The sequence below is a fragment of the Actinocrispum sp. NPDC049592 genome (assembly GCF_040675465.1).
Lineage (GTDB): Bacteria > Actinomycetota > Actinomycetes > Mycobacteriales > Pseudonocardiaceae > Kibdelosporangium.
On sequence record NZ_JBFAPA010000024.1, the window covers coordinates 62,271 to 119,941 of the forward strand.

The window sequence follows — 57,671 nt, forward strand, 5'->3', positions numbered from 1 at the left end:
GCTCACCACCGAAGGTGGGCGCGGCTCACCACCGAAGGTGGGCGCGGCTCACCACCGAAGGTGGGCGCGGCTCACCACCGAAGGTGGGCGCGGCTCACCACCGAAGGTGGGCGCGGCTCAACACCGAAGGTGTGGGCGCGGCTCAGGTCGAAGGCCTCTGAGCCCGGCTCTGCGCCGAAGGTGTGGGCTCGGGTTGGAGCCGAAGGTCCGGGCGCGCGGGCTCGAAGCAGCCCGGATCTGCCCACCAAGCCTCCGGTCATCAGAGAAGTCTGGACCACGGGCTCGGGCTCGGGCTCGGGCTCGGGCTCGGGCTCGGGCTCGGGCTCGGGCTCGGGCTCGGGACAGCTTCGACCGACTCCCAGTTATCGGCAAGTCCGGCTCGACCCGCCGACGGTCCAGACCGGGCGCAACCCGTAGACACGGCTGGCTCCGGGCTCCGGGCCCGACTTGAGTCGAGCCGCAGGCTCAGGGCCGGACCTGGCACAAGGACAAGCCTGGCCCGGGCGCGGCTCAAGCCTGGACCTGGTCCGGGCATGCGCGCGGCTCAGGTCGAAGGCCTGCGAGCCCCGTAGACACCGGCTGGCTCCGGGCCCGGCTCGAGTTGAGCCGCAGGCTCAGGGCTGGGCACGGCCCGGGCGTGCGCGGCTCAGGTCCAAGACCTCTGAGCGCCCGTAGACACCGGCTGGCTCCGAGCGGAGAGCCGACAGCCGACAGCCGACAGCCGACAGCCGACAGCCGAAGATCCCATGGTTGATGGGCGTGGGGAAGACCCGTCGTGACTGGCGTTGGGGTTGTCCAGAGGGGGTGGGGGGCGGGATAGGCGAAGGGGTGGCTGCTCCCGGCTGGGTGGGAGCGGCCACCCCTTCGGGGTGTTCTGGGTGGGTGTTAGCGGCGGGGGCCTTTGCGGCCTTTCTTGGCGTTGGCGCGTTCCTGGGCGCGGCGTTCGCGGCGGGTGCCGCCGGCTCCGCCGCCCGCGGAGCCGCGAGCGCCCTGCTGGTTGTCGCCGTCGCTGTGGGACTCGACGCCGCCGCCTTCGGCGGGCCCGCTGTAGCTCAGGCTCTGCTGGCCGGGGCCGGTGAGACCCTTGCCGCGCAGGGCAGGCGGGACGTTGGACTCGGGGCTGATCGACTCCTCGAAGTCGTCCGGCAGGGCGTGGCGGGGGCCGCGGTTGGCGTTGCCGTTGGTGTTGGTGCGGGCCTGGGCGGCCTCGGCGGCGCGGGCGAACGCGGCGGGCACCTCGACCGGCTCGACCTGCTGCTGCTCCTCGGGCTGCGCGGTCTCGACCTGGAGGTTGAACAGGAACCCGACGGTCTCCTCCTTCAACGCGTCCAGCATCGCGCCGAACATGTCGAAGCCCTCACGCTGGTACTCGATCAGCGGGTCGCGCTGCGCCATCGCGCGCAGGCCGATGCCCTCCTTGAGGTAGTCCATCTCGTAGAGGTGCTCACGCCACTTGCGGTCCAGCACCGACAGCACGACCTTGCGCTCCAGCTCACGCATCGCGCCCTCGCCGACCTGCGCGTCGATCGACTCCTCACGCGCCCGGTAGGCCCGCATGGCGTCCTCGACGATGACCTGCTGCAGGTACTCCGCGGTCAGGTCCTCGTCGCCCTCGGCGAGCTCCTCCCAGGTCAGGCCCACCGGGTAGAGCGTCTTCAACGCGGTCCACAGCTGCTCGTGGTCCCAGTCCTCCGCGTACCCCTCGGAGGTCGCACCGGCCACGTACGCGGCGACCACGTCCGAAATCATGTGCTCGACCTGGTCCCGGATGTCCTCGCCCTCGAGGACCCGGCGGCGCTCGGCGTAGATCACCTTGCGCTGCTCGTTCATGACCTCGTCGTACTTCAGCACGTTCTTGCGGATCTCGAAGTTCTGCTGCTCGACCTGGGTCTGCGCGCTCTTGATCGCGCGGGTGACCATCTTGGCCTCGATCGGCATGTCCTCGGGCACCCGCAGGGTCGTCATCACGCGCTCGACCATCACCGCGTTGAACCGGCGCATCAGCTCGTCACCCAGCGACAGGTAGAACCGGGACTCGCCCGGGTCGCCCTGCCGGCCGGACCGGCCGCGCAGCTGGTTGTCGATCCGGCGCGACTCGTGCCGCTCGGTGCCCAGCACGTACAGGCCACCAGCCGCGCGAACCTCCTCCGCCTCGGCCTTCACCGCCATCTGCGCGGACTCCAGCGCGCTCGGGTAGGCGTGCCGCCACTCCTCCGGCGTCTCCTCCGGGTCGAGCCCCCGGGAACGGAGCTCCTCCTCGGCGAGGTGCTCGGGGTTGCCGCCGAGCTGGATGTCGGTACCACGGCCGGCCATGTTGGTGGCCACCGTGACCGCGCCCTTGTGCCCGGCGAGCGCGACGATCGCGGACTCCCGGTCGTGGTGCTTGGCGTTGAGCACCTCGTGCGGGATGCCCATCTTGACCAGCAGCTTCGACAGGTACTCCGAGCGCTCCACGCTGGTGGTGCCGATCAGGACCGGCTGGCCCTTCTCGTGCCGCTCGGCGATGTCCTCGGCGACCGCCTCGAACTTGGCCTGCTCGGTCTTGTAGATCAGGTCGGTCTGGTCCTTGCGGATCATCGGCCGGTTCGTCGGGATCGGCACGACACCCAGCTTGTAGGTCTGGTGCAGCTCGGCCGCCTCGGTCTGGGCGGTACCGGTCATCCCGGCGAGCTTCTCGTAGAGCCGGAAGTAGTTCTGCAGGGTGATCGTGGCCAGCGTCTGGTTCTCGGCCTTGATCTCCACCTTCTCCTTGGCCTCGATGGCCTGGTGCATGCCCTCGTTGTAGCGGCGGCCGTGCAGCACGCGGCCGGTGAACTCGTCGACGATCAGGACCTCGCCGTTGCGGACGATGTAGTCCTTGTCCTTCGAGTACAGCTCCTTGGCCTTCAGCGCGTTGTTCAGGTAGCCGACCAGCGGCGTGTTCGCCGACTCGTAGAGGTTGTCGATGCCGAGCTGGTCCTCGATGAACGCGACACCCTTCTCGGTGACACCGATGGTGCGCTTGCGGATGTCGACCTCGTAGTGCTCCTCGGCCTTCATCAGCGGCGCCATCCGGGCGAACTCCTGGTACCAGCGGGACGACTGGTCCGCCGGGCCGGAGATGATCAGCGGCGTGCGCGCCTCGTCGATGAGGATCGAGTCGACCTCGTCGACGATCGCGAAGTAGTGCGGGCGCTGCACGCAGTCGTCCAGGCTCCACGCCATGTTGTCGCGCAGGTAGTCGAAGCCGAACTCGTTGTTCGTGCCGTAGGTGATGTCCGCGTGGTACGCCTCGCGCCGCTGGTCGGGGGTCATCTCGGAGATGATCACGCCGACGGACAGGCCGAGGAACCGGTGGATCCGGCCCATCCACTCGGCGTCACGGGAGGCCAGGTAGTCGTTGACGGTGACGACGTGCACGCCCCGGCCGGCGATGGCGTTGAGGTACGCGGGCAGCACACAGGTCAGGGTCTTGCCCTCACCGGTCTTCATCTCGGCGACCATGCCCAGGTGCAGAGCGGCACCACCCATCAGCTGCACGTCGAAGTGCCGCTGGTTGAGCACCCGCTTGCCGCCCTCCCTGGCGACCGCGAAGGCCTCCGGGAGCAGGTCGTCGAGGGTCTCGCCGTCCTGGTAGCGCTTCTTGAACTCCTCGGTTTTAGCCCGCAACTCGTCGTCGCTGAGGTCTACGACGTCCTCTTCGAGGGAGTTGATGTGCGCGGCGATGTTCTTCAAGCGCTTGAGTGTCTTGCCCTCGCCCGCGCGGAGCACCCGAGCCAGCACCATGTTGCCCTGACCTCATTACGTGATCGACTTGTGCGCCCGCCGATAAGGGCACCTCACCCCCATCGTAGGGAACCGCTGTTGCCGGACGCACGGTGTGTGTTCCCCATGTAAAAACGCCCCGGGAGCCACATGGTTCCCGGGGCGTGCCTCCTGGTTGCCGGTTACGCCATTCTGATCACGCCGTAGTCGAAGCCCTTGCGGCGGTACACCACGCTCGGCATGCCCGCTTCGGCGTCGAAGAAGAGGTAGAAGTCGTGTCCGACCAGCTCCATCTGGTAGAGGGCCTGGTCAACGCTCATGGGTGTGGCGGGGTGCTGTTTCTCCCGCACGACGCGACCGGGCATGGGTTCTTCCAGCCCGCTGTCCCATCGTTGCTCCGGAACGACACCGTCGAACTCCGGGGCTTCCAGCACAGCCGTCTGGGCGGCTCGCTTGCCGTTGCGCGCGCGCAACTCCGGCGCTGCGTCAACGGAGCCGAGTTGAGGAGAGGACGTCGCCTCCGCCACCGATGCCGGGCTACGGCGCCCGTGGTGCACTCTCCTGCGGTCGTGCAGGCGGCGCAGACGGTTTTCGAGTTTGTTCACAGCTGAGTCGAGCGCTGCGTAGAAATCGCCTGCGCAGGCCTCGGACCGGACGACCGGCCCCCTGACCTTCGCGGTGATCTCCACCCGCTGGCAGCTCTTGGCCTGCCTGCGGTTCGGCTCGTGGAACAGTTCAACATCGAAGCGGATGACCTTCTTGTCATACCGCTCCAGCCGGGCGAGCTTGTCCGTCACGTGCACCCGGTAATGATCGGGTACTTCGACGTTGCGCCCCTTAACGACGATGTCCATACACGACCTCCTCGCTGCTTCATGCGAGCCATTGATCGGCGAATACATGGCGACCGGGGTCCTGCCGAACTGACCGTGCCTCCGGGGTCAGCTCCCCACCGGCGCCAGGGTCATGGGCTGATCGCCTCCTCCCTCATGCCGGGGCTGATAGCGGAGCACGTTAGCCCGGGTTGCGGTTCGGCAACAGCCCCCGCGATGGGCGAAATCGGGGAACGACGGAGAGTGACACAAGGCACGGGAAAGGCCTGGACGCGATACCCGAGTGGAGGCAGCGCGTCCACACGACGGCCCCGGTTTTCACCCTTGTGGAGGAGCGCCAGAGCTGCACGGACAAGTTCTGGCGCGGTTCGCTGTCCCTCCAACGGACCGCCCGGGCGGCCTTTCCGACGCCTCATACCGTGACAACGGCCCGGTCACGATCTTGGTTCCCACCCATGTTTCACCCGAGTGGGGGTATGCAAAAGATCTAGGTCGCCGTCGGTGCCAATACCGGAGCTCCACTTCCGCATGCACAACACCGCATGTAATCGTGACCGGGGTGACCTGGGTACTCCCGCCAAACGGGTGGCCGCGCCAATACGGTCAAGATCGTTGAGCGGGAGTGGTGGCGGCGAGATGCCGCCGGGAGGTGGCGGATGGGGGTATGTGCTCAGGGCATAGATCGAGGCGTTGCTATTGCCGTCCAGGCATGCCTATGTGCGGAGTTGGCGGGCAACCGCGGACGGCCGATCACACGGGCTGTCGCGGTTGAGGCAGCTGCCCCAGGCGACGGGCCGTCTGTTGTTTTCCGTACCTGACCTGCAGATGGGACTTGCGGACCCGCCCAGGTCGCGGGCCTTGCCTACCGGGAGCACACCGGTGCCCGAAGGGCTCGTCCGCCGCGATCAGGTGGGACCACAGGCGCTGCCTTCCCTTGCCGCTGCCGCCTGCCTTGCTGCGCAACACACCGGCACCGGAACGGAAGCCGACGTCGCAGAACTGACCGCAGCAGCGCCGCAGGCGGCCCGCACACCCGGCTCACAGCCACAGCCCTCACCGCCGCCGGATACACCTGCACCCGAGGTGCGGTCCACAGAACCGACCCGAGGTCCACAGAACCGACCCATGCACTGGCACGATGACCGCACCGCAGGCACGCGGCCGCCCCGCGGGCACACCGGGACCGAAGCGGGAGCCGATCTCGGCGAGACCGACCGCCGCAGTCCCACAGGCGGCCGCACACCCGGCTCACAGCCACAGGCCACATCGCCACCGGACGCACCGGCACCGGAATGCGCTGACACCGAGCCGCACGATCCCGAAGAACTGATCCGGGAAAGCGCAGATGGTAAGGCGGGATGCTGACAGACAGGCGCATCACCTCACCTCCACCGCCGCCAACGCCGCAAAACCACTGCTACGGATTTCCGGCTGGGCGCCGCAGAGCGCCCAGCCCATCGTCACCCCGACGCCAGCGCAGCACGCGCCGAAGCAGCAGCCGTGCCGTGCCAATGGCCTCGGCATCGCCCCGGACCGTGGTGCCTTCAGGACCAGGGCATGGCGGCTCTTGCGGCGGTGAGGGCGAGGGTGGCGGTGACTGTGGTGCCGGTGTTGGTGAGGGTTGTGGTGCAGGCGGTGGTGGTGGCGCCGGTGGTGATGATGTCGTCGAGGAGGATCACCTTTCGGTTCGGGGGGATGGGGTGGGTGGGGATCAGGCGGCCGGCGAGGTTGGCGGCTCGTTGGGTGGGGTCGAGGCCGACGGAGTCTTTGGCCTTCCGGTCGAGGTGGAGGGCTGGGAGGACGGGGTGGCCGGTGTGGTTCGCGATCAGGAGCATGTGCTGGCCGCCTCGGCGGCGCGCCGCCGAGGGCCGGGAGGGGACGGGAACGAGGTAGTCCGCGGGTGGCAGGCGGGGCAGGGCGGCGGCCAGCAGCTCGCCGAAGACGGGGGCGAGCTCACGGCGGCCCCGCTCCTTGTAGGCGAGCACAGCGCGGCGGGCGGCCCCGTCGTACGGCGCGAGGGCGTACCAGGGCGGTCCCTTGGCGCGCACGAGGAACGGATCCGTCAGGTCCCGGCGGCAGCGCGGACACAGCACCGAGCCGGGTGTCTCGCACCCCGCACAGCACATCGGCACCAGCAGTTCGATCAGTGAGCGAAGCATGCCGTCATGGAAGCACAGGGGTACGACAAAAACTGTGTTTCCGCAGGTCAGCCCGGGTAAAAGGGGCGTGCCGACGGTCCCGGGTTCGGCGAGTACGGGGTCCAGATCTGGCCCGCTTCGGAGGCCTGCCACAGCCCCACAGCGTCCGTCACGATGACCACCCGGCTCGGCGCCGCGGTGATCGACGTGAGCGGCAGCGTGAGGTTCGTGGGGCTGAACCGCTCCGCCTCCACCCCGTCCACCGGAACACGCCACACCGGCGCCGTGGGCGAGTTCGTGGCCACCATGACGGTGCTCTGGTTCAGCCAGTCCACGCTCACGACGTCGTTGACCTCAGGCACCGGTTTGGGCCCGGAGATCGTCACGCCGCCGTTGTCCGACCGGGCGACCGCGCCGATGTACAGCTTCCCGCCGGCCACGACGGCCACGCGCACGCCGTCGCGCGAGAGCCGCAGCTCGGTGATCTTCCCGAACGGCGCCAGCTCGGTGTAGTTCACCGGCAGCGCCTGCCAGTTGCTCTCCTTGGTGCGCGACATCCGGATCACCGCCCCGTCGGCGACCGTCCACACCTCGTTGCCGATCTGGTTGGACTGCAGGCCGAACTGCCAGGTCGGCCGGGTCATCTCCTTGGCGACCCCGCCCACGTCCCGCAGGCCCTCGTCCCGGCCACCGACCCGCAGCTGCAGACCGTTGGGCACCCGGTCGACCACGGCGAGCTGCGAGCCGTCCACCGATCGGGCGGCACTTTCCACGTGATAGGTGCCGTCCCCGGCCGGGCCCTGCACCGGCTGGTTGTCCTTCAGTGACCGCAACCGGTTGCCGAACACGAGGTCGCCGGGCAGGTTCGCCCCGGGGGTGGTCTTCTCCGTCAGGCCCTGCAGGTCGGCCGTACGCCAGTCGGACTTGTCCGGCATCAACGGCAGGCCCTCGACCTGGATGCGGACCGTGCTGGCCACGTCCTGCAGCGAGAGGACCAGCTGCTGGGCGACCAGCTCCTTGTCCTCGGCGGTCATGCTGCCCATCTCGCTGAGGTTGACCACCAGCGCCCCGTTGGCCTGCACCGCGTTGGTGCGCTGGAACGTCGTCGGCGGCAGCTCCGAACGCATGGCCTGCCGCAGCCCCTGGGCCGGGCCCGCGAGCAGCGCCGACACGATGTCGGACGGGGCCGCCAGCGGCGCGCCGGGCAGGTACCGCAGGTCCGGCACGAGCACGGTCTTGGTACCGTCGTAGAAGTACAACCGGACCGGCCGGTAGCTGGCGTTGAAGTCGGTCAGCGGCACGACCAGGCCGTTGCCCGGCACCTCGGAGATCCGCCACTGCCCGTCCTGCTTGGCCAGCTTCACCGTCTCGGTGAACTGCTGCGGCTGCGACACGAACGACTTGTCCGAGTTCAGCATGCCGATCTTGGTGCCCTTGACCTCGACGTTCGCCAGGTTCGGGTCGTTCTCCTTGCCGGTGGCCTGCGGCACGGTGGAGAAGTCGTCGCCGATGATCGTGGGCTGGTTGTCCGGCCGCCAGACCCGCTTGGCGTCCTCGGTCAGGTACGCCTGGGCCACGGCCGTCTTGCCGCTCTTCTTGATGAAGTCACGCACGACGGAGATCGCGTCGGCGTCCTTCACCGGACCCTGGAGCGACTGCTTGAGCGGGGTCTCCGACTGCGGCACGACCTGCGGCGCGGTCTGCTCCGGGATGTTGGCGCAGGAGGTGAGCAGCAACGCCGCCAGCAACGCCAGCACGAGGCGGGTCACCGGACCTCCTCCAACGGCTCCGCGACGACGTCGGTGTCGTCGGCCGGCCGCAGCGGCAGCGGGCTCTCGCCCAGCTCGACGCCCTGCTGACGGGGCAGCAGCAGCCGGAAGTTGGCGCCCCGGCCCGGTTCGCCCCACGCCTCGAGGCGGCCGCCGTGCAGGCGCGCGTCCTCGACGCTGATCGCCAGGCCGAGACCGGTGCCGCCGGTGTGCCGGTTGCGCGACGGGTCGGCCCGCCAGAACCGGTTGAACACCAGCTCCGCCTCACCGGTGCGCAGGCCGACGCCGTAGTCCCGCACGGTCACGGCCAAGGTCGTGTCGTCGAACGCCATCCGCAGCCGGACCGGCCGTCCTTCACCGTGGTCCACCGCGTTGGCCAGCAGGTTGCGCAGGATCCGTTCGACCCGCCGGGCGTCCACCTCGACGGTCGCGGCCGCCCCGGGCAGCTCCAGTTCGATCACGCTGCCCGCCGTCTCGGCGATCACCCGGACGGAGTCCACCGCGCGCTTGGCGATCACGCGCACGTCGGTCAGCTCGGCGATCAGCTCCTCGACACCGGCGTCCAGCCGGCTGATCTCCAGCAGGTCGCCCAGCAGCGACTCGAACCGGTCCAGCTCGTCCACCAGCAGCTCGGTCGACCGCGCCAGGCCTGCTGGGAACTGGCTGCGGGACGCGTGCAGCACGTCGGCAGCCATCCGGACGGTGGTCAGCGGGGTCCGCAGCTCGTGGGAAACGTCCGAGGTGAACCGGCGCTGCAGCTGGCCGAACTCCTCCAGCTGCTGGATCTGGTACTTGATGCTCTCGGCCATCTGGTTGTACGACTCGGCGAGCTTGGCCACGTCGTCCTCGCCGATCACGGCCATCCGCTCGTCCAGCTCACCCGCGGCGAACCGCTCCGCGGCCTCGGCGGCCCGGCGCACCGGCCGGACCACCTGGCGGGTCACCAGGTTCGCGATCCCGGCGAGCAGCAGCAACAGCACCAGCCCGCCGACGATCAGCGTGCTCTGCACGACGTTGATCGTGTTCTGCTCGCCGGTCAACGGGAACAGCAGGTACAGCTGTAATGGCCGGTTCGCGCTGTTGACCGGCGCGCCGACGAACAGGAACGTGGTCCGCCCCTCGCCGCGGTCGACCGTCGCGATCTGCCACGCCATCTGGTTGTTCTGCACGAACTGACGCAGCGACGCGGGCACGTCCGAGTACGTCGCGCTGCTGATGCTCTGCGGCACGTCGCGGCCGTCGTAGGCGAGCACGGGCTCGAACGCGCCCGCCACCGAGTCCGTCGCGCCCGGCTCGTCGTTCGACGAGCTGGACAGCTTGTTCATCGCGGCCTTCATGCGCTCGCGGAACCCGTCCGCCAGCACGTCGGCGCCGAGCAGCTCCCGGTCGGCCACGGCCACCGCGACCTGGGTCTCGGCGGTGGCCGCGTCCTGCTTGCTGGTCAGCAGCCGCTCGGTGATCTGGTTCTGCAGCACCATGCCGAGCACGAACACGACCGCCGACGACAGCGCGAGCGTGCTCACCACGACACGGACCTGCAGCGACCGGCGCCACAGCTCGCCGAAGGCGATCGACCGCTCCCGGCCGAACGCCACCGCCCGCCCGAGCTGCCGGACCGCCACCCGGGCCTGCCGCCGGAGGAACGCTCTCACCTGCATGGGATCACGGAGGACCGGCCTTGTAGCCAACACCGCGGACGGTCAGCACGACCTCGGGGTGCTCCGGGTCCTTCTCGACCTTCGAGCGCAGCCGCTGGACGTGCACGTTCACCAGCCGGGTGTCCGCCGCGTGGCGGTAGCCCCAGACCTGCTCGAGCAGCACCTCGCGGGTGAACACCTGGCGCGGCTTGCGGGCCAGGGCCACCAGCAGGTCGAACTCCAGCGGGGTCAGCTGGATCGCCTTGCCCTCACGGGTCACCTCGTGCCCGGGGACGTCGATGGTCAGGTCGCCGATGGCCAGCACCTCGGCGGGCTCCGACTCGGTGCGCCGCATCCTGGCCCGCACCCGGGCCACGAGCTCCTTGGGCTTGAACGGCTTGACCACGTAGTCGTCGGCGCCGGACTCCAGGCCCAGCACGATGTCCACGGTGTCGCTCTTCGCGGTGAGCATGACGATCGGCACGCCGGACTCGGCGCGGATCGCCTTGCACACGTCGATGCCGTTCATGCCCGGCAGCATCAGGTCGAGCAGCACCAGATCGGGCTTGAGCTCGCGCAGCGCCGGCAGGGCGCGGGAGCCGTCGGCCACGACCGCGGTGTCGAACCCCTCGCCGCGGAGCACGATCGTGAGCATCTCGGCGAGGGCGGGGTCGTCGTCGACGACAAGCACGCGTGCCTTCATGCCACCCATCGTCGCACTTTCGCCGGGATGGCCGTGCGCAACCCGCTGATCTTGCCTCTGGGTCACCCGATTACTCCATTGTTTCAGGTTGTCGGTCGTGGTGCAGGTGGTGTGCTATCCGTATCAGCGTCCTCAGGTGTTACGCGTCAGCCAAAAGGGTGCCGGTGAGCTCGTCGAAGTCCACCGGGTTGCTGCCATCGAGGACCTGCCAGGGCGAAAGCCACGCCATTGCGGCCAGCCCGTCGTAAACCGCCGCGCATCTGGCCTGCAGACCGCCGTCGGTTTCATACCGGTCGCGGACCCGGTCCCGGTTTTCCGCGCGGCTGGCCGCGAGCTCCACCGGAACCCGCAACAACAGCTGGCGGTCGGGAATGGGCAGGCCGAGCCGGCCCACTTCGAGGTCACGCACCCAGGAGACGACTTCGCCTGTCGCATCCTGGTGAAGCCGGGCCGCCTGATAGGCCGCGTTCGACGCGATGTACCGGTCGACGAGCACGACGTCGAAGTCCTCGAGGTCACGCAGCAGGGCGTCGCGCGCGCCATAGCGGTCGAGCGCGAACAGCACCGCCATCCCGTGCACGGAGTCCTGGACGTCGCCCAGCCGCCCGTGCAGGGCGTCGCTGACCAGGTCCGCGTGCACGCTCTCGCCGTAGCGGGGGAACGCGTGCTGTGCGACCTTCGCGCCGCGCCGTGCGAACGACTCGGTGAGCGCGGCGCCCAGCGTGCGCTTGCCCGAACCGTCCAGTCCTTCGATCACCACCAGTCGACCCACGGCGGCAACCCTACGGGAGCGTCAACCTGGCCACACCTCACCCGGCACACCTGAGCCGCCGTACGGTCCACACTGGTCAGGTCCGTGCCCGCCAGGCAGTGCGTGGTCCACTGTGGCCCCATCGCCGGGAGCCGTGGCGGGCACGCACTTCCCGACCTCTTCGGACAGTCCGAACGGGACACTCGGTCACCGGCCGCGGTGGCGGGCCTTCGCTTTGGCCCGCGCGAGTTCCCGGCGTCGGTCGCGGTCGGCCTCGGCGCGTTCTTTCCGGGTCGCCTTACCTTGAACGGCACGGGCCGCAGTGGCCGCCTTGAGGGCGCGTTGTGCCGCTGTGCCAACGGGTTCGTGGAGGTTCTTGAGTTCACGCTTCCAGCTCAGCGCGCGTTGCTCCACGGGAACCGGCGGGGATTGCGCGGCCAGCCGGGACAGCCGCAGGAATTCGCCTTTCGAGGCGAACTCGAGCAGTTCCGGATTGGTGGGTTCCGCGCCGAAAATGTGCCGGGCCGCGCGGACACCCTCAGCGGAGTACAACTCGAGGACGCCGACCCAGAACTGGCCGTCGAAATAGACGGTGAACACCTCTCGCATCACGAACCTCCAGGCATGCCGAAACAGCCTGGCCAGTCAGGTTTCCCGTGAGGGACAACGGACCGAGTGCACGGCCGCCCGGACTACCAACCGGGCCGTGAGGTTCGTCCAGCCAAGAACAACGAGGTCATTCTACCCGCAGCCGGCGGATCGCGAGGACCCCGCCGGCACCGATGGCCACGCCCAGTGCCGCCAAGAGCAGCAATGGATCCCGCATATCGGGTGCGGGGTCGGTGACCGCCTCGCGTTCACCCCTGGCGATCACCTTGGCCACCGGCGCCGGTTGGGCGACGGCCGGTGCGGCCGTCCCCAGGGCGAGTCCCACGCCGAGGATCGCGGTCGCGGGCAGTGCCAACGCTCGACCCCGCAAGCGGATCTTCAGCTGCCGCGTGAGCCATGGCGCAGGCATGGGCTTGGGCTCCCTTCTCACCCTCCGGGCGCCGCGTCACGAGCAGAACCGGCCGCAGGGTTGCCGATCATGCACGTGACCCGGCTGATGTGGACACACTGCGATCGAACGGTGCCGGACGGCAACCCCCGTTGCCGGACAAGGGGATCGTTCGCATCTACCTCTCGTCGGGCGGACGAACTACTGTGAACGTTCACTGTTCATTCACAGTGTGTGAATGGCGAGCGAGGGGTGAGCGGTGGACAACGGTCCGTTGCCAGAACGACTCGGTGACGCGCTGCGGTACGGGCCGTTCCACCGTGCGCTGCGCGAGGCGATCGAGTACCGCGGCCTGTCGCTGACCAGGCTGACCGCGCATCTGGACCGGCTCGGCGTGAAGATCGGCCAGTCCACCCTCAGCTACTGGCAACGCGGCCTGCGACACCCCGAGGTGCCCCGCTCAGTCGACACGGTACGCGCGTTGGAAACCGTGCTGCGGCTGCCTTCCGACTCACTCGTGGTGTTGATCGGCCCCCGGCAGCGCGCGGGACGGCATGACGAGGTCGTCCCGAAGTTCACCGAGGTGAGCCGTGTCTGGCAGGACGCCCCGGCGCTGCTGGCCGAGTTCGACGCGGCGCCGGAGACCAAGACCAACGCGGACCTGCGGATCGAGTCGGTGCACGACTTCATCCAGCTGGGCGCGCACCGCGAACAACGGTCCCAGACAACCCGTTTCGTCGTCACGGCCGCGCGACCGGGACCCGACCGGTACTTCGCGACCTGGGGCGGCGACGAGGGCTGCCTGATCGACCGGGTCGAGATCGCCAGCGCGGAAGGCTGCCGCCTCGGCCGCGTCCGCCGCCAGCCCGCTTCCGGCGTGATGGCCATGGAGTTCCTGTTCGACCGACACCTGGCCGAGGGCGAGACGCATGTCTTCTGTTTCACCATCGCCGACGGCTCCGGCGGCCCCTCCCCCGGAATGCAACGCACCTTCCTGCGCGGCGTCGGCAGCTACCTGATCCAGCTCGGCTTCCACCGCCGCGCCATGCCCAGCCGGGTGGTCCGCCAGTTCCGCGCACACGACCAGGCGGAACCCGTTGGGCGGGAAGGACTCGTGTGCGGGCTCGGCCGGGTCAGCAGTGGCTACTTCACCAATCTGCCCGCCGGGCTCGCGGAAGTCGTCATCGACTGGGCCTGACCCCACGCCTTATACTGTGAGTTGATCATCCGCGACGCTCGGTGATCAACGGGAGGGGTGCGGCGCAGGGAGGTCCTGTGCTGAAGCGGTTCCTGGTCTGGATGGAGGACTACGTCGCCGTCGTGGGCGTCGTCGGGCTGATCGGTTCCTTCATCGGCCTGCTCGCGTTCGCCGCGGTGCCGGGCAGTGTCGTCGGGAGCACGGCGATCAAGGCGAGCGTGGTGACGACCGCGATCCTGGCCGTGATCTCGTTATACGCGGCGCTGGTCACCAGCATTCGCGCGGCGCGGGGACGCAGATCGTCGGACGAGCAGGTGCTGCACCACTACTCCCGGATCATGCGGGCCATCCAGCGCGGCACCCTGCACATCTCGGACTGGAACCAGGTCGCGGTCATCGCCGACAACGGCGACACGACCGAGACCCTCACCCTGGACGCGACCGTTGCCTGCGACGAGCTGTACGTGTTCCGCTGGCGGATTGGCGCTGCCTGGCCGCAACCTTGGCGGGAGCGCAGCCGGATGACGTTCGACGTGCATTCCGCGCACATCAGCGACATGGGCGAGGCCCGGATGCACGTCACGTCGGCCTGGCTGCCGGACGGCCGGCTGGAGCTGAACGCGCACTTCAAACCGGCCCTCAAGCGGGGAACCCCGATCCGGATCGCGATGGAGTGGAACTGGCCGGGCAAGTGCGTCCCGTTGATGCGCGACAACCGGCCCGACTCGTTCTGCATCTGTTTCGTCGACACCATCGAGCACGTCCGCTACACGATCGTCCTGCCGGAGGGCAAAGACGTGTACTACGACCCGATCGGCTTCGACGCACAGGACAGGTCGTACTCGCTCACGTCGGCGACGAACCAGCACGGCAACACGGAGATCGTTTTCGCGGGCCGCGACATCCCCGCCGAACACAAAGTCGGCATGCGGCTGAACCTGAAGTAGGGGTCAGGACGCGCGAGTGCCGATGACGACCGTGGCGCCCAGTTCGTCGTCCGCAGCGATATCGGCCGCGAGACCTGCTTCGCGGAGCGCGGCCACTGCCGAAGGCGCCTGTTCGGTGCTGGTCTCGATGAACAGGGAACCGCCTGGGGCAAGCCATTCCGGGGCGGCGGTGACGACGCGGCGGAAGATGTCGAGGCCGTCGGGGCCGCCGTCGAGGGTGTAGTGCGGTTCGTGGTCGCGGGCCTCGGGTGGCATCAGGGAGATGGCCGAGGTGGGCACGTACGGAACGTTCGCCACGAGCGTGTTGACCCGGCCACGCAATGACGCAGGGAGCGGCTCGAACAGGTCGCCGACGAACACCTCGCCGGACACGTTGCGGCGCGCACACGCGACGGCGACGGGATCGATGTCCGTGGCGTAGAGGGAGATGGGGACCGCCGCCGCGATGGCCGCGCCGATGGCGCCCGAGCCGCAGCAGAGGTCCAGCACGACGGATCCGGGTGGCGTCACCGCGATCGCTTGCTGGACAAGGAAAGTCGTGCGTTGGCGGGGAACGAAGACGCCGGGCTCGACAAAGATCCGCAAGCCGGCGAAGGAAACCCAGCCGATGATGTACTCGAGCGGTTCACCGGCGATGCGCCGGGCGACCATGGAATCCAGGTCGCCCGGCGCCGCGGTCAGCAGCGCTGCCTCGTCCTCGGCGAAAACACAACCGGCGGCACGAAGCCGCGCCACAATGTCGATACCTGCAGCGTCCAAGCTCAGTAGCGGTAGTGCTCGGACTTGAACGGGCCCTCGACGTCGACGTCGATGTACTCGGCCTGCTCCTTGGTCAGCTTGGTCAGCTCGCCGCCGAGGGCCTCCAGGTGGATCTTGGCGACCTTCTCGTCGAGGACCTTGGGCAGCCGGTACACCTCCTTGTCGTACTCCTCGTTCTTGGTGAACAGCTCCACCTGGGCGATGACCTGGTTGGAGAAGGAGTTCGACATCACGAAGCTGGGGTGGCCGGTGGCGTTGCCCAGGTTCAGCAGGCGTCCCTCCGACAGGACGATGATCGAGCGCCCGCTCGGGAACACCCACTCGTCGACCTGCGGTTTGATGTTGATCCGGCGGACTCCCGGGTAGCGCTCGAGACCCGCCATGTCGAGCTCGTTGTCGAAGTGGCCGATGTTGCCCAGGATGGCCTGGTGCTTCATCTGCGACATGTGCTCGACGGTCACGACGTCCTTGTTGCCCGTCGTGGTGATCACGATGTCGGCCTCGCCGATGACCGACTCCAGCTTGCGGACCGCGTAGCCGTCCATGGCGGCCTGCAGCGCGCAGATCGGGTCGATCTCGGTGACGATGACGCGCGCGCCCTGGCCGCGCATCGACTCGGCCGCGCCCTTGCCCACGTCGCCGTAACCGCAGACCACGGCCACCTTGCCGCCGATCAGCACGTCGGTGCCGCGGTTGATGCCGTCGATCAGCGAGTGCCGGATGCCGTAGCGGTTGTCGAACTTCGACTTGGTGACCGAGTCGTTCACGTTGATCGCCGGGAACAGCAGCTCACCGGCGGCGGCCAGCTGGTACAGGCGCAGGACACCGGTGGTGGTCTCCTCGGTCACGCCCTTGATCTCGCCGGCGATCTTCGTCCACTTGGTCGGGTCGGCCGACAGGGACGCCCGCAGCGTCTCCAGGATGACCTTCCACTCGTGCGGGTCGTCCTCCTCCGGGGAGGGAACCACACCGGCCGCCTCGTACGCCTTACCCTTGTGAACCAGCAGCGTGGCGTCGCCACCGTCGTCGAGCAGCATGTTCGGTGCCTGGTCGCCCGGCCAGGTCATCATCTGCTCGGTGCACCACCAGTACTCCTCCAGCGTCTCGCCCTTCCAGGCGTACACCGGGACACCCTTGGGCTCCTCTGGGGTGCCGTGCGGGCCGACGACGACCGCGGCGGCCGCGTGGTCCTGGGTGGAGAAGATGTTGCAGGACGCCCAGCGCACCTCGGCACCCAGCGAGACCAGCGTCTCGATGAGCACGGCCGTCTGCACGGTCATGTGCAGCGAACCGGAGACGCGGGCCCCGCGCAGCGGGTACACCTCGGCGTACTCCCGGCGCAGCGCCATCAGACCCGGCATCTCGTGCTCGGCGAGGCGGATCTCCTTCCGGCCGAACTCGGCCAACGAAAGATCGGCAACCGCGAAGTCGATGTCGCCTATCTTGTTGGCGAACCGGGTCCCGGTCACGTTCCGCGTGTCTTCAGCGGTCATCGCCTGATTCCCTCCAAACTCGGTCTGCCGAACACTACCGCCGGCCATTCAAGGAGCTCACTTGCTGTTGCCTAGCTCGGACACTCGCGTGGTCGAGCTGCGCGTACACGGGATCATGGGAACCCGCGCGGAGACGCTGGTCGGCGCCGCGACCGCGGTCGATGTCGCAGGTGACGGTATCGGTCGCATCGTGCGGCCCGCCGACCGGCTGCTGCGTCCCGGCCCGGGGCCGGTGCTACAGGCGGCCGGGCGGACCGTGCCGCGTGCGGTGGAAGGATACGTCTGGGGCGGGATGACCTCGGGCGGCGCCGCGAAGTCCGTGTGGGCGTTGCTGTTCCCGTTCACCCTCGCCAACGTCGCGCACTGGATGCTGCCGCCGGTCCCGCACGACAACCGCCTCGCGGCGTCGTTGGGTCTGGTCAGCCGGGCGTTGCTGCGGCTCGCCGCGCTGCTGCTCACTGTGCTGTTCGTCACCCAGGCGGCCGTGGTCAGCCTCGATCTCGTCGCCGCGCAGTGCCTCGCGCCCGGTTCGCCTTGTTTGTCCGGCCTGGTGCCGGACTGGATGCGCGAGCTGCGTGGGTTCCGCACAGCGGCCGGCCTGATCCCGGCCCTGGTCGTGGTGCTCGCGCTGGACCAGATCTCGGCCGTGACCTGGCGGGTCGGCGCGCCGCCCACGCCCAGCCCGATCCCCGGCAACCGGCCGCAGCGGATGCCCGGCGCCAACCTGGTCGCCGACCCGGACACGCCCACCCTGCGGTCCCTGCACACCATCGCGGCCCTGGCGATCCTGGCGCTGCTGCCCGGCGGCGGGCCGTTCTCCACGCCAGTTGGCACGGTGCAGTGGGTGGCCGGGCTGACGTTGCTCACATTCGCCGGATTGGGTGTTCTGCTGTTGGACGACCCCACCGGAGCGTCACCGCACCGGGCCGGCCGCTGGCTGCGGGCCGCGCTGGGCACGATCCCGCGGCGGGTGTTGCTGCTGGCCAGCATCGTCCTGGTGGTCGGCACGGCGGTGGGCCTGCACCCGCTGCCCCACCGCCTGTCCGGCACCGAGCTCACGATCGAGGCAATCGCGGCCGCACTGATCGTGGTCATCGTGCTGTTCGGGCTGGTGCTCATCCCGTCCGCGCTGCTCGCCCGCAAGGCGCTGTGGGCCGACGACCCGCACGAGCTGCGCCCGTGGGCCGGGGGCTGGATGTCGCCGGTGGTGCTAGCCATCGCGGCCCTGCTCGGCGGCGGGTTCGGCGCGGGCGTCGCGATCACCATCCGCAAACTGCTCGGCAGTACCCAGCTGGACCTGCCGCGTGGGTACGAGCCGGTGACGCTGCTGTGGGGCGTGTCGGCGGTGCTGTTCCTGGCGATCGGGCTGCTGATCGGCCTGATCACCGCCGGGCACCGGTGGCGGGCCAAGCGCGTCGGCAAGCCACTGCCGGAAGTGGATCTGCTGCACGAGAACGCCGACGACCTGGCGCACTCGGACGCGGCCCGTGCCTGGCGGCGAGGCCGCTTCCAGCGCGCGCATTTCCATCACCTGTTCCTGGGCGTCGGCGCGGTGCTGGCGGTGGGCGCGGGCATCTCGATCTGGATGCGGCTGCGCGATGTCGGTCCGCCGCAGTGGATGCAGCCGTTCTCGGCGGTGGGCATCCTCGCCCTCGGCTTCCTGGCGGCGAACCTGGTCCGGCTGGTCTACCAGGCGATCAGAAAGCCCGACACGGCAAGGTCTTTGGGCATCCTCACGGACCTGGCCTGCTTCTGGCCCCGGGAGGCGCACCCCGTGGTGCCGCCCTGCTACGCGCTCAAGGTGATCCCCGAGGTCGCCGCGCGGGCCGCGGAACACCTGGCGGACCGCAACACGCGGGTCGTGATCACCGGGCACAGTCACGGCAGCCTGATCGCGGCGGTGGCGGTGTCGCGGCTGATGGAGACGCTGCCGCCGATCGACCGGGAACGCGTCGGGCTGGTCACGGCCGGATCCCCGCTGCAGTGGGCGTATCCGCGGGCGTTCCCGGGCGTGGTCCCGCACAAGTCGCTGGCGGAGCTGCATGGCCTGCTGGCAGGCCGGTGGCGTGCGTTGTGCCGGGGCACGGACCCGTTGGGCGGCGCGGTGACGACATGGCGGCGGCAGGTCTTCGACTCGAAGGTGATCGGTATCGGGTTCCGGCCCGACGGCACCACGGGCCCGCTGGAGTCGGCGGAACTGACTCCCGCGGGTGCCTTGGTGCTGGGCAGCGACCACTGGCTGCCGGACCCCGCGCCGCACGCCGTGCCGGGCCACCGCTGGTCGCCCGGCGTGCGCCGGCACGGCGACTACCTCGCGGACCCGGAGTGGGACGCCGCCGTGGCCATCGCGGCCGGTCTCGACTAGACCGGCCGCCTTTCGTCGCGTGGCTAGGGTTTGCGGCCCCATGCCGTGACCAGGCCCATGCCCAGCTCGGTGAAGTCGGGCTCGTTCATCACGCCCACGGCCTGCTCGAACAGGTCCTCGTCGACCAGCCCGTCGGCGAGGATCCGCTCCCGCAGGTGGCCGAAGTTGAGCGCCCAGAACCGCCCCGCGGCCGAGTCGGGGCTGACCGGCGGGTGGTAGAGCTCCACGCCGACGTCCTTGAACCCCGCGCCGCGCAACAGGTCCGGGTAGTTCAGCGCCCAGGTGCGGTCGGTGCCGATGGACCGTTCCAGGGTGGCCCAGTGCAGTTCCATCAGCCGCCGGAACGCGTTCTCCGGCGGACTGACCATTGTGGACTGGATGGCGTCGGCCAGCACCAGCCAGCCGCCGGGCTTGAGCCAGGATGCCAGCCTGGCGAACACCTCGCGCCGGTTGCGCAGGTGCATCAGCACCATCCGGGCGTGGATCAGGTCGAAGCTGCCTAGGTCGAGAGAGTTGTCGCTGATGTCAGCGGCGACCACCTGCACGGTCGGGAACACGTCGGGCAGCGCGTTGAGCAGCCTGACGTCCTTGTCCAGCGCGGTGACTTCGCCCGGCGCGACCTGGTCGGCGAGCCAGCCGGAGACACGGCCGAGACCGGCGCCCACGTCGAGGCAGCGCATTCCTGGGCGTGTGATGGCCGAGAGGCGGGCCTGCGTGGCCGGATCGTGCATCCGGCTCATCGCGTCCAGCCGCACCGCCTCCAGATCGTGATCATGGGCGAACAGTGCATCACCGTAAAGTTCGGCTATCTCGGTCACCCGGCGAAAGCTAACCAAGCGGTGACAGGCGGTCAACGCGCCCAACTGTTTCCAGCAGGCGCCTGGCCGCGGCCGGATTCCCGGCGTTGACGAGCAGGCCGGCCGGCGCGAGGACGTAGGCATGATCGACGACGACCTTGGCGTTGCGCAGCACCGGCCGCAACACCGGGTCGCGGCGCAGCTCGGTGATCACCGAGGTCAGGTCGTCGGCGTGCCGGAACACCCCACCGGACAGGATCAGCAGACCGGCGCCCTTGGGCCCGAGCCGACCCTCTAACAGTGTTAGATGCCGCCGGATCGCCACGATGGCCGCCAGCGTGCCGAGCCGGAGGTCGACGGCGAGCTGGTCCTCGTCCTGCGGGGTGAAGTCGATCTCCTCAGCGAGCCTCTCGGCCTCTTTCCTCAGTTCGCCGGGCTTGATCAGCCGGTCGGCCTCGGCGGCGGCGACGATTCCCTTGACGGAGAAGCGCATCCCGATGTCGCCCTCGACCGTGCGCATGTCGCCCGGCATGGCGACAGCGCTGGTTCCAGCGTCCTTTGTGGACACTGACGAGTAGACATCCGTTGTGGCGCCGCCGACATCGACGACGAGGACCGCGTCCTCGCTCGCGAGCTGCGAGACGCCGGTGAGCACGGCGTCGGGCGTCACCATCTTGACGAGTCTCCGGAACGTCGGCCCGCGGGACAGGGCCTTGCCGCCGATGACGTGGTCGAGGAACACTTCCCGGATGGCCGCCCGCGCCGGTTGCGGGTCCAGGTCGCCGACGTCCGGCAGGACATTTGCCGTGGGGACAACGGTTCGGCGCGGCATCTCCGCCAGCGCCCTGGGCTGCGCCTCGACGTTGCCCGCCAGGACGATGGGGACGCGGATGCGGAACCGTTCCATGGCCTTGGCGTTGTGCAGCAGGGCCTTGTCGTCGCCGCCGTTCGTGCCGCCGACCAGCAGCACCACGTCGGGGCGGCTTTCCTTGAGCGCCTTGATACTCGGCGGCTCGAGGTACCCGGCGAAGACGTGCACCACCTTCGCGCCTGCCGAGAGCGCGACCCGGTAGCCTGCCTCGGCGCTGATCAGCCGCTCCTGACCGACCACAGCGAGCCGCAGCCCGCCGCCTGCCGAGGAACAGACCAGCAGGTCCTTGCGCCTGCCGATCTCCTCGAGCACGGTCTCCATGCCGTCCAGCACGTTCCACGGCGTGGTCAGGGTCTGCGCGGTCGCCAGCAGGTCACCCTCGGGCGAGACCAGCGCGCCCTTGGTCCAGGTGGAGCCGACGTCGACACAGGCGATGTCCATCAGCCGACTCCTCTCGGCGGGTGCGGTCATGGTGGCTCCTTCGCAGTCGGATCACCGCCAAGGTAACCACCACGACCGCGCACGAGGCGCTGATCCGGTCGAACTATCGCCCCATCTCGTGAACGCTTGCCCCGTGGGCAAGTCTTCGGTCAGACCTTCTCCTCGTCGCGCATTCGCTTGCCCAGCACGGAGTTCCGGCGGCTGTAGGCGAAGTAGACGATGAACCCGAGCACCATCCACGCGACGAACCGCAGCCAGGTCAGCACGGTCAGGTTCAGCATCAGCCACAGGCAGGCGAGGATGGCCAGGATCGGGATCACCGGCACCCACGGCACCCGGAAGCCGCGCGAGAGGTCCGGCCGCGTCCGCCGCAGTACCCACACGCCCGCCGAGACGAGGATGAACGCGAACAGGGTGCCGACGTTGACCATCTCCTCGAGCTTGTCCGCCGCGAAGAACGTCGCCGCGAGAGCCACCAGGACGGAGATCACGATGGTCGCGCGGGCCGGGGTGCCGTGCTTGCCGGTCTTGGCCAGACCCCTTGGCAGCAAACCGTCCCTGGACATCGCGAAGACCACCCGGACCTGGCCGAGCAGCAGCACCATGACCACTGTGGTCAGACCGGCGAGGGCGCCGACCGAGATCACGTTGGCCGCCCAGTCGACCCCGTTGGCCGAGAACGCGGTCGCCAATGTCTTGCGGCCGGCGGGATCCGCGTTCGTCGAGAGCTTCTGGTAGGGCAGCATCCCGGAGACCACAAGGGACACCGCGACGTAGAGGACGGTCACGATCGCCAGCGAACCCAGGATTCCGCGCGGCACAGCCCGTTGCGGGTTGCGCGTCTCCTCGGCGGTGGTCGCCACGACGTCGAACCCGATGAACGCGAAGAACACCAGCGACGCGGCCGCCAGCAGACCGAAGATCCCGTACGTGCTGCTGCCACCACCGGCCAGCAGCGAGAACAGCGACTGGTCGACCCCCGTGGACGTGGTCGCCGTCGGCGGTGCCGCGGCCGGCACGAACGGGGAGTAGTTGGCGGACTTGATGTACGCGATCCCGAAGAAGATCACGAACAGCACGATGGCGACCTTGATCCCGGTGATCACCAGGCTGACCCGCGAGGAGAGCTTGGTGCCGAACGTGAGGAGCGTGGCGAGGACGACGACCAGCAGCAGCGCGCCCCAGTCGATCTCCAGTCCGCCGACCTTGACCACTGTCTCGACCGTGCCGCCGAACAGGTAGCCGAGCACCACCTGCAGGTACGCCGACCACCCCTTGGCCACCGCCGCGGCGCCGACCGCGAACTCCAGCACCAGGTCCCAGCCGATGATCCACGCGACCAGCTCACCGAACGTCGCGTAGGAGAACGTGTACGCGCTGCCCGCGACCGGCACAGTCGAGGCGAACTCCGCGTAGCACAACGCCGCCAACGCACACGCGATCGCCGCGAGCACGAACGCGAGCGACACCGAAGGCCCCGCGAAGTCCCCCGCCGTCCGCGCGGTGAGGGTGAAGATCCCCGCCCCGATGACGACCGCGACACCGAACACCGTCAGGTCCCACGCGCTCAGGTTCCTTCTGAGCTTGGTGTCCGGCTCGTCAGTATCCGAGATCGACTGCTCGACCGTTTTCGTCCGCCACAACCCTGTGCCCGGCACCGTCGCCTCCCAACACACTCGCACGCCCGATCGCGTGATCAAGAGACTACGTCCTGCGACCACCTTCATGGGATCAACCAAGCAGGCGACCAGGCCCGTTCCCCGCAACCGGGTGACCGGGTGACGGAATCGTGATGTGAGCCGAGCCGATCTTCACATTCACGCATTTGCCGACCATTTGGAGCTGTACCCGCCGACTGGCCCTGCCGTTTCGCTATTCGGCGAATCATTCCCCTCGCGCTTACGTCGAAGGCGAGGTGGCGGACAACAAACAGCCGAACGGGACTGTCGACAAAAGCATTCGGCTTCGCCGCCGGGACTGAGGTGGTTCGTTTTCGAAGGCGGTGAAACGGTACCGCGCAGGGAACCGATGTAGGGGCGCCAGCGTCGGAGGGTGGTCGGCTGAATGCCCCGAGTGACCGGAGACCCAGCGTGAAAAGTGCGGACCGAGCAGCCCGCAATCGCCGAACCGTTGCACTGATGTGGGGACTGATGGGCGAGATCCAGCTGGGCACCATCCTCGTGGTGTGGGCGAATGGGAGCCCACAACCACTAGGGCGGCAGGCCTTCGGGCACACCGGCTCATTCGTGCTCGTCACCGTCATGATGCTTCTGCTCGCCCTGTGCATGCTGACCGTCGTGCTGGCCGGCCGGGTGCCCCGGTTGCTGCGGCTCAGCATCCTGCTGGCACTCGCGATCGGCGCGGGCCTGCTCGTGACGATCGTGCTGACGGACATGTCCGGCGACCCTCAAGGGCCGTGGCTTCAGCTGATCTTCAGCTTGATAGCGATCTTTCTAGTGGTTCAGGAAATCACCCGATCAGCGGCCAAGGAGAAACGACCGTGACCGACGACCTGTCGGCTCAGTTCAGTCAATTGCAGCAGTACACCTCGGCACTGCACGAACTGATGACAGCCGCTCAGTCCCATGCACCCACCCATTCCACCGGGGCGGACCGGACCGGGGCCGTCCGTGTGACGATCGATCATGACGGCTTGCCGGAGTCCTTTCGGGTGGAGAACGACTGGGACCGGCGGATCGAGCCGGACTCGTTCGGTGTCGCGGTCATGGACGCCTTCCACGCCGCTATCGGTGACCGGATGCAGAAGTGGTCCCAGGTCCTCACCGACGATGGCTGGCGCGACTGTGCGGACCGGCTCAGGCAAGGCCAGCCGACCGGACGGATACCGGCCGCCTTCCGCAAGCCTGCGCCAGTAGAGCGACCTCGTCCGGTCGGTGTTGTCGCCGAGGACGTGTTCAAGGCCTTCGACGGCGTGACGGCCGTTGCCAAGACACCGGAGAACACCACAGCGAGCGGCTCCGACCTGAGCGGAAAACTCACCATCACCCTGTCCAAGACTGGAATGACCGCGGTCACCGCGGATCAACGTTGGACGGCTGACCAAACCGCGGCTCGTCTGATGAACGCTCTCGGGCAAGCACTTCAGACGGCCAAACAAGAACTCCGTACGCAGCCGGCAGCGGCGGTCCCATCGGATGGCCTGGACGGTCTGCTCGCCGAAGTGATGACAATTCTTGGCGACCCGCGCCATCTTGCCGACTGAAGGGGGACCGGCATGGCACCGCCCACCGCCGAACAAGTGAAAGTCGCGACTGAGGCACTGCGAAAGGAGGCAGGTGTCTGGGACGAGGAGTCTGCGGAGATGACCAAGATCGCGGACAAGGCGGACGGCCTGCGACTCACCCGGATCGAGGCCGGTGTCTTCCAAGTCATCTTCGACGCCTACGGCCTGGCCATCGACCAGATCATCGCCCGTTCCCACGAAGGATCAGAACGGATGTCTGAAGTCGGAAGGACATTGCGCTCGGTCGCCGACACGTACGAGAGCGAAGAGACCGCGAAGGTCCACAAGCTGAAGAACATCTACTGAGGGGGCGACCGTGGAATTCAGCGAGGCTCAGTTCAACGAAGTGCTCGGAAAGATCAACAAGGGGATGACCGATCTCGCGGCCAAGATCGACGAGGTGCCCCGAGCCGCCCGCGCGGCGATGGATCACTGGTATGTCCCCGACTTCATGGGCGACGCGATCGAGTGGTGCGCGACGAAGATCTGCGAACTGGCCAAGTGGCTGCTCAACAAGATCAAAGAGGCACTCGTCGGAGTCGCCGCACCGATCTGCTTCTTCAACCGCGCCATTGACTGGCAGGACGTCCGCGGTCTCGCGAACGGTGTGACCGGCCAGCTCAAGCCGGAAGCGATGCCCGCGGTCACCAGCTGGACCGGCTCGGGAGCCACGGCGTACAAGGCCAGTATCAAGCCGCAGGGAGACGCCGCCGCGAAGATCGCTGCGATCGCCGACAAGGTCGCCCAGGCGTTGTTCTACTGCTCCGGTGCAGGGCTGTTGTTCTACCTCGCCATCGCGCTCATCTTGGCCAAGTTCATCGCCGCGATGGTGGTCGGGATCGCGGCCTTCAGCTCGGCTGTCTTCTCGTGGGCGGGCGCAGCGTTGGTCGTGGAAGAAGCTGGTGTGAACAGCGCAATGATCTGGAGCGCGATCGTCGCTCTGAGCGGTGTTCTGGTCGTTCAGGCCCAGCAGCTCACCATCGTGCATGGTGAGACGGTCGACAACAGTGCGTTCCCTCGTGGCCATTGGCCGGACCCGCTGTCGAGTACCTACGGCGATGCCACCGTCAAGGACGGCGACGCCGACTGGTCGCTGAACTCCTGACGGCTACGAAGAGGTGGGGGTGCGGTCGAGGTCGGGTTCGAGGTAGATCAGGCGGGCGGAGGGGACCTTGGTGCGCACGCGCAGCTCGGCGTCGTCGATGGCCTGGGCCACTTCCTCGGTGGACAGGCCGGGGCTCAACGCGATCTTGGCGGCCACCAGGAGCTCTTCGGGGCCGAGGTACTGCGTGCGGATGTGGATGACGCGTTCGACGCGGCCGGCGGCGAGTTCGTCGACGATGGTGTCCAGTTCGGTGGGGGTGGCGCCTTCGCCGATGAGGAGGCTCTTCATCTCGACGATGAGGATCACGGCGATGATGCCGAGCAGCACGCCGATCATGATCGTGCCCACGCCGTCCCACACGGGGTCGCCGGTGACGACGGCGAGGCCGACGCCGATCAGGGCGAACATCAGACCCAGCAGGGCACCGGCGTCCTCAAGCAGGACAACGGGAAGCTCCGGGGTGCGGGACTGGCGGATGAACTGCCACCACGTCAGGCCGCCCTTCAGCGAACGGGACTCGCTGATGGCCGTCTTGAAGCTGTAGCTCTCCAGGCCGATCGCGACCACCAGGATCAGCACCGCCACGATCGGCGACTCCAGCGGCTCGGGCGCCTCGACCTTGTGGATGCCCTCGTACAGCGCGAAGACCGACCCGAGGGTGAACAGCATCAGGGCCACGACGAACGAGTAGAAGTACCGGTCCCGCCCGTAGCCGAACGGGTGGTCACGGTCCGCCGCCCGCTGGGAGGTCCGCTGGCCCAGCAGGAGCAGGCCCTGGTTGGAGGTGTCCGCCACCGAGTGCACCGACTCGGCCAGCATCGACGAGGACCCCGTCACGAGGAACCCGACGAACTTGGCTACCGCGATGCCCGCGTTCGCCAGCAGCGCCGCGATGATCGCGCGAGTCCCGCCACCTGCCGACACGTGCCCTCCCTGGAGTCCGGATTGTCCGGACGAACCCTAACCGCCCGCGGTGGCGCGGAAGACCTGGGCCCTCGCGCCGGGGACCGGGGTCACCCGCGCGTCGGGGTCGCACGCCGCCAGCCAGGCGGACTGGCCACGGCCGAGCTCGACCTTCTTGCCCTCAGCCTGGAGCACCACGCCGCCGGCGGTGCAGATCACGATCTGCGGCCCGCAGGAGGCCAGCAGGCCCTCGTGCGACTCGTCCGGCGCCCACTCCAGGCGGGACAGCTCGAACTCCAGCGCGTCCGTGGGGTACCGCCAATGCCCGGTGTCGACCGCGGTCCCGGACAGCACGGGCATGTCCGCGCAGGTGAAGTCCAGCACCCGCAACAACTCCGGCACATCCACGTGCTTCGGCGTCAACCCGCCGCGCAGGATGTTGTCCGAGTTCGCCAGGATCTCCACGGCCGTGCCGTGCAGGTAGGTGTGCAGGTTGCCGGCGGGCAGGAAGATCGCCTCGCCCGGCGCCAGCGCGACCCGGTTGAGCAGCAACGCGGCCAGCACACCCGCGTCGCCCTCGTGCGCCTCGCCCAGCTCGAGGATGGTCCGGCACTCCTGGTCGAACTCGCCATGCTCCTTCACGTGCAGCACGCACGCGTCCAGCATCTCCGGCAGCAACGTGTCCAACGCGGTCTGCGGCAACGTGATCCACGTCGTGAACAGCGCACGCAGGCCGTTCGAGTCAGGCTGCCCGGCCAGCAGGTCCGTGTACGCCTTCATCCCGGGCGTCTCCAGCTGCCGCAGCAGCCGCACGGTCCGGTGCGGGTCACGGAACCCGGCCAGCGCGTGGAACTCGGTCAGCGCGCAGACCAGCTCGGGCTTGGCGGTCGGGTCCGGGTAGTTGCGGTTCTTCGCGTCCCGCGGGATGCCCTGGGCCTCTTCCCGCTCGTAGCCCTCCTTGGCCTGCTCGGCCGAGGGGTGGGCCTGCAGGCTGAGCGCCTCGTCCGCGGCGAGGATCTTGAGCAGGAACGGCAGGCGGTTGCCCCACTGCGCGGCGCAGTCGGGGCCGAGCTGGCCGATCGGGTCGGCGTCGACGATCTCCAGCAGCGAGCGGTCGCCCACGTGCGACGGGTCACCGGGGTGCGCTCCCATCCACAGCTCCGCTTCCGGGTGCGGTGCCGGCACCGGCCGCCCCAGCAACTCGGCGATGGTCGTGCGCGACCCCCATGCATAGGGCCGCACAGCGTTGCGCAGCAACTCCACTCGTTCCCACTCCTCTAGTCGGGCGCCGCCCCGAGGGGCACCCCTGGTGCGCCACCCTGGCGCTCACACCCCGGCCGGGGCGTACCGTCCTGACCCGCCGATCGTCCCGGCCGCCAGGCCGAGGTACAGCGCCGCGAGCTCGAAGCGCAGTGCCAGCACCGCGGCCCGGACGGGCTCGTCCGCGGTGACCTCCTCCGCGGGCACCAGCACGTCGGCGCCCGGCAGCGTGTCCGCGGCCATGTGCCGCGCCGCATCCGCGGCCGGTCCGGCACTGACCGCCAGCAGCTGCACCCTCAGCATGGCCGTGGGGTCACCCGCGAAATCATCAGGATCGTCGAAGATACCCTGACCCGAGGTCGCCCGGACGGCCGCCCGGTGCAGCACGAACCTGGTCTGGGCGTCGGCATATGAGCCCACATCACAGACGAACCCGGCATGCGCGGCCAGGACGTGCCGCGCGTGATGGGCCACGGCTGTGCCCGCCGGGTCCAGTCCCCACAGTAGCGGGACTCGATCACTCAGGCGCAGAGCCAGTGATTTGGCCGGGTTGACAAACGACTCGTGGGCGAGGTGGCTCTTCTCGGCCTCCTTGTCCAGCTCGTCGGCCAGCACGTCCAGGTCGGTGCGCAGGATGCCCAGCGTCTTGACCACGTACAGGCCCGCGGCCAGTGCCCGCGGGAACGCGAACCCGGGCGGCACGGGCACCCGGGGTTCGAGCAGGTGGGCGCGCCCGGCGCCGGCGGCGGCCACCGGGCCGTCGGGCGGGGCTGTGAGCACGGTGGTGGCGCCGCGGCGGGTCGCCAGCCCGATCGACTCGGCCAGCTCGTGGTCCCCGGGGTCCTCCGTGTGGGTGATCACCACATCGAGGGCGCCCACCCAGGCCGGGACCTGTTCGGCGAGCACGATCGGGATCGGGCAGGACGGCCCGACCAGGGCGACCAGCAGGTCGGCGATGGACCGGCCGTGCCCCGGCCGGGTGACCAGGATCAGCGCTCGCGGCCGGAAGTCCCGCAGGGTCTCGGCGACACCGCGTTCCTCGGCCGCCTCGACCACCGAGCGTGCCTGGGCACCGGCCAGCGCGGCGGCCCGCAGCAGGCCGTCGGTGTCCGCCTCGGTCAGCCTGGCCGGGTCGTCCAGCAGGGTGTCGTCGGGCATCGGGACGTCACTCGCCCGCGGTGGTGGGCTCTGTCGCCTCGTCGAGCAGCAGCACGGGGATGCCGTCGGTCACCGGGTACTGGCGGCCGCACGACGTGCACGTGAGAACGTCCGCCGAGGGGTCATCCGGGGTGCCCGGCCGCAACGCCGCGTGGTCGTCCGACGGGCAGGCCAGGATGTCCAGCAACTTCTGGTCGAGTTGAACAGCCACGCTATCCCTCCCTTGTCCTGTCCAGCTTGCCTCAATCCCGCACGAGTGCGAGCACCTCATCGCGCAGAGCGGACACCGCGTCCGCGTCCTGTGCCTCGACGTTCAGGCGCAGCAGCGGCTCGGTGTTCGACGGGCGCAGGTTGAACCAGGCACCACCCGGCAGCTCGACGGTGAGACCGTCCAGCTCGTCGATGGTGACGCCATCGCGGGAACCGAACGCGTCCTTGACCGCGGCCATGCGTCCGCGCTGGTCGTCCACGGTGGAGTTGATCTCCCCGGACGCGGCATAGCGGGCATATTCACGGGTCAGCTCGGACAGGGGGCCGTCCTGCTCGCCCAACGCGGCGAGCACGTGCAGCGCGGCCAGCATGCCGGTGTCGGCGCGCCAGAAGTCGCGGAAGTAGTAGTGCGCGGAGTGCTCGCCGCCGAAGATCGCGCCGGTCCTGGCCATCTCCTGCTTGATGAACGAGTGGCCCACGCGGGTGCGCACCGGGACACCGCCGTGCTCGGCGACGATCTCCGGCACGCCCTTGGAGGTGATCAGGTTGTAGATGATCGTGGCGCCCGGCTCCTTGGCCAGCTCACGGGTGGCGACCAGGGCGGTGATCGCGCTCGGCGAGACCGGCTCGCCGCGCTCGTCGACCACGAAGCAGCGGTCGGCGTCGCCGTCGAACGCGACGCCCGCGTCCGCGCCGACCTCGCGCACCTTGGCCTGCAGGTCGACGATGTTGTCCGGGTTGAGCGGGTTAGCCTCGTGGTTCGGGAAGCTGCCGTCCAGCTCGAAGTACATCGGGACGATCTCGATCGGCAGGCCCTCGAACACCTCGGGGACCGTGTAGCCGCCCATGCCGTTGCCCGCGTCCACGACGATCTTGAGCGGGCGGATGTTCTTCAGGTCGACCAGCCGGTTGAGGTAGGCGGCGTACGCGGAGAGCATGTTGCGCTCGTCGACCGCGCCGTGTGTGGCGCCCGACTCGGGGAAGCCCTGCTCCACATCCCGCTGGATGTCGGCCAGGCCGCTGTCCTGCCCCACCGGGGCGGCGCCCGCACGGCAGAGCTTGATCCCGTTGTAGGCGGCCGGGTTGTGGCTCGCGGTGAACATCGCGCCGGGCAGGTTCAGCTCGCCCGAGGCGAAGTAGAGCATGTCGGTGCTGGCCAGGCCGATGGACACGACGTCGACGCCCTCCCGGGTGACGCCCTCGGCGAACGCGCCGGCCAGGCCGGGGGACGAGTCACGCATGTCGTGGCCCACGACGATCGCCGGGCCGCCGACCAGCCGGGCGAACGCGGCGCCCACTTCACGGACAAGGTCGCTGTCGAGCTGCTCGCCCACCAGGCCGCGGATGTCGTACGCCTTGAAGACAGCGGACAGGTCACGCACAGGACTCTCCCGGGGTCGCCATGAACTTCGCGGGTGAGCCTATTCGACGGTCTACTCGACGACGGGATCGGGCAGCACCCTGAGGTGACCCCGGCGGCCGTTCGCGCTGGACGGGTCGGGTGTCTCCACCGGCCGGTCCGGGCGGCCCGCCTCGCGCACGGCCTCGGCCAGCGCTGTCAGGTCGTCGTGGCTGGGCTCGGGGGCCGCGAACTCGCCGTCCGCCCGCACGACCTCCCAGCCCTTCGGCGCGGTGAGCCGCAACGCGTGCTGCTCGCAGAGGTCGTAGCTGTGCGGTTCGGAGTAGGTGGCCAGCGGGCCGACGACCGCGGTCGAGTCGGCGTAGGCGTAGGTCAGCGTCGCGACGGCCGGATTGACGCACCCGGTCCGTGAACAACGCCGAACGTTCCGCACGAACGTGGACGATAGCGCGTTTCCGTTCGCCGGGCAGGCAGGCACACCGGCGACACGCCCCCCAGTACCCTGTTCGTCCTAGTGTCTTTGTTCTGCAGGGAGGTCTGAGTGGTCATGCCACGCCGTGCGCGCCGCCGGGGCGGTCGCGGCCGGGACCGGCATGGCCGCGGGCTGCGCGGCCCCCTGATCCCCATGTCGCTGCCTGCCGCGTCGACCCGGGCCGAACGGTTCGACGCGCTCGTGCTGGAGGCGCTGGAGCCGATTGAGGCCCGTTGGCGCACCGAGCTGACCAAGCTGGACGTGGCGGTCGACGACGTGCCCGAGATCGAGTCCCGCACCCCCGGAGCACCGCCCCCCGACGGCGTGCTCGCCGACGGCGGCGTCCCGCTGGCCCGGCTGGTGCCCGCCGGCATGGACCGCCGCGGCAACCCCACCTCCGCGCGGATCGTGCTCTACCGGCGGCCGCTGGAGGCGCGCGCCAAGGACAGCGTGGATCTCGCCGACCTCGTGCATGACGTTCTGGTGGAACAGATCGCGAACTACCTCGGCGTGGACCCGGACGCCATCGAGGGCAGCGCCTGAGTGGTCTACGTCACCCGGCGCCGACCGGGGATGGCGGTCATCAGCGTGAACAGCAGGATCGCGCCCTGGATCAGAAGCAGGAACGCCCGCAGCGTCGAGGAGTACTCGACGCGGACGTCCGCGGCGCGAGCGGGGACGGCGACGCCGACGAGGTTGCCCCAGGCGCGGACGACGGCCACCTGTTTGTTGTTGATCTGAGCGCGCCAGCCGGGTTCCTCGGCGGCGGCGATCACCAGGAGCCGTCCGTCGCTGCCGTCGGAGACGCGCAGGGCGATGTCGGGCAGCTGAGCGTCGACGGGGACGACACCGCCGGTGCCCAGGACGGTGGGCGGGGCGCCGCCGGTGACGGCGAGTTTGGCCTGTTCGGGAGCGAGCAGGACGGCGATCCCGGCGGCCGGTTGCAGGCGCAGGATGGGGCGACCGTCCGAAGTGGACGCTGCTGGGGAGACGAGGTCCCCTGCGGCGGCCTGCAACGCCGCCGAGGTTTGCCGGTCCGGCATGACGACGAAGACGACGCCTGCCGCGGCGGCCGAGGCGACGGCTTCTTTTGGTGAGGTGGAGCGGAGTTCGGTGTCCCAGAGTTGCAGCCTCGCGGCCGCCGACGCCACCGGAGCAAGATCATCGTCCCCGTACGCGGGCATGCGACCGGCGGCCATTCGCGCGGGTTCGTCGCCACGGGACAGGATCAGCACCGCCCGCCCGGTCGTCGCGATCTCATGCGTCGGCGACGAGGCCAGCTGAACCCCAGTACCCGAGGTCAACGGCCCGGCACGGAAGTAGAACGCGCCAACAGCCAGCACGGCGAGCCCGAAAGCCCCGGCAACGGCCAGCCGCAAGGGAAAACCGGTCCCGCACACCCCAGCCAGCGCCCACAGCAGCCCCCACCCGACGACGATCAGCGGCGTCCCCAGCCACCCATGCTGGTCGGGTCCGCCGGCCACCGGCGAAGCCGTGAGAAAACGCACCACAGCCACCCCGGCGAGCCCCAGGAAGGCCAACCCGAGCCCAGGCAGAGCCCCTCGCCGAGGCCGCCACACCACCCCAACGACCACCCCAGCAACAACGACGAGCCCCAGCCACACCCAAGGCCCCAACGGACTCTCGGGCACCCAAGCCCCGACGCCCTGCAACACCACGCCTGGGTGCTGCAACACGACAGCAGGCCATGGCAGCAGCAACCCCAACGGCAGCAACACGATCAGGAACAGCGCCACCGCCCGCCGACGCCCATCCCCTCGTTGCCCGCCAACGGCCACGAACCCGCCCAGCGCGCACATCAGCACGATGATGTGCGCCAACGGAGAGAACGCCCCTAGCACCGCTAGCCCCAGCGAAGACCCTGCGGCCAAAGACAACCACGACCGCGTGGCCCGAGTCAGCACGGACACCACACCGGCCACCACAGGCGGCAACAGGATGTGCACCACGACGGCGTCGAGCCGGCCTTCAGCCACCGCAACGAAAGCCGGCGGCAGCAACGCGTACGCCCCGGCGATCAACGCCCGCGCACCTCGCCGCACCGGCAGCCGCCGGGTCGCCAGGTACGCGCCGAGTCCCGCGAGAGGCATGTCCAGCAACGTCAGCAGCCCGGCCTTGCCGCCGAGAAGCCCAAGCACCGCAAGGGCGGCAGGCGCGGGCGACGCCGTTCCCCCGTCGACGGGATGCCAGGCGGCGATGTACTCGGCCCAGGGATCGGCCACCGGCAGCAACCGCCCGCCGACCACGTCGAGACCCAGCCGCTGCCAGTTGACCGCGAACGCGACCACCAGCAACGCCAGGACCAGCAACAACGGCGGCGCGAGCAGGATCTGCCGGAGCACCCGTCCGCGATCCACCGCAACCAGCAGGAGATCGGGCGCGGGCGCCGGGCTCCCGTCCCGTGGCACCGGCGAAGGCCGCGGCCGGGGCGAGGGGCGACGACCGGACGGCCTCGGCACCGGCACGGCCACCGCGCTCGGCGGCCGGCGAAGACCTGCCGACCTGCGCGGCCCTGACCGCCGTAGCGCACCGGCGGGCAACGCGTCCGGGCCAACCGGCCGGGGGCCTTCCTCCGGCGGCACCCAGACCGCCTCAGGCCCCTCTGGCAAGCGTCCCAGCGCCGCGTCCGCCTCGACGCGGCGGCGGACCAGCTGGCTCATCCCGGCGCGGATCATGTTCCGCAACCGCGTGGTCCGGCTGGTGAACAGCCCGCGCACGTTCCCGCGCTGCCCTGAGCGGGCCGAACGCGCCCGCAGCAGGCCAAGGCGCCCGCCGAGCATCCGGCCGAGCGCCACGAGCTCGCCGCGGGCCGCGGAAAGCCGGCGCAGCAGCGTGAAACCCAGGGCTCGCAGCAAACACAGCAAAGCCAGCCGGGGAATGCCGACGGCGAAAGAGAAAAACGAACAGTTCACCAGGAAGGTGCGTATCCCATGCGATCTCGCGGCGGCGTCCGCCGAAGATGATCTCGAACCGCGGGACAACGCGCGGGCATGGCGAATTCGGGCCGCCGGGACGCACAATGCGACCGCCCCGGTCCGGTTGGCCCGCCAGCCGAAGTCGATATCGTCGAAAACCAGCGGCAGTGCTGGATCGAAACCGTCCAACTGGTTCCACAAATCGCGCCGGACGAGCATCCCGGCCGACGAGACCGCGAGCACCTCGCTGCTCTGCTCGATCTGGTTGGCCCGGACCAGTTCACCCGACCCGATGCCGGTCTGCCGGTGCCCGGAGGCGTCGGTGGACAGCCCGGCCTCGACGATCAGCCGCGGATCTTCCCAGTCCAGCGCCACTGGGCCGAGCACCCCGGCCGACGGCGACAGCTCCGCCGCGGTCAGCAATGTGCCCAGGCAGTCCGGTTCGGGCGCACAGTCGTCGTGCAGCAGCCAGACCCAGCCGCCCGGATCGCCCCACCGCTCGACGCCGTAGTCCACCGCCGCGGCAACTGCTTGCCCGAAACCGGTTTCAGGATCCAGCGTGAGCACGCCGTCGATCACGTCGGCACTCGAAGCGAGGATGCGCGCGGTGTCGTCGGACGATCCGGTGTCCACGGCCACCACGTGCCGGGGCTTCGGTGTGCTGCGGCGCAACGCGGACAGCGCCAGCCGCAGCCACTCCTGTCCGTTGTGGCAGACCAGAATCGCGAGAACGGGCACGGTCCGGAGCACCGGCGGTGCCTGGAACGCCCCGCGCGCGGCCACCCGATCACCTCCGTACAGTTCCTACCGGCGAGTAGACACCGTACGAGACGCCCTGGGCGTTACACCCCCGGGTGATACCTAGATCGCGCGTTTCTTCAGCTTGCGGCGCTCCCGTTCGGACAGCCCGCCCCAGATGCCGAAGCGCTCGTCGTGCCCCAGGGCGTACTCGAGGCACTCGGACCGCACCTCGCACCCTTGGCAGATGCGCTTGGCCTCCCGGGTGGAGCCGCCCTTCTCCGGGAAGAACGCCTCGGGATCGGTCTGCGCGCAGAGCGCGCGTTCCTGCCATTCCTGCTCGTCGTCAGCCGTGTCGAAGAGATGTACCAGGACGCCCAGATCCTCGGTGGGCGCGTCCCCCCACTCCACGACTCGGTCCCCTTCGTCAGCCATCATGTCCGTCCACCTCCCCGCCTTCCGCACTCCCCGGTTGGCGGACACCATTCGCCCTCCCATTCGGCGAATGACATCTCTGTGATTACACCCGTGTAGTCCCAGCGGGTCAAGCGAAAGACCCACCCGGGTGACAGTGTTTGGCCAGGAAAGGCCACATCTTTGACCGATCGGGTGATGATTCTCAGGTTCGTCTCAGATTGGGGTGGATCACACCAGCCTCACAGGGCATTGACAGACTGGTCCCGTGCGGACACAACATGTGCGGCCCAGCCCGGTGTTCCTCGGCCTGCTCGCGGCCACGGTCCTCGGCGGCGCGCTGGCCGTCCTGGAGAACGAATTCGCCTACACCACAGGCGTTGTGCTCATCGTCATCGGCGGCTGGGCGGTGTCGCTGTGCCTGCACGAGTTCGGCCACGCGATCGTCGCCTACAAGGGCGGCGACTGGTCGGTGCGGTCCAAGGGCTACCTGAACCTGGACATCCGCCGCTACACCGACCCGGTCTTCAGCATCCTGCTGCCGATCCTGTTCGTGCTCATCGGCGGCATCCCGCTGCCCGGCGGCGCGGTCTGGATCAACCACCACGCGCTGCGCACCAAACGCGTCGAGTCACTGGTGTCGCTGGCCGGGCCGTTCAGCAACCTGGCGCTGGGGTTGTTGCTGGCGGTGTCGGTGAACGTGTTCTTCGACGGGCCCTCGACGTCGTCGTTCGTGGTCGACCCGCTGCCGGCCGCACTGTCCTATTTGGCCTTGCTGCAGATCATGGCGTTCGTGCTGAACATCCTGCCGGTGCCGGGGCTGGACGGCTGGGGCGCGATCGAGCCGTGGCTGTCCTACAAGGCGCAGGCGTTCGGCGCCAAGGCCAGGCCGTGGGCGCCGCTGATCCTGTTCGCCGTGCTGATCGGGCTCAAGCCGGTCGGCCAGGCGTTCTTCTCGCTGATCTCGTCAGTGTTCAACGCGATCGGCGGGTCCAGCAACGCCGCCGCCTGGGGCGACTTCATCTTCCGGTTCTGGGAACGTTTCTGACCAGCTGGCCAGCAGCGCCAGCTTGTCGGCGGACTCCGACCCGGGACGCGGCACGTACATCACGAGCATCAGGTCCTTCTCACCGGCCAGCGGGAAGGACTCGAAGGCGAAGTCCATCCGGCCGACCAACGGGTGGCTGACCACCTTGGGGCCGAACGACTTCTCCTTGACGTCATGGCGGGCCCACAACTCCCGGAACCGCTGGCTGCGCATGGACAGCTCGCCGACCAGGGCGGCCAGCTTGGCGTCCTCCGGGTCACGCGCGGCGACATAACGAAGTACCGCAACGGTGTCCGCGGCCGCGCACTCCCACTCCGGGTGCAGCTCGTCCGCCTGCGGGTCAAGGAAGATCCGGCGCGGCATGTTCAGATGCAGGTCGTCCTCGGAGAACCGGTAGAGCACGTCCGCGAGCCGGTTCCACGCGAGGACATCCAGACGAGGGCCGAGCACGAACGCGGGAATCCGGTCGACCTGGTCGAGAATCGCGAGGATCGGCTCGCGAAGTTTTTTGGCCCCGCGCGGCGACGGGCGCGCGCGCCGCGTGGGGCGCACCAGGGTACGCAGGTGCTCGGACTCGATGTCGTTGAGGGACAGAGCTCCGGCGATGGCGTCGAGCACCGAGTCGGAAACGTTCGGGCTGCGCCCCTGCTCAAGACGCGTGTAGTACTCGACGCTCACCCCAGCGAGCCGCGCGAGCTCATCCCGCCGCAGCCCGGGAACCCGCCGCCGTTCCCCACGTGGAAGACCCTTTTCCTCAGGGCTGATCCTCGCCCGCCGCGTCCGCAGAAACTCCCCCAGCTCGTTGCTCATACCCCAAGTGTGCAGGGTGCGGCGGTGCTTAAGGTGGCCCTGCCAGAACCAGGTTGTGGGTGACCAGGCAAACCGGGGCCTCGTTCGGTGCGCGCGGCGGCGGCAGGTTGGTGCCATGACGAACTACGAGAACCTGGCGGGGCGGACGGCGGTTGTCACCGGTGCGGCAAGCGGGATCGGTGCGGCGACGGCTCGTGTGCTCGCGTCCAACGGCGCCCGCGTGGCGCTACTGGCCCGGCGGCTGGACCGGATCACGGAGCTGGCGGAGAAGATCAACGCGGACGGCGGTCAGGCGATCGCCGTGGCGGCGGACGTGACTTCGGACTCGTCGATCGCCGCTGCTGTCTCCGCGGTGCACGCGGCCTTCGGGCGGGTGGACCTGTTGGTCAACAACGCGGGGGTGATGCTGCCGCGGCCGGTCACCGAGGGGAACTTCGCGGAGTGGCAGCGGATGGTGGACACCAACTTCCTCGGACTGCTGCGGGTGACCCAGGCGTTCAACGACGACCTGACCGCCGACGGGCCGGCGGACCTGGTGAACATCTCCTCGGTCGGGGCGCACATGACTTTCCCCGAGTACGACGTGTACGTGGCGACCAAGGCCGCGGTGACCCACCTGTCCAACAACCTGCGGGCCACTTACGGGCCGTTGGGGGTTCGGGTGACGAACATCGAGCCGGGGATGGTGGCGACCGAGCTGGTTGATCACGTTCGGGAGGAGGGCAAGGCGTTCCTCGACGAGTACGTCGCCTCCATGCAGCCCATGAGCGCCGACGAACTTGCGGACATCGTGGCCTACACCACCAGCCGCCCACCCAACGTCAACCTCCGCCAAATCATGGCCCTCCCCACGAGCCAGTACTAGACCGCCCAGTACCGGCCATCCGCCGGGAACTAGACCGCCTAGTACCCCAAGGGCCGCTCGAAACTAGACCGTCCAGTACTGGCGCGAAGCTCGACAGCGGTGCGGGGACTCCACCTCGATCTCCGCACCCTGTCTCCTGCGCCCAGTCTCCCCACGCCATGTCTCCTACGCCCGGTCTCCCCACGCCATGTCTGCCACGCCCCGTTTCCCGACGCCACGGCCGGGCACCGGCGAGTTGCACGTCCTGGGCGCGTCGAGGTACAACGCGGGAAGGCACGCCATGTCTCCCGCGCCCGGCCTCCCCACGCCCGGTCTCCGCACCTCACGGCGGCGCGCGCTGACGGCCTCTGCACGCCCGATCTCCGAACTCCCCGGCTTCCACGCCAGCGGCCTGCGCGCTGCCCGGGCATCACTCCCCGGCCTCGCGTATCCCGGCCAGCTCCAGAGCCTGCTCTGCCCACGGAGGCTCGCCGAAGCCGTACCGTTCACCCCTCAGAACTGGACCGTCCAGTACCCATCGCGCTATCGGGTACTGGACGGTCTAGTACCAAACGCCGAGCCGGGTACGGGTACTGGACCGACCAGTACCCGCCTGTCCGCCGAGACTGGACCGTCCAGTACCCGGACCGCTTCACCCCCAGCCGGGCCGCTTCCCAGGGCCGGTCCATCTCCAGAGCCGGTCCATCTCCAGAGCCGGTCCATTCCCAGAGCCGGTGCAATCGCAGAGCCGATCCAATCGCAGAGCCGATCCAATCGCAGAGCCGATCCAATCGCAGGGCTGGTGCATTCCCAGGGTCGGTCCATTCAGGGCCGCTCCATTTCCCAGAGCCAGGCCGCCTTCCAGAGCCAGGCCCACACCCAACGGCACTGGACCGATCAGTACCCACGTTGGAACTGGACCGTCCAGTACCGCCATCGCTCAAGCGCCCCACCCATTGCCAACCAGTACTGGACCGCCTAGTACCACCCCACCCTCGGAACTGGACCGTCCAGTACCCAACCAGCCGGCCCCGCCCCTGACCCGAGTCGACGCCGGAGCGCATCCGACTCCCGGAACACCGCCACGCCCCAGCGAAGACAGAACCACCGAGGGCCAACTAACACCGCCACCTCCGCCGCCCCACCAACGACACATGCAAGGATCGGCGGAGTGAAGGTCGTTGTGGTGGTTGGCGGGGTCGGGGGTGCCCGGTTCCTGCTTGGCGTGAAGGCGTTGCTGGGTCTGCCGCCGATCGGGCCGGGTGAGTCCGAGCACGAGGTCACGGCGGTGGTGAACACCGGTGATGACCTGTGGATGCACGGGTTGCGGATCTGCCCGGACCTGGACACGTGCATGTACACCCTGGGCGGGGGGATCGATCCGGTTCGCGGTTGGGGTCTCAAGGATGAGACCTGGACCGTCAAGAACGAGCTGGCCGCGTATGGCGCGGACGGCGAGTGGTTCGGTCTGGGTGACCGCGATACGGCGACGCACTTGGTGCGGTCCCGGATGTTGCGGGCCGGGTATCCGCTGTCGGATGTCACCGCGGCGTTGTGTCACCGGTGGCAGCCGGGGGTGAAGTTGCTGCCGATGACCGACGACCGGGTCGAGACCCACGTCGTGGTCGACACGCCGGAGGGTGAGCGGAAGGCGATTCACTTCCAGGAGTGGTGGATCCGGTACAAGGCCGAGCTGCCCGCACATTCGATCGTGCCGGTGGGCGCCGAGGAGGCGAAGCCGGGGCCGGGTGTGCTGGACGCGATCGCGGGCGCCGACGTCATTCTGCTGGCGCCGTCCAACCCGGTTGTCTCGGTGGGGACTGTGCTTGCCGTGCCGGGGATGCGGGAGGCGATCCGGAAGACCGCCGCGCCGGTTGTCGGGCTTTCGCCGATCATCGGCGGGAAGGCCGTGCGGGGAATGGCGGATGCCTGCCTGTCCGCTATCGGGGTGGAGACGTCGGCCGCCGCGGTCGGCCAGTATTACGGTTCCCGGCAGTGTTCCGACGAGGGCGTGCTGGACGCCTGGCTCGTGCACACCGGTGAGTCCGCAGAGGTCCCGAACGTCGCGGTGCGCGCGGTTCCGTTGCTGATGACGGATGTCGGCGCGACCGCGGAGATGGCGCGTGCCGCGCTGGAAATGGCTGGTCTCACCCTATGAGCGACCACGCGAGCCAGGGCAAGGTCGAGATCCTGGCGGTGGCCGGGCTGCCCGAGTTCCGCCCCGGTGACGATCTCGCCGCGGCGATCGCGCAAGCGGCACCGTGGCTTCAGGACGGCGATGTGCTCGTGGTGACGAGCAAGATCGTGTCCAAAGTAGAGGGACGGTTGGTGACCGTGCCCGCCGACCCGGAGGCGCGCGACGCCGAACGCCGGCGGCTGGTCCTGGCCGAGGCCGTGCGGATCCTGGCCCGCAAGAACCGGACGCTGATCACCGAGAACAAGATCGGCCTGGTGCAGGCGGCGGCCGGGATCGATGCGTCCAATGTGGCCGGTGACGAGCTGGCCCTGCTGCCGGAGAACCCGGACGCCTCGGCCGCGGCGCTGAAAGCGGGCCTGGCAGCAAAACTCGGCGTGACGGTCGCGGTGATCATCACCGACACGATGGGCCGCACGTGGCGGATCGGCCAGACCGACATGGCCATCGGGTCGGCCGGGTTCCCGGTGCTGCACCGGTACGCGGGCCAGATCGACCGGCAGGGCAACGAGCTCGTGGTCACCGAGGTCGCCGTCGCCGACGAGATCGCCGGTGCGGCGGACCTGGTCAAAGGCAAGACCGGTGGCATGCCGGTGGCCGTCGTCCGTGGACTGTCGCGTGTAGACGACGGCTCGACCGCGGCGGATCTCGTGCGCCCGGCGGAAGAGGACCTGTTCCGGCTCGGCACCGACGAAGCGATCACGCAGGGCCGCCAGGAAGCCGTGCTGCTCCGGCGTTCCGTGCGGTTCTACAGCGACGAACCGGTGCCTGAGGGCGCGATCCGGCGAGCGGTGAGCGTCGCTTTGACAGCGCCCGCGCCGCACCACACCCGCCCGGTGCGGTTCGTGCACGTCCGCGAGCGCCGACAGGCCCTGCTGGATGCCATGCGGGCCAAGTGGCGTTCGGACCTGGCCGCCGACGGCTGGTCCGAGGAACGCATCGACAAGCGGGTTCGGCGCGGCGATTTGCTCTACGGCGCCAAGGAAATCGTGGTGCCGTTCCTGGTCAGGGAGGGCGCGCACACCTACTCGGACGCCTACCGCACCGAGGCCGAGCGCACGATGTTCACCATCGCCGGTGGCGCCGCGGTGCAGGGCCTGCTCGTCGCGTTGGCCGCCGAAGGCATCGGGTCATGCTGGGTGTCGTCCACCATCTTCTGCGCCGACGTGGTCCGGGAAGTCCTTGGCCTGCCGGAACAGTGGGAACCGCTGGGCGCCGTCGCGATCGGCTACCCAGCGGACTCCCCCCTGTCGCCCAGGCCGCCGAGGGACTATGGGGACGGCCTGGTCGAGCTCTGAGGGCGAGGCGCGACGGTCAGCCGCTGCTCCCCGCTGCTGCTGGCGATAATCCGGACGTCACCTGGTAGGTGCCGAACCGCAGGTCCGGCAACTGGAACCGGCCGGCGCCGTCGGTGACCGGCCGGGCCACGGTCTCGCCGGTCGTGATGTTGGTGACGGAGGTGTGCAGGCCAGGCATGCCTTCGCCGCCGTCCGGACGATGCTGGATCACCTCGACGTCCGCGAGGTACTCGAACTGCCTTGCCCGCCACCCCGCACGTCGCCCCCGACGACAGTAAAACCGCAGGTCGGCCAGGAGAAGGCGTCTCCCGTTGCCCATCCCGGCCGGGAAACGGGAATCGAGGGGAACCGACAGCGAACCGGCTGCGTCACAGCGGTGCTGACCCGAAGGGAGCATCGATGGCGGACGGACGTGGCGGTGGCTGGGGGAGCCGGTTCGGCGAGCCCGATGAGGAGTGCGCGGAGATCACCGTGCGGGTGGACGAGCACGGGGTGGTGTCCGATGTGGTCATTCCACGGGACTGGCGCGAGTCGGTGCCGCCCAGACAGCTCGGGCCGGCGATCCTGACCGCGGCCAACGAGGCGATCGCCCAGCGCGTGACCGAACAGGCCGCACAGTTCGACTTGGACGATCCGCGGCCGAACTTCGTGACGCGGGAGGCGCCTTCGGCCAACGGTGACCCGGACAGCCCGGTCGCCGAGAACCTCGTCAAAGAGGTCATGCAGCTGTTCGCCAACTATGACAGCGAGCTCGCGACCTACACCGCCCAGCTCAGGGCGTCCGCGAAGACGACCAGCCACGGCGAGAGCGGCGGCCAACGGGTCACCGTCGGGTTCGCCAACGGCCAGGTGTCCGCTGTGGACATCGACTCGACCTGGGCGGCGAACGCCCGGCACACCGAGATCCGCGCCGAGGTGCTCAGCGCTTTCCGTGCCGCCAGGCCGAAAACGCCCGCGGCGGCGGTGCCGTTGCCGCCGTCGATCGCCCGGCTGGCGGAACTGGCCAGTGACCCCCACGCGCTCAGCAGGCAGCTGGGCCTGTCCCGGTAGAACGAAAGGTCTTAGCAGCCATGGCTCCTCCCACCCACGGGGAAGTGACGGTCGCGTGCGACGCGTTGCGCTCGGACGCGAAGAAGTGGACCACCGCCTCCGACGAGATGTCGGCGGCCGCGGGCGCCGCGCAGAACCTGGTGCTCGGCCGCGACCAGTTCGGTTACGCCGCCGAGACGCACGGGCTGGTGACGTCCTACACGACGTTGCAGAACCGGATCGCGACCCTGCTCAAGGGCGCGGACACCGAGTTCGACAAGATCGCCGGGGCGCTCAAGACCGCCGCGGACACCTACGAGCGTGAGGACGCCGCCGGGGCCCACGCCATGAACCAGATCCAGGTGGGGAACTGACATGTCCGTGGACACTGCCTTCGAAGAGGCGCTGACGAAGGTCAGCGAGCTGGTCGAGAAGCTGCGCGGCGCGTGGGACGAGATCGTCAGCGGCGTCAACCACGTCCTGGGCATCCTGCCCGGGTTCCTGGAGGGGCCGGTCAAGTCGGCCTTCGACAAGTGCGCGAACAAGGTCTCCGAGGTGTTCTCCGAGATCCAGAAGCTGTTCACCGAGCGGGGTTCGGCCAGCGCGCTGCGCACCGCCGGGGACAGCTGGAACGAGCAGATCGGCCACCGCGCGAGCACCCAGGCCGGCCTGCTGGTCAAGGAGCAGCTGGAGACCGACAACGAGTGGACCGGCGACGCGGCCGACCGCTACGGCGAGGCCGTGACCGCGCAGAACAAGGCGCTGGCACAGATCAAGACGATCACCGAGACCCTGCAGACCACGCTGAACGAGATCGCCAGCGCGCTCAAGGTGTTCTGGGTCGGCATCGCGATCGCGTTCGGCACCTACGTGGCCCTGATGATCGGCTGCATCGTCGGCGCGGCCACCGTGGTCGCCACGGTCCCATCCCTGCTCGCCGCGCTCGGGTTCTCCGTGGCCTTCCTCGCCTCGGTCGCTACGCTGTCCAACAACTTCGCCAACACATTGGACGAGAAGAAGGCGAAGCTGGACCAGCAGGCCACTATGGACGGCCAGTTCGCGAACGGCCAGTGGCCGTCGGCGGTCACCGACAAGATGGCCGACGCCAGTGTGAAGGACGGCGACAAGAGTGACTGGACTCCCAAATAGCGGTTACTCCCGGCAGCCGCGCCAGGCGGAACTGGTGCGGCTGCGGGCTTTCTGCGTGCTCAACGCGGTGTTGTTCCTCATCGTCGCCGTGGTGCTCGCGTTCCTGCGGCTGCTGATCGATGAGCCGCTCGCGGGTTTGCTTTACCCGCAGGAGATCCTGTGCGCGGTCGTGCTGATCGTGCAGGCCTCGTCGTTGCTGCGGCTGCGTTCGGCGATCGGGATCGACCCCGCCGGGCAAGGGCGTGCCGTCATCACTGGCCGCAATGTGGGCGCGATCTCGTTGGTACTGACCGGTCTGGTGCTGGTCACCGGGATCGTCGTGGTCCTCCTTCCCGCTGACGTTTCGAAGTTCCCCACTGGCGCCGCGACTGTGGTGGCGATCGTCTTCTCGCTCTACGCGTACGCCGGGACGACGAAGGTCCGGCGGCCCTGAGTACGTTGTCCCCGTGAGCTTGCACGAGAACGCCACCGCCCTGCTGACCGACTGGCGCCCGCTCGACCCCGGCCAGGAGTCGCTGCGCCAGGCCTACCTGGGTTTCCTCGCCGCGCGGGAGGACTCCTGTTTCCGGGAGTGCGCGGCCGGACACATCACCGCGTCCTCGATCGTGTTCGACGCGTCCGGCGAGCACGTGCTGCTGACCCTGCACCCGCGGGTCGGCAAGTGGCTGCAGCTGGGCGGGCACTGTGAGCCGTCCGACCCGGGCGTGGTCGAGGCGGCCTTCCGCGAGGCGACCGAGGAGTCCGGGATCGAGGGCCTGAAGATCGATCCGACCCCGATCCACCTGGACGTGCACCCGATCACCTGCTCGCTGGGCGTGCCGACCAGGCATTTCGACGTCCGGTTCGCGGTGCACGCGCCGACCGGGGCCCAGCCGGTGCGCAGCGAGGAGTCGGACGACCTGCGCTGGTGGCCGGTGAACGGGCTGCCCGAGGGTTCGGAGGACCTGATGCCGATGATCCTGGCGGCTCACATCGCCCGGTAGTCGCGCGGGCTGAACCTGGGGCCGAAGCGGGGCCGTTGCACGCCCGCGGCCTCGAGGTAGCGCACGGCGCGCTGGCGTTGCGGTGAATAGGGTTTGAGCACCTCGAACATGCCCGCGTCGTCGAGTTTGCGGCCGAGCAGGGCGTAACCGACCACCGACGGGATGTGGAAGTCGCCGAAGCTGACCGCGTCCGGGTCGCCCCAGGCGCGTTGCGCGACCTCCGCGGCGGTCCAGACGCCGATCCCGGGGACCTTGCGCAGGAACTCGCGGCCTTCGACGCCCTTCATCTCGACCGTGCGCTCCAGGCGGCCGGCGACCTGCGCGGCGGCGATGATCGCGCGGCGGCGGGCGCTGTCGACGCCCGCTTTGTGCCAGTCCCAGTCGTTGATCGACAGGAAGGCTTTGGGGCTGGGCGGCACACGCAACCGCATCGGGCCGGGTGCGGGCGTGCCGAACCACCGGCACAGCTCCCGCCAGGACCGGCGGGCCTCGATCCCGGTGACCTTCTGTTCCAGGATCGCGGGCACGAGCACGTCCCACACGCGTCCGCTCGCGCCCAGCCGCAGGCCCGGCATACGGCGGCGGACCTCCGCGATGAGGTCGTGGTGGGCGACGAACCCCTCGTCGTCATCGTCGGCGCCGAGCAGCGCGGGCACGCCGTCCAGCAGGAAATCCGCGCCTTCGCCCCACGCTTCGGCGTGCACCTCGTCGGACTTGCGGGTCAGGTGCAGGGTGCCGGGGCCGGCCGGTGTGTTGCCGGTCATCCAGACCGAGCCGTCGGCGCCGTACTGAAAGGCGGGATCACCCGCTCCCCGGCGCAGCGGGGCGAGCACGGACACCATGTCCAGCAGGTAGCCGGGGGTCCATACGCGGGTGAGCACACCCGAACTCTAGTTGGTGCGTTTGGCCCATCTGGGCGACGTTAGAGTGGCGCGGTGGATCTGCATGTGGTCGTGCCCGCCGGTGGCAGTGGGACCCGGTTGTGGCCGCTCTCCCGCGCGACGAACCCGAAGTTCCTGCACCCGCTGACCGGCACCGACCGGTCCCTGCTGCAGGCCACCTACGACCGGCTGGTGCCGCTGGTGTCGCCCGACCGGGTGCACATCGTCACCGGCACCGCGCACGCCGCTGCGGTCGCCCGCCAGCTGCCCGAACTGCCGGACGTCAACATCCTGGTGGAGCCGCTGCCGCGGGACTCGTGCGCCGCGATCGCGCTGGCCGCCGCCGTGATCCACCAGCGCAGCGGCGGCGCGGTGATGGCCTCCTTCGCCGCCGACCACCTGATCGCCGACATCCCGGCGTTCTCCGCGACCGTGCTCGAGGCGGTCCGCGGCGCCGAAGATGGCAAGTTGATGACGATCGGCATCGCGCCAACGCGGCCGGAGACCGGCTACGGGTACCTGCAGTGCTCGGCGACCGCTTCGCTCGGCGTGCAGCAGCAGGTGCTGGAGTTCAAGGAGAAGCCGTCGCTGGAGGTCGCGACGGAGTACGTCTCTTCGGGGCGGTACCTGTGGAACGCCAGCATGTTCGTCTGGCGGACCGACGTTTTCCTGCGCGAGCTGGAGCAGCGCCGCCCGGACGTGTACGCGCCGGTCGCGAAGATCGCCTCGTTGTGGGACACCGACCGCCGGGACTCGGTGGTGGGCGAGTTGTGGCCGTCGATCCCGAAGGTCGCCGTTGAATACGCGGTGATGGAACCGGCCGCCGAAGAGGGTCTGGTCGCCACCGTTCCGGGTGACTTCGGCTGGAGCGACATCGGCGACTTCGAGACGCTCGGTGAGCTGCTCGCCACTTCCGTGGACGGCACCCGCGTGGTGTCCTCGCCCGACGCCGGCAAGGTCGTGTCGGTCGACTCATCCGATCTGGTGGTTCTGCCCGCAGGCGGCCGTCTCGTGGCCACGCTCGGTGTGCGGGACCTGATCGTCGTCGACACCCCGGACGCTGTGCTTGTCTGCAACCGGTCCAGGGCGCAGGACATCAAACGGCTCACCGAGATACTCCGTGACCGCGGCGAGACCACGTACGTCTAAGATCAACATACGGATTTCAGTTCTTCCCTGACGACAGCGGCCTCAAGGGAATACTCTGGTGGTAACACAACAGCCGGTGGCGGTGCCGGCTTGAGGCGACGCGGGAGAGGCCAAAGCATGGATCCCCGGGAGCGAGCCGACGCTGCGCTGGCCCGTGCTCGTGCACGCGGCGCCTTCGTGGTGACCCCAGAGGACGCCATATCGCCCATGGACGCGGCGAGCACACTGCAGATCCCCCGGATCGTGGTGTCGTCGCTGGACCAGCAGCAGGGCAACGAGAACGAGCAGACCATGGTGGTGCAGCACCCCCTGGCCCAGAGCCAGCCCACCCAGTCCCAGCCCTCCCCCCGCCCACCCCACCAGCAGTACGCCCCACCCCAGCAACACCACCACCAGCAACACCCCAGCCCCCTCCCCCGGCAGGCCGCGCCGCCGGACCAGGAGCAACCGGAGGGCATGGTCCCCACGGTCCAGCAACCCCCCAAACCTCGGCGGACGATGTCCGAGCGGCTCGACGGGACGCTCTGAGCCGAGGCTCATGCACGGCACGCTTAACCGTGCGTTTCCGGTATTTCCGACGGTGTTTTCGGCCGCCTGGTTCGGTTGTGCGGAGGGTGGCTCGTTTGAGGCTGCACGTCGTTCGGCCAATCGCGCAGGGATAACGCCGGTAGTTCCCGGCCCGGCTGTGATAGCCGTGGGCCTTCCGGTCCTGAATCTGCGGTTTGCCGCATAAGAGTCTGTGTGCCGCCTCTGGTCGCCACGGTGGCGGTGGCCATCTCCGGCTGTTGGGGGCCAGGAGTCCGTGGGTGGCCCGCTTCCGGAATCGGTGGTAGCCCGCCCCACCCCGGGTCTTTGGCCGACCGCCTCGGAGCCTGTGGGTACGCCGCCTTCAGGATTCGGCCGCCTCCTGCGCCGAATTTGCGGTCGCGGCCTCGATCTGTGGTCGGCCGCCCGAGAGACTGGGGTTGGCCGCCTCCGAACTGGTGGTGGCCGCCTCCCACCTCAAATCTGCTGCAGCGGCTCTGAGTCTGTGGTCAGCCGCCCTGGAATCTGTGGTGGGCGCCTCTGGAATCGGTGGTGATCGCGCCTCCGGTTCCCAAACGGTGATAGCCCACCGGTTCCCGGGTGGACGCCGTGAAGCCACCACCCCAAGTCGGTGGCCGCTCCAGGTCCTCAAATCTGCGGTAGCGGCCTCCGGCCCCCGGAATCCAGCCTAGACCGCGCTTTCAAGCCAAACCCACCTCCGAGCCCAATCTGTGGACAACCATCCCACCTGTGGACAAACCCATCCCAATAGCCCTCACCGGCCCAAAAATGTCAGTCCCCACCACTACGCTGGAATTCGGGGGCCGGAGGCATACGCCGATCCGGCGACGGAGCCGTCCGCGAACTTTCAAGCCAACGCGACCAGCGATTGAAGGCCGGAAACCAGGCCGGAAGTGTCCGGCACATTCAGCGGCCCGGGGTGTCCGGGCGTTGCTGGACGGACCGGGATGCCGGGCGGAAGGAGTGGCCGACTTTCCTGGTGGGACAAGGCATCCATGGCGGTCAGGCCAGGGTTCGGGTGCGGGGTTGTGTAGAACCGGACTAGGCGGGCGAGGGCGGCTTGGCATTCGGCTTCGCCCTCGTCGGGGGCGCGGGGCGCGGGGCGCGGGGCGCGGGGCGCGGGGCGCGGGGCGCGGGGCGCGGGCAAAGGTTTCAGGGCCAGGCGGTAGCGGTCAAGGCCCGCGGGTTCGATCGGGTGTTGATCGAGGAGGGTTTTCGGCGGTGTCTTGGTCGGTGTTGAGGAGGGCGGCGGCCGTGTCGATGGTGATGTCCGGGCTGTCGGCCAGCGACACGAGGCGGAAGGCGCGCGCCTGGTCGTATGACAGCTCGGCCAGCGCGGACTGGTAAGGACGTTTCAGCTCAACGCATTCGGTTGGTTGCGGGTGCTCACGGTCGAGTTCGCGGATGCGTTTCTCCACGGCGGCGAGTGTCCAGTTCGGACGCGCGGCGAGCGGCTGGCCAACGCGCAGATGATCTGCGGCAGCCCGTCGCTGCGGGCCACCATCCGTTCGCGGCCTCCGGTTCGCCCGCATCCGCGCGGAGCCAATGACTCTGGAGAATGTGCCTCGGCCGGGCGCAATGGTTCCAGCTTCCCCCATTGCGCGGAAGGCACCCCCAACAGCCGCTGCCGCGAAGTGATCACCGCCGCGCCAGCGGACCCGGGCAGCCGCCGGTCGGCAGGGGCAGGTTCAGCACCGGCACGCCGTCCTCGCCGCGCACCGGCTTGAAGTCGGCGATGAACGCCTCGAATTAGAAGCTGGTGTTCAGGAACATGGTCGGCACAGCGGCGTCGAGGAAGTGCTTGTCCGCAACGGGAACGTGCGGCAACGTGGACCAGACCACATGCTCGACCCCGGCGCGCTTGGCGTGTGCTTCTCACGCCTCGGGAGAGAAGCGCGCGGCGACAACGTAAGCGCCGTCGAAGGGTGTGTCCATTGAGGACTCATCGTCGAGGTCGGCCGGAACGATATCGACGCCGTGCAGGTCAGCCCTCGTAAATGGCTACCGGCATAACCACTCACGAGGGGCTATCTGCGGGTTTCCAGCTTCAGGCGCAGTTTGAGGCCGGCCTTGATGGCCGCCAGGAGGGGCTTCCACTCGGGGCCTTGGTGGCGGTCGGCCATGTAGCGGTATGCGCTCGCGTGGTGGGCCGCGAGCATCTTGTCGGAGGACTTCGAGGTCGAATGACCACCGATGTGGGTGACCTCCGCCGACGGTACGTACACGTTCTGCCAGCCCGCCTGGCCGATCCGGTCGCCCAGGTCGACGTCCTCGAAGTACATGAAGTAGCGCGGGTCGAAGCCGCTCACCGAGTCGAACGCGGCCCGCCGCAGCAACAGGCACGAGCCCGACAGCCAGCCTGCGGTGCGCTCGACCACGGCGGTGTCGGACTGCCGGTACGCCTTGGTCCACGGGTTGTCCCGCCAGACGCGGCCCACGACCGCGTGCCCTACGCCCTTGCCCAGCGACGGCAGCAGCCGCGCGGATGGGTAGACCTCGCCGTTCGGCTCGCGGATCAGCGGACCGAACGAGCCGCCCCGTGGCCAGCGCGAGGCGGCCTCCAGCAGGGTGTCGACCGAACCGGGGCCCCACTCGATGTCCGGGTTGGCCACGATGACCCAGCCGTACTCGTCGCCGAACTCCGCGACCCCGCGGTTTGCGCCCGCGCCGTAGCCGAGGTTCTCGCCGGTCGACAGGAACTGGACGTTCTCCCGCGCCGCGGCGGCCTTCTCCGGCACGCCGTCGGTGGATCCGTTGTCCGCCAACACGACCTGGTACGGGCGCTCGGTCGCCTTGTCCAGGGTGTCGAGGAACCGTTCGAGCGTCTCGCCCGGGGAGTAGGTGACGGTGACTACGGCCAGCTCGTCGCCATAACGTCTCGGTTCGGTCACGGCTGTGCATTCTGTCACGCCGCTGGACGGACCAAAATGTGACAGCTACTCTCATGTGGAAGTAACTTCCAAAAGAGGGGCACTGTCATGACCAGAGGACGTTGGTGGGTGCTGGGGGCGCTCGCCGTTGCTCTGCTGACTTTCGGGCTGGACGCGACGATCCTGAACGTCGCCCTGCCGGTGCTGGCGACCGATCTGCACGCCTCGACCGGGCAGCTGCAGTGGTTCGCCAACTCGTACACGCTGGTCCTGGCCGCGGGCCTGCTGCCGGCCGGGCTGCTCGGCGACCGGTTCGGGCCGCGCCGCCTGCTCATCGGCGGCCTCGCGCTGTTCGGCCTGGCCTCGCTGGCCTGCGCGTTCGCCGGGTCTTCGGCCATGTTGATCACCGCGCGGGCGGTGCTCGGGATCGGCGCGGCGTTCATGGTCCCGTTGTCCAACTCGGTGCTGACCACGCTGTTCCCGGCCGGTGAGCGCGCCCGCGCGATCGCGGTGCTGACCATGGCGATGGCGCTGGGCATCCCGCTCGGGCCGGTGCTCGGCGGCTGGATGCTGGACACGTTCTGGTGGGGTTCGGTGTTCCTGATCAACGTACCGCTGGTGGTGCTGGGGATCATCGCGCTGTTCTGGCTGCTGCCGTCCATCCCCGGGCAGCCGGACCGGCGGATCGACATGACCGGCATCCTGCTGTCGTCGCTCGGGCTGATGGGCATCACCTACGGCCTCGTCACGGCCGGTGACAAGGGCTGGGGCTCTTCGGCCGCACTGGTTCCCGCGGTGGGCGGGTTCGTCGCCCTTGTGGCGCTTGTGATGTGGCTACGGCGGAGCGCGAACCCGTTGTTCTCGCTCAAATTGTTCGCCTCACCGGGGTTCAGCTGGGGTGTGCTGATGGCCACGCTCGGGTCGTTCGCGTTGATGGGCGTGATGTTCGTTCTGCCGCAGTACTTCCAGGCCGTGCAGGGATCAGACTCGTTGCGGACCGGGCTGAAGCTGCTACCGATCGTCGGCGGCCTGCTCGCCGGCGCGCAGGTGGCCGACCGGCTGCGGCCCGCGCTGGGCGCGAAGATCCTTGTGGCCGTTGGGTTCGCGATCATGGCCGCGAGCCTGGCGGTGGGTACGCAGACCGCCGCGGCCGACGGGTACGGGTTCGTCGCGATCTGGGTCTCCGGAATCGGTGTGGGCATTGGGTTCTCACTGCCGCCGTCGATGGATCTGGCGATGGGCGCGTTGGAAACGGGTCACACCGGCGTCGGATCCGCTCTGCTGCAGGCGTTGCGTCAGGTCGGCGGAACGCTGGGCGTCGCGATCCTCGGCACGGTGCTGAACTCCGGCTACCGCGCGGGCGTCACCGGACCGGCGGCGGACAGCCCGGCCGCCGGTGTCCACATCGCACAGGGCGATCCCGGTCTGCTGGCCGCGGTTCGATCCGCGTTCATGTCCGGAATGGCGGATATGCTGTGGGTGTGCACGGGGTTCGCTGTGGTGGGCGGGATTCTGACGATCCTGTTCCTGCCGCGGCGCGCCGAGGACGTCGAGCGAACAGAATCGGGGCATGAGTACGTCTCCGTCGGCTAACGGCCCGGGCCTCCGGGAACGCAAGAAGGCCAGGACGCGTGCTGCCATCCAGCAGCACGCGGTGCGGCTGTTCCTGGAGCAGGGCTACGCCGAGACCACCGTCGAGCAGATCGCGGCGGCCGCCGAGGTCTCGCAGAGCACGTTCTTCCGGTACTTCGCGACCAAAGAGGAGACCGTGCTCTACGACCAGTTCGACGCGGTGGTCATGGCGGCGTTCGTCAACCAGCCGCCCGAGCTGACCCCGTTGCAGGCGGTCCGCGGCGCGCTGCGGGAGGTTTTCGAGACCCCGACCGAGGCGACCGAGCTGGAACTGGCCCGCCAGCGGCTGATCTCGGCCAACCCCGAGCTGCGCAGCGCGGCCATGGACCAGTTCATCGGCGGGCTGAACCTGCTGGCCCAGGCGGCCGCCGCCCGCATCGGCCGGGACGCCGACGACTTCAACATCCAGGTCTGGTCCGGCGCGGTGATCGGCGCGACCTTCGGCGCCTACCTGGCCGGCGGCGAATCGGACTTCATCAACGCCGTCGACCGCGGCCTGGCCCTCCTCGAAGCCGGCCTCCCCCTCGACTGACCCGGCCAAACCGCCCCACCCCCGCCGTGTCCCCCTTTCCTCCAGGGCGTGTCCCCCTTTCCTCCGGGGTGTGTCTCCCGTTCCTCCGCTGCGGGGATCTCATGCCGGACGAACGGTGAACATGGGCCGGAGGAACGAGGGACACACGGCGGAGGAAGGGAGGACACACGGGGGAGGAACGGGGGACACGGGGCGGAGGAACGGGGGACATGCGGGGGAGGTAAGGGGGACACGCGGGGGTGGGTCAGTGGCCGCGGCGGTGGATGATCGCGGCCCGGGCGTAGACCTCGCGGTGCCGGTCCGCGCACTGGGACCAGGTGAACTCCTTGGAGCGGCGCTGGGCGGCCTCGGCGAGCAACGCGCGGCGGGCGGGGTCGTCCAGGAGTTCGCTGAGGGCCGCGCCGATGTCGCCGGCGCCGACCCCGCAGTACGCGACCGCGTCGCCGCCGACCTCGGGCAACGCGAGGCGGCTCGTGGTCAGCACGCAGGCCCCGCTGGCCATCGCCTCCAGCACCGGCAGCCCGAACCCTTCGCCCAGGCTGGGGTACGCCACCAGCTCGGCGCCGCCCAGGAACCCGGCCAGCTGGTCGAACGGCAGGTACCCGGCCCGGATCACCCGCAGGCGGTGCGGCAACGCGTCCAGGGCCCGTTCGACCTGACCGTCCCAGCCCGGCTGACCGGCCAGCACCAACGCGGGCGCGTCCACGCGGTTCTCGCAGGCCTTGGCATAGCCGCGAATCAGGGCGGGCACGTTCTTGCGCGGCTCGAGGGCACCGAGGAACGCCACATACGGCGCCGTAGGAATGCGGATCGTCTCGCGGGCCGCCTTGATCTCCTCGGCGGTCGGCGGGTGAAACCGGTCGACGTCGACGCCGTGCCGGACCACCTCCATCGACCGCGGATGCGCCCGCGCGACCCGGACCAGCTCGTTTGCCGTGGCCTCACTGGGCACCACGCACAACTCCGAGCGGTTCAGCGCGATCCGCGTCCAGCCGCGGAAGAACCGGGCCTTCACCGACGAGTGCAGCAAGGCGTCCGTGAAGAACGTCGCATCGTGCAGCGTCACAACGGATGCGGCCGGGTTGGCCAGCGGCATCGTGTAGTGCGGGGAATGCACGACGTCCACTCGCAGGCGCCGGATCAGCGTCGGCAGCGAGGTCTGCTCCCACGCCAGCCGCGCGGTGCGGGTCTCTATCGAGTCCGTCGTCGGCACTATCCGTGCGTGAGGGGCCAAACGGCCGAACAGCTCAGCGTCTCTTTGCTGGCAGACCACCGAGATCGTGGCACCGTCGGAGTCCAAAGCGGACACCAGCGAGTCGACATAGCGACCAACGCCACCACGGTCCGCCGGTACCGCGGTGGCGTCGACCAACACGCTTGGTTCGAGACTGACCACCCAAGCAGACTACGACGCCAACCCCCGCCATATTGTTGAAACCCGGTAACTCACCTGGCGCCGTGGTACAGCTCAAGGTGTAGTTTCCACACCGCTTCAGCGGCTTTTGCCCAGGTGAACCGCGCTGCCCGGGCCTTCGCGGCGGCCACCAGATCCGCCGTGTGTTCCGGCGACTCGAGGACGCTGCGCAAGGCGCATGCAAGGGATGCCGGGTCGTTGCGCCGGGCGAGCACACCCGTCCCGCCCGCGACCTCGACCAGAGCCGGGGCGTCGGAGTGCACGACGGGCACCCCCACGGCCATCGCCTCCAGCACCGGCAACCCGAACCCCTCGGCCATGCTCGGCGCGGCCAGCACGGTGGCACGTTGCAGCACCACAGCGAGTTCCTCGTCGGTGAGCCGGCCCAGCACCCGTGCGTCGCCCAGATCGACCTCGCCCCAGCCTTGCGGTCCGGCGATGACCAGGGGCAGGTTCGGGGCGGTCGGCTTGCGCATGGCGGCGACCAGAACGTCCAGGCCTTTGCGAGGTTCCACCGTGCCCAGGGCCAGGACGTATGTCGGCGGCAGGTTCAGGCGGTGCGCTATGGCGTCGGCATTCTGTGGGGCACGCAGGACCGCTTCCGGCACACCGTGTCCGATCACGTGCACGCGCGCGGCTCCTGGGGCGTACTGCGTGAGTTCGGCGGCGACGGCTGCGGTTGGCACGACGATCGCGCTCGCTTGGTTGGCGGCCCGGCGGATCATCGCCTGATGCCACTTCACGCCCCTTTGGGTGAGCGTTTCGGGGTGCGTGAAGGGAACCGTGTCGTGGATCGTGACGACGAGGTTCGTGCCGCGCTTCGCCGACGGCGGGGCCAACGGGGTCGGCGCGTGCACGGCATTCCCGCCAGGCCACAGCTTCACGCCGTGCTCCCAGGCGGCCACCAGCGCTTTCCTTGGCAGCGGCAGCATTCTGGCGGCCTCGACACCCGGAATCCTGGCTGCTGCCCGATGTCTCGCGCTGACACCCGTGATCGTCCAGCCCGCCGGGGCGTTCAGCGCCATCGCGGCTACGAGCTCACGGGTGTAGCGCCCGGTCCCGCCCGGAACCGGCGCCAGCAGCTGCTCGGTGAGAACCACCAACTCGGGCACGGCTACAGCTTCCCATGCCGTGTACCGTTCGCCCGTGCGCACGACCGTTGCTGTGGTGACCTGGCGAGGCCGTGAGCACATCACCTCGTGCCTGGACGCACTGGCCGAACAGGACCGTCCACATCGGATCGTGGTGGTGGACAACGCCTCCGACGACGGCAGCGGAGCCCTCGCCGCGGCCCACCCAACCCACCCTGAGGTGCTCAGACTCCCTGTGAACACTGGGTATGCAGGCGGTATACAAGCTGTATACAACGTGTGTACAACGCCGTTCCTGGCCTGGCTCAACGACGACGCGCGCCCCTCACCCGGCTGGCTGGCCGCGCTGGAGGACGCGCTCGACGACCCCACCGTGGGCGCGGCGAGCGCCAAGCTGGTCACCCCCGACGGCCGGATCCAGTCGATCGGCGTAGGCCTGACTCCCGACGGCTACGGCTACGACCTCACGGACCTCCCCACCCAGAACCCCGTTGACCTCAGGTTGGGCAGGCACCGCTCGGCGACCGAGGGCGGCTTGTACGTGGGCAGTGCCGATGACGGCGGCGCTGCGGCGAGTGGGAGCGCAGCTCTCAGCGCGGGCAGCAACAGCCGTGGCGGCAGTGTCGTTGCGGCCAGCGGTGGCAGGGCGGGCGAGAGCACAGCCTGCGGTGCCAACGACGGCGCAGGTGCCGCGAGCATCGGGAGCGAGGCGAGCTACAGCAGCGATGCCGGTGGCGGCGGCGCGAATGGCAGGAGCGCTGGCGTCGGCAATGAAGATGACGGCAGTGGCGCTGCGGCCAGGGGCAGCGGCGCGGGCGGCGAGCACGCGGGCGATGCCACGGGAAGCGACAGCTCTAGTGGCAGGGGCGCGGCCAGGGGCAGCGGCGCGGGCGGCGAGCACGCGGGCGATGCCACGGGAAGCGACAGCTCTAGTGGCGGGGGCGCGGCCAGGGGCAGCGGCGCTGCGGGCATGAGCACAGCCAGCGGCAGCAGCATGGATGGCGGCAATTCGGGGGGCGGCGAGGGTGAGGACAACACACGCGGCGAGGTGAGAAGCGGCGGCGCGGGAAGCGACAAAGCGGGCGACGGCGTGGGAACCGTCAGCACAGGCGGTGGCGGTGCAGGCAGGAGCAGCGGCGTTGCGGGCGTGAGCAGCGCAGGCGCCGACAGCGCAGGCGATGCCACGGGAAACGACAGCGCTAATGGCGGCGGCACGGCTAGGGGTAGCGGCGGCGCGGGCGGGGACGGTGCGGACGGGGACGGTGCGGACGGGGACGGTGCGGGCGGCGGTATGAGTGGCAGCAGCGTGGGCGGTGGACGTATGGGCACCGCGGGCGGCGGTGGCGGTAGCGGTGTGGGCGGGGACACCGCGGGCGGCGGGGTGAGAGGCGGCGGCGGGGCGAGAGGCAGCAGCGCAGGCGGCGAGGTTGTAACCAGCGGCGGCGGCGTGGGTGGCGGCCACGGCAGTGGCGGGAGCGTCGGCGGGGTGCGTAGTGGAGGTGGGGTGGGGGAGGTTTTTGGGTTTTGTGGTGGGGCGGCGTTGGTGCGGGTTGCGGCTTTGCGGGAGGTGGGTGGGGTTCCGGCGGAGTTTTTCTGTTACTACGAGGACACCGATACGTCCTGGCGGCTGCGGCTGGGTGGGTGGCGCATTGTGGGGGTGGCTGGGGCTGTGGTTGTTCATGACCATGGGGCTAGTAGCGCGCCTGGGTCGGTTCAGTTCCACCGCTGGAATGAGCGCAACCGGCTGCTCATGCTCTTCCGCTGCGCCCCGCTGACCGTCGCCATCCGGGAGTTCACACGGTTCGCCCTGATCACGGCCTTGCTCCCGATCCGCCGGAACGTCCCCGACGCCGCCAACTTCAAGGTCGGCCTACGCCTAGGAGTGCTCGGCGAGGTCCTAAGGCGGCTTCCGTGGTGTCTCAGGAGTCGGGTGGCTCGACGGTCAGGTACACACAGTCCCATTTCACCCAGTTCGCGTTCGTCGCGACGAAGAACCTGACCATCGCGGTGTCCGGCGGCGCCACGGTGCCGCCGAGGTCGAACCGGCCGAGCTTGCCGTCCGTGTCAATGTCGTGATCCGCCTGGATGGACCGCTCGGCCACCTGCCGGCCGATGTTGTCGTAGAACCGCAGCCCCAGGGGCTGGTTCTGGGACACGTCGTGGGTGCCGGCCCACACCGTCAGGGTGTAGGTCCCGCGCGGGATCACCGTGGGGATGGTCTCGAAGGCCGTGCTCACCCGTCCCGCGGGCGTCGAGACCACCGCGTTGAGCTTGCCGTCCGCGGGCTGGGCGGTGTCGGTGTACAGCCGCGGCTGCTGGGCGTCGGGCGTGCCCGGGGGTACCGACCAGGTCGGTTCGAAGGTGTACCCGGCGGGCTGGCGGTTGGCGGCCACCTCCTCCACGCTCGGGTTGGGCGCCACACCACCGGCGCAACCTGCGGGAACCTTGGGCGGCGGGTCCGCGGCGGCCGGCCAGGCGGGCAGCAGCGCGGCCAGCAGCGTGGCGGTGATCACACGGACGAACACCGGCCGAGGCTAACCAGTGAACGGGCAGTTCGCTCGATGAGGCAGTCTTATGGGGACCCACTGTCCCCAGGAGGTGTTGTGCCCGACGACGCGCTGCTACCGGTGGTCACCGTGGTCGTGGTCAATTACCGCGGCGCGGACGACACGATCACGTGTCTGCGTTCGCTGCGCGACGACCTGGCGTATCCCGCCGACAAGCTGCAGCTGATCTGTGTGGACAACGCCTCGGGCGACGGCAGCTTGGAGCGGATCCGGGCCAACGTGCCGGACGTGGAGCTGGTCGAGTCGAAGACCAACCTGGGCTTCGCCGGGGGCTGCAACCTGGGCGTCACGAAGGCCAAGGGCGCGGTTGTCGCGTTCCTGAACAACGACGCCCGCCCGCACCAGGACTGGGTCCGCGCGGCGGTGGACGTGCTGCTCGCGGAGCCGACCG

The 57,671-nt window shown here is 69.2% G+C and carries 52 protein-coding genes and 2 pseudogenes (1 of these 54 only partly in view); 24 read left to right on the forward strand and 30 right to left on the reverse strand.

Annotated features, from left to right (window positions below; genetic code table 11):
- Positions 1–885: 885 nt before the first annotated feature.
- From secA to AB0J95_RS44095, 9 genes are all read right to left on the reverse strand, one after another.
- A complete protein-coding gene (secA, locus tag AB0J95_RS44055) occupies positions 886–3,765 on the reverse strand; it encodes a preprotein translocase subunit SecA (protein ID WP_364771659.1) in 2,880 nt (959 codons plus the stop codon).
- A gap of 161 nt (positions 3,766–3,926) precedes the next feature.
- Positions 3,927–4,598, reverse strand: a complete 672-nt coding sequence (gene raiA, locus AB0J95_RS44060) for a ribosome-associated translation inhibitor RaiA (RefSeq protein ID WP_364771661.1) — start codon at positions 4,596–4,598, stop codon at positions 3,927–3,929.
- A 1,523-nt stretch (positions 4,599–6,121) separates the two neighbouring features.
- Entirely contained in the window at positions 6,122–6,736 is a 615-nt protein-coding gene (locus AB0J95_RS44065) for a hypothetical protein (RefSeq protein WP_364771663.1), read from the reverse strand.
- A gap of 47 nt (positions 6,737–6,783) precedes the next feature.
- The gene (locus AB0J95_RS44070; protein WP_364771665.1) at positions 6,784–8,484 is read right to left on the reverse strand and encodes an LpqB family beta-propeller domain-containing protein; all 1,701 of its coding nucleotides are present in this window, start codon (positions 8,482–8,484) and stop codon (positions 6,784–6,786) included.
- Positions 8,481–10,142, reverse strand: a complete 1,662-nt coding sequence (gene mtrB / locus AB0J95_RS44075) for an MtrAB system histidine kinase MtrB (RefSeq protein ID WP_364771667.1) — start codon at positions 10,140–10,142, stop codon at positions 8,481–8,483. Before mtrB ends, AB0J95_RS44070 begins: the two co-directional genes overlap by 4 nt.
- A 4-nt stretch (positions 10,143–10,146) precedes the next feature.
- Complete coding sequence (gene mtrA, locus AB0J95_RS44080) at positions 10,147–10,824, reverse strand: MtrAB system response regulator MtrA (protein ID WP_033392556.1); 678 nt, start codon at positions 10,822–10,824, stop codon at positions 10,147–10,149.
- Positions 10,825–10,963: 139 nt separating this feature from the next.
- Positions 10,964–11,596: a dTMP kinase gene (locus AB0J95_RS44085; protein ID WP_364771669.1), complete on the reverse strand. Its 633-nt coding sequence runs from the start codon at positions 11,594–11,596 to the stop codon at positions 10,964–10,966.
- Between the two features lie 186 nt (positions 11,597–11,782).
- Positions 11,783–12,184: a YjdF family protein gene (locus tag AB0J95_RS44090; RefSeq protein ID WP_364771671.1), complete on the reverse strand. Its 402-nt coding sequence runs from the start codon at positions 12,182–12,184 to the stop codon at positions 11,783–11,785.
- A 127-nt stretch (positions 12,185–12,311) separates the two neighbouring features.
- Positions 12,312–12,593 carry a hypothetical protein gene (locus AB0J95_RS44095; RefSeq protein ID WP_364771673.1) on the reverse strand — a complete coding sequence of 94 codons (282 nt, stop codon included), beginning with the start codon at positions 12,591–12,593 and terminating at the stop codon, positions 12,312–12,314.
- A 238-nt stretch (positions 12,594–12,831) separates the two neighbouring features.
- On the opposite strand from AB0J95_RS44095, the gene AB0J95_RS44100 reads away from it, so the two are divergent.
- Entirely contained in the window at positions 12,832–13,770 is a 939-nt protein-coding gene (locus tag AB0J95_RS44100) for a helix-turn-helix transcriptional regulator (protein ID WP_364771675.1), read from the forward strand.
- 77 nt (positions 13,771–13,847) lie between these two features.
- Positions 13,848–14,717, forward strand: coding sequence for a hypothetical protein (locus tag AB0J95_RS44105; RefSeq protein WP_364771677.1), 870 nt, complete (start codon positions 13,848–13,850; stop codon positions 14,715–14,717).
- A gap of 3 nt (positions 14,718–14,720) precedes the next feature.
- Here the strand turns inward: AB0J95_RS44105 and AB0J95_RS44110 are convergent, their stop codons facing one another.
- Positions 14,721–15,482, reverse strand: a complete 762-nt coding sequence (locus AB0J95_RS44110; RefSeq protein WP_364771967.1) for a putative protein N(5)-glutamine methyltransferase — start codon at positions 15,480–15,482, stop codon at positions 14,721–14,723.
- Positions 15,479–16,969, reverse strand: coding sequence for an adenosylhomocysteinase (gene ahcY / locus AB0J95_RS44115; protein WP_364771679.1), 1,491 nt, complete (start codon positions 16,967–16,969; stop codon positions 15,479–15,481). The genes AB0J95_RS44110 and ahcY overlap by 4 nt, the downstream gene beginning before the upstream one ends.
- 61 nt (positions 16,970–17,030) lie before the next feature.
- Between ahcY and AB0J95_RS44120 the strand changes: the two genes are divergently transcribed.
- Positions 17,031–19,334, forward strand: coding sequence for a hypothetical protein (locus tag AB0J95_RS44120; protein ID WP_364771681.1), 2,304 nt, complete (start codon positions 17,031–17,033; stop codon positions 19,332–19,334).
- Positions 19,335–19,357: 23 nt separating this feature from the next.
- Here the strand turns inward: AB0J95_RS44120 and AB0J95_RS44125 are convergent, their stop codons facing one another.
- From AB0J95_RS44125 to AB0J95_RS44135, 3 genes are all read right to left on the reverse strand, one after another.
- Entirely contained in the window at positions 19,358–20,152 is a 795-nt protein-coding gene (locus tag AB0J95_RS44125) for a class I SAM-dependent methyltransferase (RefSeq protein WP_364771683.1), read from the reverse strand.
- A 10-nt stretch (positions 20,153–20,162) separates the two neighbouring features.
- The gene (locus tag AB0J95_RS44130) at positions 20,163–21,473 is read right to left on the reverse strand and encodes a glutamate mutase L (protein WP_364771685.1); all 1,311 of its coding nucleotides are present in this window, start codon (positions 21,471–21,473) and stop codon (positions 20,163–20,165) included.
- 119 nt (positions 21,474–21,592) lie between these two features.
- A complete protein-coding gene (locus tag AB0J95_RS44135) occupies positions 21,593–23,101 on the reverse strand; it encodes an amino acid permease (RefSeq protein WP_364771687.1) in 1,509 nt (502 codons plus the stop codon).
- 480 nt (positions 23,102–23,581) lie between these two features.
- Here AB0J95_RS44135 and AB0J95_RS44140 point away from each other — a divergent pair, with 480 nt between their 5' ends.
- The 4 genes from AB0J95_RS44140 to AB0J95_RS44155 are packed head-to-tail and all read left to right on the forward strand — an operon-like array spanning position 23,582 to position 25,792.
- Entirely contained in the window at positions 23,582–23,947 is a 366-nt protein-coding gene (locus tag AB0J95_RS44140; protein WP_364771689.1) for a hypothetical protein, read from the forward strand.
- The gene (locus tag AB0J95_RS44145) at positions 23,944–24,666 is read left to right on the forward strand and encodes a hypothetical protein (RefSeq protein ID WP_364771691.1); all 723 of its coding nucleotides are present in this window, start codon (positions 23,944–23,946) and stop codon (positions 24,664–24,666) included. Before AB0J95_RS44140 ends, AB0J95_RS44145 begins: the two co-directional genes overlap by 4 nt.
- Before the next feature lie 12 nt (positions 24,667–24,678).
- On the forward strand, positions 24,679–24,993 hold the full coding sequence (locus AB0J95_RS44150) for a hypothetical protein (RefSeq protein ID WP_364771693.1): 315 nt from the start codon (positions 24,679–24,681) through the stop codon (positions 24,991–24,993).
- 10 nt (positions 24,994–25,003) lie between these two features.
- Positions 25,004–25,792, forward strand: a complete 789-nt coding sequence (locus tag AB0J95_RS44155) for a hypothetical protein (RefSeq protein WP_364771694.1) — start codon at positions 25,004–25,006, stop codon at positions 25,790–25,792.
- A 3-nt stretch (positions 25,793–25,795) separates the two neighbouring features.
- On the opposite strand, the gene AB0J95_RS44160 is transcribed toward AB0J95_RS44155, so the two are convergent.
- The 6 genes from AB0J95_RS44160 to AB0J95_RS44185 all read right to left on the reverse strand — a co-directional run bounded on the left by AB0J95_RS44160 (position 25,796) and on the right by AB0J95_RS44185 (position 31,116).
- The gene (locus tag AB0J95_RS44160; RefSeq protein ID WP_364771696.1) at positions 25,796–26,716 is read right to left on the reverse strand and encodes a cation diffusion facilitator family transporter; all 921 of its coding nucleotides are present in this window, start codon (positions 26,714–26,716) and stop codon (positions 25,796–25,798) included.
- A 36-nt stretch (positions 26,717–26,752) separates the two neighbouring features.
- On the reverse strand, positions 26,753–27,958 hold the full coding sequence (manA, locus tag AB0J95_RS44165; protein ID WP_364771698.1) for a mannose-6-phosphate isomerase, class I: 1,206 nt from the start codon (positions 27,956–27,958) through the stop codon (positions 26,753–26,755).
- A 63-nt stretch (positions 27,959–28,021) separates the two neighbouring features.
- Positions 28,022–29,113 carry a hypothetical protein gene (locus AB0J95_RS44170; RefSeq protein ID WP_364771700.1) on the reverse strand — a complete coding sequence of 364 codons (1,092 nt, stop codon included), beginning with the start codon at positions 29,111–29,113 and terminating at the stop codon, positions 28,022–28,024.
- A gap of 7 nt (positions 29,114–29,120) precedes the next feature.
- Complete coding sequence (locus tag AB0J95_RS44175; protein ID WP_364771702.1) at positions 29,121–29,324, reverse strand: Trm112 family protein; 204 nt, start codon at positions 29,322–29,324, stop codon at positions 29,121–29,123.
- 31 nt (positions 29,325–29,355) lie between these two features.
- Positions 29,356–30,705: a phosphomannomutase/phosphoglucomutase gene (locus tag AB0J95_RS44180; protein ID WP_364771704.1), complete on the reverse strand. Its 1,350-nt coding sequence runs from the start codon at positions 30,703–30,705 to the stop codon at positions 29,356–29,358.
- Between the two features lie 51 nt (positions 30,706–30,756).
- Positions 30,757–31,116, reverse strand: coding sequence for a DUF3499 domain-containing protein (locus AB0J95_RS44185; protein WP_364771705.1), 360 nt, complete (start codon positions 31,114–31,116; stop codon positions 30,757–30,759).
- Positions 31,117–31,230: 114 nt separating this feature from the next.
- Here AB0J95_RS44185 and AB0J95_RS44190 point away from each other — a divergent pair, with 114 nt between their 5' ends.
- Positions 31,231–31,698: a metallopeptidase family protein gene (locus AB0J95_RS44190; RefSeq protein ID WP_364771969.1), complete on the forward strand. Its 468-nt coding sequence runs from the start codon at positions 31,231–31,233 to the stop codon at positions 31,696–31,698.
- A gap of 5 nt (positions 31,699–31,703) precedes the next feature.
- On the opposite strand, the gene AB0J95_RS44195 is transcribed toward AB0J95_RS44190, so the two are convergent.
- Both AB0J95_RS44195 and AB0J95_RS44200 read right to left on the reverse strand, forming a co-directional pair.
- Positions 31,704–34,874: a glycosyltransferase family 2 protein gene (locus tag AB0J95_RS44195; protein ID WP_364771706.1), complete on the reverse strand. Its 3,171-nt coding sequence runs from the start codon at positions 34,872–34,874 to the stop codon at positions 31,704–31,706.
- 78 nt (positions 34,875–34,952) lie between these two features.
- Positions 34,953–35,264 (reverse strand): WhiB family transcriptional regulator, encoded by a 312-nt coding sequence (locus tag AB0J95_RS44200; RefSeq protein WP_364771708.1) that lies wholly within the window; start codon positions 35,262–35,264, stop codon positions 34,953–34,955.
- Positions 35,265–35,511: 247 nt separating this feature from the next.
- Here AB0J95_RS44200 and AB0J95_RS44205 point away from each other — a divergent pair, with 247 nt between their 5' ends.
- Positions 35,512–36,291, forward strand: coding sequence for a site-2 protease family protein (locus AB0J95_RS44205; protein ID WP_364771710.1), 780 nt, complete (start codon positions 35,512–35,514; stop codon positions 36,289–36,291).
- On the opposite strand, the gene AB0J95_RS44210 is transcribed toward AB0J95_RS44205, so the two are convergent.
- On the reverse strand, positions 36,211–37,101 hold the full coding sequence (locus AB0J95_RS44210) for a helix-turn-helix transcriptional regulator (protein WP_364771712.1): 891 nt from the start codon (positions 37,099–37,101) through the stop codon (positions 36,211–36,213). The genes AB0J95_RS44205 and AB0J95_RS44210 overlap by 81 nt on opposite strands.
- 115 nt (positions 37,102–37,216) lie before the next feature.
- On the opposite strand from AB0J95_RS44210, the gene AB0J95_RS44215 reads away from it, so the two are divergent.
- From AB0J95_RS44215 to AB0J95_RS44225, 3 genes are all read left to right on the forward strand, one after another.
- Positions 37,217–37,966 (forward strand): SDR family oxidoreductase, encoded by a 750-nt coding sequence (locus tag AB0J95_RS44215; RefSeq protein WP_364771714.1) that lies wholly within the window; start codon positions 37,217–37,219, stop codon positions 37,964–37,966.
- 1,150 nt (positions 37,967–39,116) lie between these two features.
- Positions 39,117–40,103 carry a 2-phospho-L-lactate transferase gene (gene cofD, locus AB0J95_RS44220; RefSeq protein WP_364771716.1) on the forward strand — a complete coding sequence of 329 codons (987 nt, stop codon included), beginning with the start codon at positions 39,117–39,119 and terminating at the stop codon, positions 40,101–40,103.
- Positions 40,100–41,437: a coenzyme F420-0:L-glutamate ligase gene (locus AB0J95_RS44225; RefSeq protein ID WP_364771718.1), complete on the forward strand. Its 1,338-nt coding sequence runs from the start codon at positions 40,100–40,102 to the stop codon at positions 41,435–41,437. Before cofD ends, AB0J95_RS44225 begins: the two co-directional genes overlap by 4 nt.
- A gap of 16 nt (positions 41,438–41,453) precedes the next feature.
- Here AB0J95_RS44225 and AB0J95_RS44230 read toward each other — a convergent pair whose 3' ends face one another.
- On the reverse strand, positions 41,454–41,648 hold the full coding sequence (locus AB0J95_RS44230) for a hypothetical protein (RefSeq protein WP_364771720.1): 195 nt from the start codon (positions 41,646–41,648) through the stop codon (positions 41,454–41,456).
- A gap of 188 nt (positions 41,649–41,836) precedes the next feature.
- On the opposite strand from AB0J95_RS44230, the gene AB0J95_RS44235 reads away from it, so the two are divergent.
- Genes AB0J95_RS44235 through AB0J95_RS44255 form a run of 5 tightly spaced genes read left to right on the forward strand, consistent with a single transcriptional unit; the run spans position 41,837 to position 44,598 of the window.
- The gene (locus AB0J95_RS44235; protein ID WP_364771722.1) at positions 41,837–42,487 is read left to right on the forward strand and encodes a hypothetical protein; all 651 of its coding nucleotides are present in this window, start codon (positions 41,837–41,839) and stop codon (positions 42,485–42,487) included.
- Positions 42,488–42,507: 20 nt separating this feature from the next.
- A complete protein-coding gene (locus AB0J95_RS44240; protein ID WP_364771724.1) occupies positions 42,508–42,840 on the forward strand; it encodes a type VII secretion target in 333 nt (110 codons plus the stop codon).
- A 1-nt stretch (position 42,841) separates the two neighbouring features.
- Positions 42,842–43,615, forward strand: a complete 774-nt coding sequence (locus AB0J95_RS44245; protein WP_364771726.1) for a hypothetical protein — start codon at positions 42,842–42,844, stop codon at positions 43,613–43,615.
- Positions 43,596–44,048 carry a hypothetical protein gene (locus tag AB0J95_RS44250; protein WP_364771728.1) on the forward strand — a complete coding sequence of 151 codons (453 nt, stop codon included), beginning with the start codon at positions 43,596–43,598 and terminating at the stop codon, positions 44,046–44,048. The genes AB0J95_RS44245 and AB0J95_RS44250 overlap by 20 nt, the downstream gene beginning before the upstream one ends.
- Positions 44,049–44,061: 13 nt before the next feature.
- The gene (locus tag AB0J95_RS44255) at positions 44,062–44,598 is read left to right on the forward strand and encodes an NUDIX domain-containing protein (RefSeq protein ID WP_364771730.1); all 537 of its coding nucleotides are present in this window, start codon (positions 44,062–44,064) and stop codon (positions 44,596–44,598) included.
- Here AB0J95_RS44255 and AB0J95_RS44260 read toward each other — a convergent pair.
- A complete protein-coding gene (locus AB0J95_RS44260) occupies positions 44,583–45,440 on the reverse strand; it encodes a DNA-3-methyladenine glycosylase 2 family protein (protein WP_364771971.1) in 858 nt (285 codons plus the stop codon). The genes AB0J95_RS44255 and AB0J95_RS44260 overlap by 16 nt on opposite strands.
- Positions 45,441–45,533: 93 nt before the next feature.
- Between AB0J95_RS44260 and AB0J95_RS44265 the strand changes: the two genes are divergently transcribed.
- Both AB0J95_RS44265 and AB0J95_RS44270 read left to right on the forward strand, forming a co-directional pair.
- Positions 45,534–46,628, forward strand: a complete 1,095-nt coding sequence (locus AB0J95_RS44265) for a mannose-1-phosphate guanylyltransferase (protein WP_364771732.1) — start codon at positions 45,534–45,536, stop codon at positions 46,626–46,628.
- A 117-nt stretch (positions 46,629–46,745) separates the two neighbouring features.
- Positions 46,746–47,156, forward strand: coding sequence for a hypothetical protein (locus AB0J95_RS44270; protein ID WP_364771734.1), 411 nt, complete (start codon positions 46,746–46,748; stop codon positions 47,154–47,156).
- A 1,190-nt stretch (positions 47,157–48,346) separates the two neighbouring features.
- Here the strand turns inward: AB0J95_RS44270 and AB0J95_RS44275 are convergent.
- Positions 48,347–48,706, reverse strand: a complete 360-nt coding sequence (locus AB0J95_RS44275; RefSeq protein ID WP_364771736.1) for a hypothetical protein — start codon at positions 48,704–48,706, stop codon at positions 48,347–48,349.
- Positions 48,707–49,201: 495 nt separating this feature from the next.
- A complete protein-coding gene (locus AB0J95_RS44280) occupies positions 49,202–50,065 on the reverse strand; it encodes a glycosyltransferase family 2 protein (RefSeq protein ID WP_364771738.1) in 864 nt (287 codons plus the stop codon).
- A gap of 87 nt (positions 50,066–50,152) precedes the next feature.
- Between AB0J95_RS44280 and AB0J95_RS44285 the strand changes: the two genes are divergently transcribed.
- Positions 50,153–51,637 carry an MFS transporter gene (locus AB0J95_RS44285; protein ID WP_364771740.1) on the forward strand — a complete coding sequence of 495 codons (1,485 nt, stop codon included), beginning with the start codon at positions 50,153–50,155 and terminating at the stop codon, positions 51,635–51,637.
- A complete protein-coding gene (locus tag AB0J95_RS44290; RefSeq protein WP_364771742.1) occupies positions 51,615–52,208 on the forward strand; it encodes a TetR family transcriptional regulator in 594 nt (197 codons plus the stop codon). The genes AB0J95_RS44285 and AB0J95_RS44290 overlap by 23 nt, the downstream gene beginning before the upstream one ends.
- Before the next feature lie 244 nt (positions 52,209–52,452).
- On the opposite strand, the gene AB0J95_RS44295 is transcribed toward AB0J95_RS44290, so the two are convergent.
- Together AB0J95_RS44295 and AB0J95_RS44300 are read right to left on the reverse strand one after the other, a co-directional pair.
- On the reverse strand, positions 52,453–53,583 hold the full coding sequence (locus tag AB0J95_RS44295) for a glycosyltransferase family 1 protein (RefSeq protein WP_364771973.1): 1,131 nt from the start codon (positions 53,581–53,583) through the stop codon (positions 52,453–52,455).
- 71 nt (positions 53,584–53,654) lie between these two features.
- Positions 53,655–54,734, reverse strand: a complete 1,080-nt coding sequence (locus AB0J95_RS44300; RefSeq protein WP_364771744.1) for a glycosyltransferase family 1 protein — start codon at positions 54,732–54,734, stop codon at positions 53,655–53,657.
- 55 nt (positions 54,735–54,789) lie between these two features.
- Here AB0J95_RS44300 and AB0J95_RS44305 point away from each other — a divergent pair.
- Together AB0J95_RS44305 and AB0J95_RS44310 are read left to right on the forward strand one after the other, a co-directional pair.
- A pseudogene (locus tag AB0J95_RS44305) lies at positions 54,790–55,092 on the forward strand (glycosyltransferase); the annotation flags it as partial.
- 1,131 nt (positions 55,093–56,223) lie between these two features.
- A pseudogene (locus AB0J95_RS44310) lies at positions 56,224–56,712 on the forward strand (hypothetical protein); the annotation flags it as partial.
- Here AB0J95_RS44310 and AB0J95_RS44315 read toward each other — a convergent pair.
- Positions 56,633–57,238 carry a hypothetical protein gene (locus tag AB0J95_RS44315; protein ID WP_364771746.1) on the reverse strand — a complete coding sequence of 202 codons (606 nt, stop codon included), beginning with the start codon at positions 57,236–57,238 and terminating at the stop codon, positions 56,633–56,635. The pseudogene AB0J95_RS44310 and the gene AB0J95_RS44315 sit on opposite strands and share 80 nt — an antisense overlap.
- Before the next feature lie 36 nt (positions 57,239–57,274).
- Between AB0J95_RS44315 and AB0J95_RS44320 the strand changes: the two genes are divergently transcribed.
- Positions 57,275–57,671, forward strand: the 5' end (the start) of a protein-coding gene (locus tag AB0J95_RS44320) for a glycosyltransferase (protein WP_364771748.1). It continues 2,135 nt past the right edge of the window; the window shows 397 of its 2,532 coding nt (coding positions 1–397); the start codon lies at positions 57,275–57,277; its stop codon lies off the right edge, out of view.

Excerpts from the sequence above, each read along its gene's own strand:
- ahcY (WP_364771679.1), bottom strand. The coding sequence starts at position 16,969 with ATGACCGCTGAAGACACGCGGAACGTGACCGGGACCCGGTTCGCCAAC.
- raiA (WP_364771661.1), bottom strand. The coding sequence starts at position 4,598 with ATGGACATCGTCGTTAAGGGGCGCAACGTCGAAGTACCCGATCATTAC.
- AB0J95_RS44210 (WP_364771712.1), bottom strand. The coding sequence starts at position 37,101 with ATGAGCAACGAGCTGGGGGAGTTTCTGCGGACGCGGCGGGCGAGGATC.
- AB0J95_RS44170 (WP_364771700.1), bottom strand. The coding sequence starts at position 29,113 with ATGCCCGACGACACCCTGCTGGACGACCCGGCCAGGCTGACCGAGGCG.
- AB0J95_RS44130 (WP_364771685.1), bottom strand. The coding sequence starts at position 21,473 with ATGACCGCACCCGCCGAGAGGAGTCGGCTGATGGACATCGCCTGTGTC.
- secA (WP_364771659.1), bottom strand. The coding sequence starts at position 3,765 with ATGGTGCTGGCTCGGGTGCTCCGCGCGGGCGAGGGCAAGACACTCAAG.
- AB0J95_RS44285 (WP_364771740.1), top strand. The coding sequence starts at position 50,153 with ATGACCAGAGGACGTTGGTGGGTGCTGGGGGCGCTCGCCGTTGCTCTG.
- AB0J95_RS44095 (WP_364771673.1), bottom strand. The coding sequence starts at position 12,593 with ATGCCTGCGCCATGGCTCACGCGGCAGCTGAAGATCCGCTTGCGGGGT.
- AB0J95_RS44150 (WP_364771693.1), top strand. The coding sequence starts at position 24,679 with ATGGCACCGCCCACCGCCGAACAAGTGAAAGTCGCGACTGAGGCACTG.
- AB0J95_RS44275 (WP_364771736.1), bottom strand. The coding sequence starts at position 48,706 with ATGCGGGCGAACCGGAGGCCGCGAACGGATGGTGGCCCGCAGCGACGG.
- AB0J95_RS44200 (WP_364771708.1), bottom strand. The coding sequence starts at position 35,264 with ATGGCTGACGAAGGGGACCGAGTCGTGGAGTGGGGGGACGCGCCCACC.
- AB0J95_RS44065 (WP_364771663.1), bottom strand. The coding sequence starts at position 6,736 with ATGCTTCGCTCACTGATCGAACTGCTGGTGCCGATGTGCTGTGCGGGG.
- AB0J95_RS44260 (WP_364771971.1), bottom strand. The coding sequence starts at position 45,440 with ATGGTGTCCGTGCTCGCCCCGCTGCGCCGGGGAGCGGGTGATCCCGCC.
- AB0J95_RS44090 (WP_364771671.1), bottom strand. The coding sequence starts at position 12,184 with ATGCGAGAGGTGTTCACCGTCTATTTCGACGGCCAGTTCTGGGTCGGC.
- AB0J95_RS44190 (WP_364771969.1), top strand. The coding sequence starts at position 31,231 with ATGCCACGCCGTGCGCGCCGCCGGGGCGGTCGCGGCCGGGACCGGCAT.
- AB0J95_RS44245 (WP_364771726.1), top strand. The coding sequence starts at position 42,842 with ATGTCCGTGGACACTGCCTTCGAAGAGGCGCTGACGAAGGTCAGCGAG.
- AB0J95_RS44140 (WP_364771689.1), top strand. The coding sequence starts at position 23,582 with ATGTGGGGACTGATGGGCGAGATCCAGCTGGGCACCATCCTCGTGGTG.
- AB0J95_RS44270 (WP_364771734.1), top strand. The coding sequence starts at position 46,746 with ATGGATCCCCGGGAGCGAGCCGACGCTGCGCTGGCCCGTGCTCGTGCA.
- AB0J95_RS44290 (WP_364771742.1), top strand. The coding sequence starts at position 51,615 with ATGAGTACGTCTCCGTCGGCTAACGGCCCGGGCCTCCGGGAACGCAAG.
- AB0J95_RS44215 (WP_364771714.1), top strand. The coding sequence starts at position 37,217 with ATGACGAACTACGAGAACCTGGCGGGGCGGACGGCGGTTGTCACCGGT.
- AB0J95_RS44225 (WP_364771718.1), top strand. The coding sequence starts at position 40,100 with ATGAGCGACCACGCGAGCCAGGGCAAGGTCGAGATCCTGGCGGTGGCC.
- AB0J95_RS44240 (WP_364771724.1), top strand. The coding sequence starts at position 42,508 with ATGGCTCCTCCCACCCACGGGGAAGTGACGGTCGCGTGCGACGCGTTG.
- mtrB (WP_364771667.1), bottom strand. The coding sequence starts at position 10,142 with ATGCAGGTGAGAGCGTTCCTCCGGCGGCAGGCCCGGGTGGCGGTCCGG.
- mtrA (WP_033392556.1), bottom strand. The coding sequence starts at position 10,824 with ATGAAGGCACGCGTGCTTGTCGTCGACGACGACCCCGCCCTCGCCGAG.
- AB0J95_RS44235 (WP_364771722.1), top strand. The coding sequence starts at position 41,837 with ATGGCGGACGGACGTGGCGGTGGCTGGGGGAGCCGGTTCGGCGAGCCC.